44 protein-coding genes (1 of these 44 running past the window's edge) are annotated in these 57,671 nt (G+C 71.4%); 21 read left to right on the top strand and 23 right to left on the bottom strand.

The genetic code is table 11. The features are described 5' to 3' along the window. Positions 1 to 146, bottom strand: the beginning of a protein-coding gene (locus tag E9998_RS21450; RefSeq protein WP_136531744.1) for a hypothetical protein. Its footprint begins 283 nt before the window's first position; the window shows 146 of its 429 coding nt (coding positions 1–146); it begins with the start codon at positions 144 to 146; the stop codon falls past the left edge of the window. A gap of 595 nt (positions 147 to 741) precedes the next feature. Between E9998_RS21450 and E9998_RS21445 the strand changes: the two genes are divergently transcribed. Then, positions 742 to 1,233, top strand: coding sequence for a DUF1349 domain-containing protein (locus tag E9998_RS21445; protein WP_158299927.1), 492 nt, complete (start codon positions 742 to 744; stop codon positions 1,231 to 1,233). Between the two features lie 280 nt (positions 1,234 to 1,513). Here E9998_RS21445 and E9998_RS21440 read toward each other — a convergent pair whose 3' ends face one another. Then, the gene (locus E9998_RS21440; protein WP_136531742.1) at positions 1,514 to 4,141 is read right to left on the bottom strand and encodes a glycoside hydrolase family 48 protein; all 2,628 of its coding nucleotides are present in this window, start codon (positions 4,139 to 4,141) and stop codon (positions 1,514 to 1,516) included. 524 nt (positions 4,142 to 4,665) lie between these two features. On the opposite strand from E9998_RS21440, the gene E9998_RS21435 reads away from it, so the two are divergent. The 5 genes from E9998_RS21435 to E9998_RS21415 all read left to right on the top strand — a co-directional run bounded on the left by E9998_RS21435 (position 4,666) and on the right by E9998_RS21415 (position 10,836). Then, complete coding sequence (locus E9998_RS21435; protein ID WP_136531741.1) at positions 4,666 to 6,012, top strand: ABC transporter substrate-binding protein; 1,347 nt, start codon at positions 4,666 to 4,668, stop codon at positions 6,010 to 6,012. A 413-nt stretch (positions 6,013 to 6,425) separates the two neighbouring features. Continuing rightward, positions 6,426 to 7,361 (top strand): carbohydrate ABC transporter permease, encoded by a 936-nt coding sequence (locus E9998_RS21430; RefSeq protein ID WP_136531740.1) that lies wholly within the window; start codon positions 6,426 to 6,428, stop codon positions 7,359 to 7,361. Then, positions 7,358 to 8,293, top strand: coding sequence for a carbohydrate ABC transporter permease (locus E9998_RS21425; protein WP_136531739.1), 936 nt, complete (start codon positions 7,358 to 7,360; stop codon positions 8,291 to 8,293). Before E9998_RS21430 ends, E9998_RS21425 begins: the two co-directional genes overlap by 4 nt. After that, on the top strand, positions 8,290 to 9,711 hold the full coding sequence (locus E9998_RS21420; RefSeq protein ID WP_136531738.1) for a GH1 family beta-glucosidase: 1,422 nt from the start codon (positions 8,290 to 8,292) through the stop codon (positions 9,709 to 9,711). The genes E9998_RS21425 and E9998_RS21420 overlap by 4 nt, the downstream gene beginning before the upstream one ends. 33 nt (positions 9,712 to 9,744) lie before the next feature. Then, positions 9,745 to 10,836, top strand: a complete 1,092-nt coding sequence (locus E9998_RS21415) for a LacI family DNA-binding transcriptional regulator (RefSeq protein ID WP_136531737.1) — start codon at positions 9,745 to 9,747, stop codon at positions 10,834 to 10,836. A gap of 58 nt (positions 10,837 to 10,894) precedes the next feature. On the opposite strand, the gene E9998_RS21410 is transcribed toward E9998_RS21415, so the two are convergent. Beyond that, entirely contained in the window at positions 10,895 to 12,070 is a 1,176-nt protein-coding gene (locus E9998_RS21410) for an LppU/SCO3897 family protein (RefSeq protein ID WP_136531736.1), read from the bottom strand. Between the two features lie 222 nt (positions 12,071 to 12,292). On the opposite strand from E9998_RS21410, the gene E9998_RS21405 reads away from it, so the two are divergent. Further along, on the top strand, positions 12,293 to 14,434 hold the full coding sequence (locus E9998_RS21405) for a (Fe-S)-binding protein (protein WP_136531735.1): 2,142 nt from the start codon (positions 12,293 to 12,295) through the stop codon (positions 14,432 to 14,434). Between the two features lie 49 nt (positions 14,435 to 14,483). On the opposite strand, the gene E9998_RS21400 is transcribed toward E9998_RS21405, so the two are convergent. From E9998_RS21400 to E9998_RS21375, 6 genes are all read right to left on the bottom strand, one after another. Further along, on the bottom strand, positions 14,484 to 15,044 hold the full coding sequence (locus E9998_RS21400; protein ID WP_136531734.1) for a nucleoside deaminase: 561 nt from the start codon (positions 15,042 to 15,044) through the stop codon (positions 14,484 to 14,486). Positions 15,045 to 15,067: 23 nt separating this feature from the next. Further along, complete coding sequence (locus E9998_RS21395; RefSeq protein WP_136531733.1) at positions 15,068 to 15,574, bottom strand: tRNA adenosine deaminase-associated protein; 507 nt, start codon at positions 15,572 to 15,574, stop codon at positions 15,068 to 15,070. A 472-nt stretch (positions 15,575 to 16,046) separates the two neighbouring features. Further along, complete coding sequence (locus E9998_RS21390) at positions 16,047 to 17,405, bottom strand: PrsW family intramembrane metalloprotease (RefSeq protein WP_136531732.1); 1,359 nt, start codon at positions 17,403 to 17,405, stop codon at positions 16,047 to 16,049. Beyond that, positions 17,402 to 17,773 (bottom strand): STAS domain-containing protein, encoded by a 372-nt coding sequence (locus E9998_RS21385; RefSeq protein ID WP_136531731.1) that lies wholly within the window; start codon positions 17,771 to 17,773, stop codon positions 17,402 to 17,404. Before E9998_RS21385 ends, E9998_RS21390 begins: the two co-directional genes overlap by 4 nt. Before the next feature lie 21 nt (positions 17,774 to 17,794). Beyond that, complete coding sequence (locus E9998_RS21380) at positions 17,795 to 18,349, bottom strand: response regulator (protein WP_136531730.1); 555 nt, start codon at positions 18,347 to 18,349, stop codon at positions 17,795 to 17,797. Beyond that, positions 18,346 to 22,770, bottom strand: a complete 4,425-nt coding sequence (locus E9998_RS21375) for a HAMP domain-containing protein (protein WP_136531729.1) — start codon at positions 22,768 to 22,770, stop codon at positions 18,346 to 18,348. Before E9998_RS21375 ends, E9998_RS21380 begins: the two co-directional genes overlap by 4 nt. Before the next feature lie 340 nt (positions 22,771 to 23,110). On the opposite strand from E9998_RS21375, the gene E9998_RS21370 reads away from it, so the two are divergent. Together E9998_RS21370 and E9998_RS21365 are read left to right on the top strand one after the other, a co-directional pair. Then, positions 23,111 to 24,100, top strand: coding sequence for an LPXTG cell wall anchor domain-containing protein (locus E9998_RS21370; RefSeq protein WP_136531728.1), 990 nt, complete (start codon positions 23,111 to 23,113; stop codon positions 24,098 to 24,100). A gap of 191 nt (positions 24,101 to 24,291) precedes the next feature. Continuing rightward, positions 24,292 to 26,325, top strand: a complete 2,034-nt coding sequence (locus tag E9998_RS21365) for a SpoIIE family protein phosphatase (protein WP_204745586.1) — start codon at positions 24,292 to 24,294, stop codon at positions 26,323 to 26,325. An 86-nt stretch (positions 26,326 to 26,411) separates the two neighbouring features. Here E9998_RS21365 and E9998_RS21360 read toward each other — a convergent pair whose 3' ends face one another. Next, positions 26,412 to 27,380 carry a C40 family peptidase gene (locus tag E9998_RS21360; protein ID WP_136531726.1) on the bottom strand — a complete coding sequence of 323 codons (969 nt, stop codon included), beginning with the start codon at positions 27,378 to 27,380 and terminating at the stop codon, positions 26,412 to 26,414. 305 nt (positions 27,381 to 27,685) lie between these two features. Between E9998_RS21360 and E9998_RS21355 the strand changes: the two genes are divergently transcribed. Beyond that, positions 27,686 to 28,195, top strand: a complete 510-nt coding sequence (locus E9998_RS21355; RefSeq protein ID WP_136531725.1) for a cupin domain-containing protein — start codon at positions 27,686 to 27,688, stop codon at positions 28,193 to 28,195. A gap of 254 nt (positions 28,196 to 28,449) precedes the next feature. Here the strand turns inward: E9998_RS21355 and E9998_RS21350 are convergent, their stop codons facing one another. The 8 genes from E9998_RS21350 to sepH form a co-directional block, all read right to left on the bottom strand. Then, a complete protein-coding gene (locus E9998_RS21350) occupies positions 28,450 to 29,919 on the bottom strand; it encodes an NAD(P)H-hydrate dehydratase (protein WP_136531724.1) in 1,470 nt (489 codons plus the stop codon). A gap of 29 nt (positions 29,920 to 29,948) precedes the next feature. Further along, on the bottom strand, positions 29,949 to 30,320 hold the full coding sequence (locus tag E9998_RS21345; RefSeq protein WP_136531723.1) for a holo-ACP synthase: 372 nt from the start codon (positions 30,318 to 30,320) through the stop codon (positions 29,949 to 29,951). Positions 30,321 to 30,531: 211 nt separating this feature from the next. Continuing rightward, entirely contained in the window at positions 30,532 to 32,097 is a 1,566-nt protein-coding gene (dacB, locus tag E9998_RS21340) for a D-alanyl-D-alanine carboxypeptidase/D-alanyl-D-alanine endopeptidase (protein ID WP_136531722.1), read from the bottom strand. A gap of 173 nt (positions 32,098 to 32,270) precedes the next feature. Then, complete coding sequence (gene glmS, locus E9998_RS21335) at positions 32,271 to 34,127, bottom strand: glutamine--fructose-6-phosphate transaminase (isomerizing) (protein WP_136531721.1); 1,857 nt, start codon at positions 34,125 to 34,127, stop codon at positions 32,271 to 32,273. A gap of 99 nt (positions 34,128 to 34,226) precedes the next feature. Then, positions 34,227 to 36,143, bottom strand: a complete 1,917-nt coding sequence (locus tag E9998_RS21330; protein ID WP_136531720.1) for an outer membrane protein assembly factor BamB family protein — start codon at positions 36,141 to 36,143, stop codon at positions 34,227 to 34,229. Between the two features lie 207 nt (positions 36,144 to 36,350). Then, entirely contained in the window at positions 36,351 to 37,016 is a 666-nt protein-coding gene (gene thpR, locus E9998_RS21325) for an RNA 2',3'-cyclic phosphodiesterase (protein WP_158299926.1), read from the bottom strand. 382 nt (positions 37,017 to 37,398) lie between these two features. Further along, positions 37,399 to 38,646 carry an MFS transporter gene (locus E9998_RS21320; protein ID WP_158299925.1) on the bottom strand — a complete coding sequence of 416 codons (1,248 nt, stop codon included), beginning with the start codon at positions 38,644 to 38,646 and terminating at the stop codon, positions 37,399 to 37,401. 394 nt (positions 38,647 to 39,040) lie between these two features. Next, positions 39,041 to 40,063, bottom strand: coding sequence for a septation protein SepH (gene sepH / locus E9998_RS21315; RefSeq protein ID WP_136531717.1), 1,023 nt, complete (start codon positions 40,061 to 40,063; stop codon positions 39,041 to 39,043). A gap of 210 nt (positions 40,064 to 40,273) precedes the next feature. Between sepH and E9998_RS21310 the strand changes: the two genes are divergently transcribed. Next, positions 40,274 to 40,606, top strand: coding sequence for a DUF2530 domain-containing protein (locus E9998_RS21310; protein WP_136531716.1), 333 nt, complete (start codon positions 40,274 to 40,276; stop codon positions 40,604 to 40,606). 160 nt (positions 40,607 to 40,766) lie between these two features. On the opposite strand, the gene E9998_RS21305 is transcribed toward E9998_RS21310, so the two are convergent. Then, positions 40,767 to 41,546, bottom strand: a complete 780-nt coding sequence (locus E9998_RS21305; protein ID WP_204745585.1) for a DUF3027 domain-containing protein — start codon at positions 41,544 to 41,546, stop codon at positions 40,767 to 40,769. Between the two features lie 415 nt (positions 41,547 to 41,961). On the opposite strand from E9998_RS21305, the gene mqnB reads away from it, so the two are divergent. From mqnB to E9998_RS21260, 9 genes are all read left to right on the top strand, one after another. Continuing rightward, positions 41,962 to 42,576 carry a futalosine hydrolase gene (gene mqnB / locus E9998_RS21300; protein WP_136531714.1) on the top strand — a complete coding sequence of 205 codons (615 nt, stop codon included), beginning with the start codon at positions 41,962 to 41,964 and terminating at the stop codon, positions 42,574 to 42,576. Between the two features lie 44 nt (positions 42,577 to 42,620). Beyond that, positions 42,621 to 43,445: a 1,4-dihydroxy-6-naphtoate synthase gene (locus tag E9998_RS21295; protein WP_136531790.1), complete on the top strand. Its 825-nt coding sequence runs from the start codon at positions 42,621 to 42,623 to the stop codon at positions 43,443 to 43,445. Positions 43,446 to 43,566: 121 nt separating this feature from the next. Beyond that, entirely contained in the window at positions 43,567 to 43,965 is a 399-nt protein-coding gene (locus E9998_RS27180; protein WP_136531713.1) for a cold-shock protein, read from the top strand. Between the two features lie 126 nt (positions 43,966 to 44,091). Then, on the top strand, positions 44,092 to 44,922 hold the full coding sequence (gene larE / locus E9998_RS21285; protein ID WP_240037704.1) for an ATP-dependent sacrificial sulfur transferase LarE: 831 nt from the start codon (positions 44,092 to 44,094) through the stop codon (positions 44,920 to 44,922). Positions 44,923 to 45,361: 439 nt separating this feature from the next. Further along, the gene (yidD, locus tag E9998_RS25970) at positions 45,362 to 45,820 is read left to right on the top strand and encodes a membrane protein insertion efficiency factor YidD (protein WP_204745584.1); all 459 of its coding nucleotides are present in this window, start codon (positions 45,362 to 45,364) and stop codon (positions 45,818 to 45,820) included. Between the two features lie 10 nt (positions 45,821 to 45,830). Next, positions 45,831 to 46,055, top strand: coding sequence for a hypothetical protein (locus tag E9998_RS21275; protein ID WP_136531712.1), 225 nt, complete (start codon positions 45,831 to 45,833; stop codon positions 46,053 to 46,055). Positions 46,056 to 46,219: 164 nt separating this feature from the next. Then, positions 46,220 to 51,850, top strand: coding sequence for a pullulanase-type alpha-1,6-glucosidase (gene pulA, locus E9998_RS21270; RefSeq protein WP_136531711.1), 5,631 nt, complete (start codon positions 46,220 to 46,222; stop codon positions 51,848 to 51,850). A gap of 350 nt (positions 51,851 to 52,200) precedes the next feature. Beyond that, the gene (locus E9998_RS21265) at positions 52,201 to 53,748 is read left to right on the top strand and encodes a hypothetical protein (protein ID WP_136531710.1); all 1,548 of its coding nucleotides are present in this window, start codon (positions 52,201 to 52,203) and stop codon (positions 53,746 to 53,748) included. A 39-nt stretch (positions 53,749 to 53,787) separates the two neighbouring features. Further along, complete coding sequence (locus E9998_RS21260; RefSeq protein ID WP_136531709.1) at positions 53,788 to 54,051, top strand: hypothetical protein; 264 nt, start codon at positions 53,788 to 53,790, stop codon at positions 54,049 to 54,051. A 24-nt stretch (positions 54,052 to 54,075) separates the two neighbouring features. Here E9998_RS21260 and E9998_RS21255 read toward each other — a convergent pair whose 3' ends face one another. Further along, a complete protein-coding gene (locus tag E9998_RS21255; protein WP_158299924.1) occupies positions 54,076 to 55,203 on the bottom strand; it encodes an NUDIX hydrolase N-terminal domain-containing protein in 1,128 nt (375 codons plus the stop codon). Between the two features lie 87 nt (positions 55,204 to 55,290). Between E9998_RS21255 and E9998_RS21250 the strand changes: the two genes are divergently transcribed. Then, positions 55,291 to 56,310, top strand: coding sequence for a flagellar basal body-associated FliL family protein (locus E9998_RS21250; RefSeq protein WP_136531707.1), 1,020 nt, complete (start codon positions 55,291 to 55,293; stop codon positions 56,308 to 56,310). Positions 56,311 to 56,352: 42 nt separating this feature from the next. On the opposite strand, the gene E9998_RS21245 is transcribed toward E9998_RS21250, so the two are convergent. The 3 genes from E9998_RS21245 to E9998_RS21235 are packed head-to-tail and all read right to left on the bottom strand — an operon-like array spanning position 56,353 to position 57,202. Beyond that, complete coding sequence (locus tag E9998_RS21245) at positions 56,353 to 56,649, bottom strand: hypothetical protein (protein ID WP_136531706.1); 297 nt, start codon at positions 56,647 to 56,649, stop codon at positions 56,353 to 56,355. After that, positions 56,646 to 56,954, bottom strand: coding sequence for a hypothetical protein (locus E9998_RS21240; protein ID WP_136531705.1), 309 nt, complete (start codon positions 56,952 to 56,954; stop codon positions 56,646 to 56,648). The genes E9998_RS21245 and E9998_RS21240 overlap by 4 nt, the downstream gene beginning before the upstream one ends. Beyond that, a complete protein-coding gene (locus E9998_RS21235) occupies positions 56,951 to 57,202 on the bottom strand; it encodes a hypothetical protein (protein ID WP_136531704.1) in 252 nt (83 codons plus the stop codon). The genes E9998_RS21240 and E9998_RS21235 overlap by 4 nt, the downstream gene beginning before the upstream one ends. Positions 57,203 to 57,671 lie beyond the last annotated feature (469 nt).

Here is a 57,671-nt window from a genome sequence, read left to right as displayed (position 1 = left end):
ACCATCGAGGCCTGCTCGGCGGCGGGCTCCCCGACGTGGCGCGGGCGGCGCGGCGGCGCGGTGCGGTCCTGACGCGGCAGTCCCCGCCCGGTCTCGGGGGCCTCGGCCGGCGGCGGCACCGCCCTCGTTGAATGCTGCATGCTCACGCTATCTCCTCATTCGCCTTCGCTTCCGTGCCCTGCGTACTCCTCTGTCCGGTCTAACGGTCGAACGTGCCGCGAGGACACGGGTGCGGCCGCGCGCGCCGCCCGCCCCGGGCGGCGCACCGGCGGGCGGGGCCGCGCATTCGGGGCGCGATTTCGGTCCCTCCCAATGCGAAGGTCGTTTCCATTCGGCGGCGGCGCCCGACCACGTCGCAGCGGCCGCGATCGCACCGGCGCATCGTCGCCGGCGCGGCGGAACGGCACGGGGACGCGCGGACTCGCGCCGGGAGTGGATGGGCGGGCGAGGGAGAGGTAGCCTGGGGCGCATCGGCTCTCCCGGCCGCTGGCGAACGATACCGGTGCGGCGCATGGGGTTCGTGAGGCGTTGGCTTCACGTTATCCAAGGAGCGTAACGGAAACCGCACTTGCTGCATCAGAACGGTGTTGAGCTGGGGTTTCTATCATGTGACGGACCCTAAGAGTGCATTAACTTTGGGTTACGACGTCCGTTTTGTCAGAAAACGCCCCGTTCGCGTGTGGCATCATTGGTTTCATGCAGTCTCCTTCAGAAGAAGTACAATGGACGGTTGACGGTGGATTGATCACTCCCTACTTCGAAACCAAGACCACCCTCAGCCGCACCGCCGGCGGCGACCACCAGACCGACCACGTCTACATCTACGGCCTCGAACTCGACGGCGACGGCGAGATCGCCATGCGCCTGCGCCCCGAGCACCGCCACCAGCACGCCGAAGCCTCCCTCGCCATCCGCGTGGACGAGGCGAACTGGGTCCGCACCGGAGCGGAGTACCTCGGCGGGCAGCACCTCGTCAGCACCGTCACCACCCGCGACCACACCGACTGGTCGCTCTCCCCGGTCGACACCGAGTCCGACGAGATCTGGCTCCGCCTCATCCGATCGGGCGGCACCATCACCGTGGCCCACGCCGACGACGGCGTCGACTACACCACCATCGCCTCCACCTACCTCCCCGGCGGCGTGCCCGCGCTCGCGGGGATCGCCGGCTCGCGCCCCGTCTCCGAGAGCTTCTGGGACACCGCGCAGGACCTCGACATCGACGTCGACTGAACCGGGTTCAGCGCGCCGGCCGTGGGGGGCCGGCAGGCGCTGAGCACAGAGGTCGGGCCCGGTGGGCCCGCTCGGACACCCGAGCCGCGCAGCCCGGCGGACCCGACCTGTGTGCTCAGACCGAAATCCCCGACGCCGTCGGGGCACAGCACGAAGGCGCGGCCGATCGCGAGGGCGATCGGCCGCGCCGTTTCCATTCGTCATCCGGTGCGGCGCCCCGGACGGCTACGGCCCCAAGGGGTCGCGTCGCCGTCAGCCGGCGGGGCGCCGCGTTCGGCGACTACTCGAAGAGCACCGCGTAGGTCTGGAACGCCGTGGCGACCTCGACCTGGTGCCAGTAGCGGTGGTAGTTGAACTCGGGCGCGGGGCCCGTGCAACCGCCGTCGATGTAGGCCTGGACCTGGTCCCAGCCGTCGAACTCCGTCATGAAGGAGCGGGTCTCGATGAACGTGACCCCGTTCTCCAGGACGTCGCCGTTCGGCATGGTGCCGGTCCAGCCCTCGGGGATGTAGACCTCGTCGCCGAAGCGGCAGTAGTCCGCGCGCTGCTCGGGCTGGGTCACGCCGATGCCGTCGTTGGCCTCCCACAGGGAGTCCAGCAGGTTCGCGGCGGCCGTCTGCGACGCGGTGTCGCCGGTGGCGGCCGCGTGGTAGGACAGGATCTTCGCGAACGCGCCGGCCACACCCGGGTCCTCGGACATGGTGGCCACGGAGACGGACAGGCCGTCGCCGGGCTCACCGCTCCAGGTGAGGTCGCCGGGGATGCTGTAGCCGTCGGCGGTGATCGTGCTCTCGCTCAGCGCCCAGTCCACCCAGGCGTCGAGGATGTCGCACGCGCGGGCGTCGTCGGTCACCATGCAGAGCTGGGCCGTGCGGTCCATGCCCCAGGCCTGGAAGCCGAACCAGCGGTTCGACGGCGGGTCGTGCCAGACGGGCTGCTCGTCGTAGTACAGGCCGTTGTGCTCGGCCGACGAGGTCGGGGTGCCGTAGTTGCCGCCCCAGTTGTTCGTCGCGCCGCCCGCGAGGGCGCCGGCGCCGGGGCTCCCGGCCGGAACCTGGAGCCACTCCAGGAAGTCCAGCTGGGCGTCCAGGCTCTGGGCCCAGTCGCTCGCGCCCGTCGCCGACTCCGGCTCCAGGCCGCCCTCGGAGAGGGCGTAAGCGGCCATGACGTTCTGGTAGCCCTGGTGGACACCGGAACCGCCGATGCGGAACGACCAGTCGCCGTTCATGCCGGCGCCCCACGAGTAGTACCAGCTGATCAGGTAGTGGAACGAGTCCTTACCCGTGCCGACCGGGCACGAGGAGGCCCCGATGCAGTCGCCCTCGATCTTCTTGAAGTACTTGTCCGCGAACGAGTACCGCAGGAAGTCGCCCATCTTGGAGGCGTTGTCGAGCGAGTCGGCGATGACCGACTCCTGGCCCTGCTCGGCGGCCCACTGCTGGGCCATCCACGCGACCTGGACGGCGCGCGCGTCGGCGTCGGGGGCGTCGGTGTAGCGCTCCTGCTGGGAGTACTGCTCGTCACCCACGAACAGGTCCAGGAAGCCGTTGTCGCCGCCGAAGTCGAACGTCTCGCACGACGGGTGCGCGATGGTCTCCCACGTCGACTCCTGCGAGCCGCGCTGGAACGTGTTCATGTACGCGGGCTCGGTGGTCCCGTCGCCGCACTCGCCGAAGCCGTAGGCGTTGTCGACGTCGAGGATCCAGTGCATGCCGTAGACCTGGTTGGTCCCGTAGGTCGAGCGGAGCTCGGCGCCGAGGGGGTCCTGGCCGACGGGGACGTCGAAGTCCAGCTGCGTCGGGTAGTCCTGGACGCTGTCTGACTCCGGCGCGTAGGACGCGGGGTCCGCCGGGTTGTAGTTCGTCGGGTTCAGGTCCGGGATCGCGTAGTCCTCGGTGATCTGCCACGAGTTGTTGTAACCCGTCCAGTCGCCGGTGACCTGGCCGTAGGCGGCCTCCAGCCACATCAGGTAGCTGAGGGCCTCGGAGGTCGTCTCGTGGCCGTAGTCCGGCGCCTCGACGATGAGCTCCTCCACCGAGTGGTAGGGGACGCCCGTCTCGTGCAGGTACGGGGAGTCGGCACCGGTGAGCTGGTCGTACATCGCGAGGAAGCGCTCCTCGTTCTGCGTGACCTCGCCCAGGTCGGCGACGGTGACCGTGACGTTGACCGTGTCGTAGCCGGGGGCGGCGACGGCGAAGACCGCCGAGGCGCCGGGCTCGGCGTCGGCGGCGGCGCTGAAGACCACCGACTGGTCGGCGGACTCGCCGGCCGGGAAGGACCGCGAGGCGCCGGTGGACACCGACAGGTCGGTCGAACCGGAGGTGCGGGTCGTGGTGACCGTGGTCGCGGCGTCGATGGCCGAGGAGAAGCCGACGTCGATCGACGCGGTGGAGCCGGCGTCGACGACGACGTTCGTGCGGGACGCCTCGAGCGCGGCCTCGACCGGCTCCTCGGAGCCGTCGCAGGACTCGCCGTTGACGGTGAACCCGGTCGGCTCGGTGGCCGAACCGGAGCCGATGAACCCGAAGACCTCGCGGGTCTGGCCCGCGGCGATCGCGCCGTTCCAGCCGACGTCACCGCCGGTGAAGTGGCCGCCGCTGACGTTCCAGTCGACGTTCCAGGCGCTGGTCACCGAGGTTCCCGACGGGAAGTCCCATTCGATGTCCCAGCCGTTGAGGCCGGCGTCCCCCGCGGTGAGGATGACGTTGGCCTGGAATCCGCCGCCCCAGGTGGAGACGACCTTGTATTCGACGCCGCCGCAGTACTCGGCGGCGAACGCCTGCGGCGCTGCCACCGCGGCGAAGGTGCCCACGAGGGCGACCGGCAGGGTCACCGCCGCGGCACGGCGCCATCGGCGGCTCTTGCCGCCGGAGCGCCGCCGCGGCGGGGCCAGATTGTCGAGATCCATTATTGCTACTCCTGAGAGTGGGTGGTATGTCCGGTTCTGTGGGAGCGCTTGTGCCGGGTAGGCGGTCCGTGAATCGCACGAGTGGAACGAAACGGACCAGAATGCGGAAGCGCTCCCAGGCCATGCTCCCAAGTCTTGTCCCAATATGTCAATACATTGATATCCCTAAATTTCTTAGCAGACCTACCCGTACAGCATCGGTGACCTGGCATTTAGCCAGGTGAGCGCCCTGATGATCCAGATTTATAGTTATAGATTCGCGATCTTCGATTTCTTCACGTCGATCACGGGTGTAACAACCAAGTAACGACTCTCACACCCGGCCTTGCATCGTGGAACACGCTCCCGTACGATCCTGGTATCGCTCCCAAGAGCGATCGCCTCGGCGGTTTCAGTCCGCGGGCCGTCGCGCACATACGGCGGCCCGCATCACGACCGTCCCGGGCATCAAAGGAATCGAGTCACTCTCTTCAACCCCTCGGGAAACGCATGGCGCCGCCGGCGCCTGGAAGGAAACAGCAACGATGCATCTCCTCAAACGACAGCACGGCAGGGTGGCCCTCGCGGCCGTCGCCGCGGGAGCGCTCACGCTCTCCGCCGCCGCCTGCGGCGGGGACGACGACCCCAAGTCGGAAGGCACCAACGCCGACGGGCAGATCGTCCTCACCGTCTCGATCTTCGGCAACTTCGGCTACACCCAGGCCGGCCTCGAAGCCGAGTACGAAGCGGCCCACCCCGACATCGACGTGGTCATCGAAGGCGACGGCGTCAACTTCGACACCGAGTACCGTCCCGCCCTCGAGACCTCGCTCGAGACCGGCTCCGGCGCCGGCGACGTCATCGGCATCGACGAGCAGGCCACGCCGCAGCTGTTCAACAACCCGGACTTCTGGTACGACCTGACGGCCGACTACGAGAGCCGCGCCGGCGACTACACCGAGAACACCTGGAACCTCGGGCACACCCCCGACGGCAAGCTGGTGGGCTTCGGCACCGACATCGGCGGCATGGGCATGTGCTACCGCCCCGAGCTGTTCGAGGCCGCGGGCCTCCCCACCGACCGCGAAGAAGTCGCCGCCGCGTGGGCCACCTGGGACGGCTTCAAGCAGGTCGCCACGGACTTCGTCGCCGCCGACACCGGCGCCGCGTTCCTCGACGGCCCGACCCAGCTCCAGAACATGCTGCTGGGCCAGCTCGCCGGCCAGAACGACGGCAAGATGTACGTCGACGACGAGGGCACCCTGACGCTCGACTCGGCCGCGGCCACCCAGTCCGTCGACACCGTCCTGGAGCTCCAGGAGATCGGCGCCATCGGCAACTTCGCCTCGTGGTCCGAGGAGTGGAACGCCGGCATGGTCGAGGGCGGCTACGCCGTCATGCCCTGCCCCGCGTGGATGGCCGGCGGCGTTATCCAGCCGACCTCCGGCGAGGACAACGCCGGCAAGTGGGACATGGCCGCCGCGCCCGGCGTGGCCGGCAACTGGGGCGGCTCCTTCCTCGCCGTTCCCTCGCAGTCCGCGCACCCCGAGGAGGCCGCTGAGCTCGCCGCTTGGCTGACCGCCCCGGAGCAGCAGGTCAAGGTCTTCGAGGCCGTCGGCAACTTCCCGTCCTCGCCCGTGGCGCAGTCGGACCCGAAGGTCGCCGACTACACCAGCGACTACTTCAACGGCGCCCCGATCGGCCAGATCATCGCCGCCTCGATCCAGTCGTTCCAGCCGCTCGAGTACTCCTACTTCCACCCGCCGGTGAAGGCCGCGGTCGAAGGCGTCCTCAACGGCGTCGCCGACGGCACCTTCAAGTCCGCCGACGCGTGGGACGAGATCAACTCCGCGGCCGAAGAAGCCGTCCAACTCGCCGGAGCCGGCCTCTAGCCCCCGGTGGGCCCGGTCGGGGGGAACCTGCCTCCCGCCCGGCCGGGCCCCGGGCAGGCAGCGCCTGAAAACGCCGCCAGGCCCAGTGCCGCCGAGACGCGGACCGGCGTCGAACGGTTCCCGGCATCCGTTCGACGCACCACCCCAGGACCGGTCCCCACCCCTTCTCGGCGGCACCGTGTCGGCCCGCCGCGCCCCAACCCGCGGCGGGCCGGCTCCCCTCGGAAGCACCGTTCCGCATCCGAACGCGGCGGGGCCCGCGAGCCACGAGTCGGCTCCGTCGGTCCGCAGCACCGGTCCGCCCCACGACCCCGGCCAGCAGGAGCGCCGCGGTCGGAGGGCCCCGGCGGGCCCGCCGCGTCCGTCCCAGACTCGGCGAAGCTTGCGAGCCGTGAACTGCAAGGAAGGCCCCAATGACCACCCGCAACGCCGCACCGCGCCTGACCTGGCGAGACCGGCTCAACCGAGCCGACGTCAAGGCGACGCCCTACGCGCTGGTGTCCCCGTACTTCATCCTCTTCGCCGTCTTCGGCGTCTTCCCCATGGCGTACACGCTCTACGCCTCGCTGCACAGCTGGAAGCTCGGCAACCCGAACCGGACCTTCGTGGGCCTGGACAACTACAAGTTCCTGCTCACCGAGTACGACCGGTTCAACTGGTCGGTGGTGAACACGCTCGGCATGTTCGTCATGGCGACCGTCCCCCAGCTCGTGGTCGCCCTCATGGTCGCCAACGCCCTCAACAAGCGCCTCAAGCGCCCGATGCTGTGGCGGATGCTCATCCTCGCCCCCATCGTGACCTCGGTCGTCGCCGTCGGCGTCATCTTCGCCCGCTTCTGGGGCACCGAGTACGGCATGGTCAACGGCGCCCTCGACCTCATCGGGATCGACAAGATCGACTGGCAGACCGGCCGGTTCTCCTCCTGGTTCGCGATCTCCTCCATGATCGACTGGCGCTGGATGGGCTACAACTCGCTCATCTTCCTCGCCGCCATGCAGACCATCCCCAAGAACCTGTACGAGGCCGCGACCGTCGACGGCGCCTCGCCCCGCCAGCAGTTCTGGAAGATCACGATCCCCCAGCTCAAGCCGGTGCTCATCTTCACCGTCTTCGTCTCCTCCGTCGGCGGCATGACGCTGTTCGTCGAGCCGATGATGTTCGGCTCCGGGCTGCTCAACGGCGGCGCGGACGGCCAGTTCCAGACCACCGCGATGGTCCTGGTCGACATCCTGCGCACCCACGGCAACTACGGCATCTCCGCCGCGGCCGGATGGCTCCTGTTCGCCGTCATCGGCATCGTCGCGGCCGTCAACTTCCTCGTCGTCAACCGCATCCAGGGGAACAAATGAGCACCGCAACCGCGCCCCGACGCACCGCACCCGAGGCGCCGGCGCCGAGCGCCGCGAAGCAGCGCCGCAGGAAGAAGCGCCACAGCGGCCCGCACGAGTCCGACGGGGTCTTCGCCCCGTCCGTCATGACCCGCGTCGGCCTCGCCTTCGTCGCGCTCCTGTCGATCTTCCCGCTGTACTGGATGATCGTCATCGCCTCCCGGGTCTCCTCGGACGCCTCGGGCTTCCCGCCCGCGCTCCTGCCCGGCGGCAACCTCGGCGAGCACATCCAGGAGGCCCTGACCAACCCGCAGGCGAACCTGCTCCTGGGCCTGCGCAACTCGCTCATCATCACCGGCACGGTCACCCTCTCGGTGATCCTGCTGTCGACCCTCGGCGGCTTCGCCTTCGCGAAGCTCAAGTTCCGCGGGTCCAAGATCCTCATGGCCACGGTCCTGTTCTCGATGATGGTCCCGCTCCAGCAGCTGGGCATCGTGCCGCTGTACATGGTCATGGTCGAGCTCCAGTGGCTCGACACCCTCCAGGCCGTGATCCTGCCGTTCCTCATCAACGGGTTCGGCATCTTCATGATGCGCCAGTACTGCGAACAGGCCGTCCCCGACGAGATCATCGAGGCCGCCCGCATCGACGGCGCGAGCACACTGGGCATCTGGTGGCGCATCGTCCTCCCGGCCCTGCGCCCCGCCATGGTCGTCCTGGGCCTGCTCACCTTCATGCTCAACTGGAACGAGTTCCTGTGGCCGTTCATGGTGCTGAGCGAAGCCAACCCGACCATCCAGCTCGCGATCCGCCAGATCTCCACCGCCACCTGGTCCGCGGACCTCTCGATGATCTTCACCGGCACTCTGATCTCGATCATTCCAATCGCGATCCTGTTCGTCGTGTTCGGACGACAGATCGTCCACGGCATCATGGAAGGTTCTGGCAAATGACCATAGACACCGACGGGACCGCGCTCGCGGCCCGATTCCCATCGACATTCGCCTGGGGGGCGGCGACCTCCTCCTACCAGGTCGAGGGCGCCACCGGCACCGACGGGCGCGGCAAGTCCATCTGGGACGCGTTCGTCAACGAGCCCGGCCGCGTGGTCGACGGCTCCAACGGCGACACCGCGATCGACTCCTACAACAACATCGCCGGGGACGTCGCCCTCATCAAGGCGCTCGGCCTCAACAGCTACCGGTTCTCCCTGTCGTGGCCCCGGATCTGCCCCGACGGGGACGGCACCGTCAACCCCAAGGGCCTCGCCTACTACTCGAACCTCGTCGACGCCCTCCTCGCCGAGGGCATCACCCCCTGGATCACCCTCTACCACTGGGACCTCCCCCAGACCCTCGAAGACGCCGGCGGCTGGCCCGAGCGGGCGACCGCGCTGCGCTTCGCGCAGTTCGCGCAGATCGCGCACGAGGCCCTCGGCGACCGCGTCAAGCACTGGATCACCGTCAACGAGCCGTGGTGCTCGGCGTTCCTCGGCTACGCCTCGGGCGAGCACGCCCCCGGGCGCCGCGACCCCTCCGCCTCGATCGCCGCCGCGCACCACCTCATGCTCGCCCACGGGCTCGCCGCGCGCGCCATCAAGGCCGCCGACCCCGAGGCCACGGTGAGCATCGGCCTGAACTTCTACCCGATCCACGCCGCCAGCGAGTCCCCCGTCGACCTCGACGCCGCGCGCCGCGTCGACGGCGTCCAGAACCGCTGGTTCACCGAGGCCGCGCTCCGCGGGGCCTACCCCGAGGACATCGTCGAGGACTTCAAGGCCATCACCGACTTCGCGTTCATCGAGGACGGCGACCTGGAGACGATCAACGCGCCGCTCGACGTGCTCTCGGTGAACTACTACAGCAGATTCACCGTTACCGGTAACGGCGGTGCGACCTCCGCGTCGGCCGCGCCCACCGGCGCCGGGTCCGCCTGGCCCGCCAACGAGCACATCGGCTTCGTCTCGGCCGGGCTGCCCGTGACCGACATGGGCTGGGAGATCGAGCCCGCCGGGCTCACCGAGATCCTCACCCGCCTGCACGCCTCCTACCCCGAGGTCGGGCTGGCCGTCACCGAGAACGGCGCGGCCTTCCCCGACAAGCTGGACGACGGGGAGGTCCACGACGTCGAGCGCCTCGAGTACGTGCAGGGCCACGTGGCCGCCTGCGCCGACGCCGTCGACGCCGGGGTGCCGCTCGTGGGCTACTTCGCCTGGTCGCTGGCCGACAACTTCGAGTGGGCCTGGGGCTACACGAAGCGGTTCGGGCTGGTCTACGTCGAATTCGAGACCGGCGAGCGCACGGTCAAGGACTCCGGGCGCTGGTACGGCGACCTGGTGCGACGCGCCCGATCGAACCGTGAGGCAGAATAGATCCACCGCTAACGTTGCCCGAGGTGATGCACGATGACCGAGACCCGAACCGAGGTTTCCGACGAACCGGCACCGACCGCCGGCAAAGGTGAGCGCCACGGACGCAGACGCAGCGGCGGACGGCCGACGCTCGACACCGTGGCCCGCCACGCCGGCGTCGGCCGGGGCACGGTCTCGCGCGTCATCAACGGCTCCCCCAAGGTCGCCGAGGACACTCGCGCCGCGGTCCTGGCCGCCATCAAGGAGCTGGGGTACGTCCCCAACCAGGCGGCCAGGACCCTCGTCACCCAGCGGACGGACACCGTCGCGCTGGTCGTGACCGAGTCCCAGGAGTGGCTGTGGTCGGAGCCGTTCTTCGCCGGCGTGCTGCGCGGGATCACCGAGCAGCTCGCCGAGGAGAACATGCGGCTCATGCTCACGTTCGCGCCGCGGGACGGCAACCGCGCCGACCTGGAGTCCTACCTCATGGGCCAGCACGTCGACGGCGTCATGATGGTCTCCAGCCACTCCGGGGACCCCCTCCCCGAGCGGCTGGAGGACGCGGGCATCCCGATCGTCCTGTGCGGCACGCCGGTGGGCTTCCGCCCGGTGGCGTACGTCGACTGCGACAACCGCTCCGGCGCGCGACAGGCGGTCGAGTACCTGGCGCAGCACGGCCACAAGCGGATCGGCCTCATCGCCGGCCCGCAGGACATGGCCGTGGGCGTCGACCGGCTCAACGGCTACCGGGACGGCCTGCGCGGCTCCCGGCTGCCGGTCGAGGAGTCGCTGGTGTCGGTCGCCGAGGGCTTCGACGAGGCCTCGGGCATCAAGGCCGCCCGGCACCTCTTCGACACCGCCGGCGAGCTCGACGCGGTCTTCTGCCACTCCGACCCGCTCGCGATCGCGACGCTCCGCGTGGCCCGGGAGCGGGGGATCAGCGTCCCCGAGGACCTGGCCCTGGTCGGCTTCGACGACTCGCCGCTGGCCGAGGTCGCCGAGCCGCCGCTGACGACGGTCCACCAGCCGACCGAGACGATGGGCCGCGAGATGGCCCGCCTGCTGTGCGGGCGCATCCGCGGCGAGGAGGCCGGGCCCCTGGTGACGATCCTGGGCACCAGGATCGTGGTCCGCGAATCCGCCTGAAGTTCCCCTTCGAAGACGGGCCCGGCTCCGCGCGGAGCCGGGCCCTTCGCCGTCCGGTCTACAACCAGCCCCAGCAGACCGTGTAGCTCAGCTCCGGGAAGTCGGGGATCTCCTGGTAATGCCAGCCCCAGCCGTTGCACCAGCCCTCGGGGTCGTCGAAGATCTCGTTCGAGCGCCCCGTGATGTACACGTTCCCGTCGGAGCAGTCGGAGACGAACTCGAAGTACGTGTAGTCGCTGTTCATCGACATGCAGTCGTCGACACCGGCGTACCCGGCGTCGCCGCCGGGGTAGATCATCGTCAGGCACAGCGTGACGTCCAGATAGGTCTGGCTCGTCGTGTACGCCAGGCCGTAGATGTAGTACGTGGAGTCGGTGCACGAACTCGTGCTCGACTCGTCCTCGAGCCGTTCGATGACCTTGAAGGCCCCGTCCTGGCAGTCGATGACGTTCCACGCCGAGTCGGGCGTGGAGGTCCCGTAGATGCACTCGTCCACTTGCGCGTGGTAGGCGTCGTCCCCCGCGATCGCGGTGTAGCTCAGGCACAGCACGCGGTCGGCGGCGGTGGAGGTGACTGCGGAGTCGGCCAGCGGCAGGTCGTCGCAGGAGGTCAGGTCGGAGGTGCCCTCGACGATGTCGATGGCCTCGAAGGTCCCTGCCCCGCAGCTGGTCGCCTCCAGGTCGGGGGTGGTCTCGTCGCCGTAGTCGTAGAAGCAGTCGCCGATCGCGGCGTCGGCGACCGGATCGGCGACGGCGGCCTCGGTGGGCTCGGTGCCGGGGTCGGCGCCCGTGCCGCCCTCGTCGGTGTCGGTCGCTGAAGTGCCGGTGCCGCCGGTGTCGCCGTCGGAGCGGTCGAGGCCCCACACGACCCCGGCGATCCCCAGCCCGACCACCAGGACGATGCCGAGCGCGATGCCGATCCAGCCGGCGGCCGGGATGCCCGAGGACGGCTGCGGCATGACCGGCGGCCCGTACTGGGGCGGCATGGGGCCGTAGGGGCCCGGTGCGGGCGCGCCCGGGTAGGGCCCGGGCGCGGGCGGGCCGGGCGGCGGGTAGCCGATGGAGTGGCTCGTCCCCGGGCTCGGGGCGTAGCCCCCGGTCGGGGAGGCGTACGGGTCGGGCGCGCCGTACGGGTCCGGCGTCGTGCCGTACGCCGGGGGCTGCCCGGGCGGGTAGCCGTTCGGCTGGTTCGGGTCGGCGCCCGGATTGGGGTTGTAGGAGGCGTAGGGGTCCATGAGGCCAGTTTGCCAGGTCGAGGCAAGTGCGGCACGTCTCGCTCAAGGCGGGGCCGGGTCGGCGGCGCGGGCGCCGTGAGGCGGGTCGCAGGGGCGGTGCGCCAGGATGGCTACTGCTCAGTAACATGTATCGTGATCGGGAACACCGCACTGTTGCAGGAGGGCGCCATCCCGCCGTCGTGCGCCAGCAATGCCGAGAGCCAGCACTGCCGAGAGGTCGCCATGGGAGTCGTCCAAATCGTCACGGCCACGATCGCCTTCGCGTACACCGCGTTCGCGATCGGGCTGTTCGTCCGCGCCGGTCTCGGCATGCTCGACCTGATCCGGCTCGGCGCGCCCGACAGCACGCGCAAGGGCGACCGGGGGCAGCGGATCAAGACCATGCTGCGGGAGTCCTTGGGCCACACCAGGATGCTCCAGTGGACCTGGGTCGGCCTCGCGCACTGGGCGGTGTTCTTCGGTTTCTTCCTGCTGTTCCCCGCCCTCGCGCAGTCCTATTGGGAGGTGATCGACCCCTCCCTGAGCCTGCCGATCGTCGGGCACTGGGGGCCCTGGCTGCTGGTCTCCGAGCTCCTCACGGTGCTCACGGGCATCGCCATCCTCACCCTCTTCGGGATCAGGACGGCCCGTCAGCCGCGGTCGCACCGCGTGCCGCCGCAGGGCACCGCCTCCGAGGCCGGGCAGCGGCGCTCGTCCTCGCGCTTCGAGGGCTCGCGGCAGTGGATGGCGTTCTACATCGAGGCGACGATCTTCACGATCGTCCTCTCCCACATGGCCGTCCGGGTCTTCAAGGTCTCGCTCGGGGAGGTCGACGAGTGGACCTCGCCGGTCTCGTCCCTGTTCGCGAACGGCCTGGACGGGGCCTCCGAGGAGGCGCTGCACACCGCGATCACGCTCGCCGCGGGCCTCGACATCCTCGTCTCCTGGACGTTCTTCCTCATGCTGGCGCTCATCCCGTCGATGGGCATCGGCTGGCACCGCGTCACCGCGTTCTTCAACCTGTACTTCAAGCGCAACGCCGACGGCGCGGTCTCGCTCGGCGCGGCCAAGCCCATGCTCATCGGCGGCGAGCCGGCCGACTTCGAGAAGGCCGACCCCGAGACCGAGCCGTTCGGCGTCGCGACCATCGCCGACTTCTCGTGGAAGGGCCTGCTCGACTTCTCCACGTGCACCGAGTGCGGCCGCTGCCAGTCGCAGTGCCCGGCCTGGAACACCGGCAAGCCCCTGTCCCCCAAGAAGCTCGTGACCGACCTGCGCGACCACCTGTACGAGCAGGCGCCTTACCTCAAGGCCGCGGCGCTCGCGAAGGAGCGCGGCGGGGCCGACCCGCACGAGAAGATCAACATCATCGGCTCGGTCATCGACCCCGACGTCCTGTGGGCGTGCACCACCTGCGGCGCCTGCGTCGAGCAGTGCCCGGTGGACATCGAGCACGTGGACCACATCATCGACCTGCGCCGCAACATGGTCATGATCGAGTCGGACTTCCCGGCCGAGGCCCAGACGATGCTCCGCAACCTGGAGAACAAGGGGAACCCCTGGGGCGAGAACCCCGCCCACCGCCTCAAGTGGGCCGAGGGCCTCGACTTCGAGGTGCCGGTGGCCGACGGGGAGACCGAGTTCGAGTACCTGTACTGGGTCGGCTGCGCGGGCGCCTACGACCCCAAGGCGCAGAAGACCTCTCGCGCGGTCGCGACCCTCCTGCACGACGCGGGCGTCAAGTTCGCGGTGCTCGGCGAGGCCGAGACCTGCACGGGCGACTCGGCCCGGCGCATCGGGCACGAGTTCATGTTCCAGATGCTCGCCGAGCAGAACGTGGAGACGCTCAACGGGGTCGGGGCCGTCAAGATCGTCGCGACCTGCCCGCACTGCCTCAACACCGTGGGCAACGAGTACAAGGACCTCGGCGGGAACTACGAGGTCGTGCACCACACCGAGCTCCTCAACGACCTCGTCAACGCCGGGAAGATCACGCCCGTCGAGGAGCACGACGGCAAGCTCACCTACCACGACCCGTGCTACCTGGGCCGCCACAACCGCGTCTTCTCGCCCCCGCGCGAACTCCTCGGCTCCTTCGCCGAGGTCACCGAGATGCCGCGCAACGCCGAGAAGTCCTTCTGCTGCGGCGCGGGCGGCGCCCGCATGTGGCTGGAGGAGCCGATCGGCAAGCGGGTCAACCGAGAGCGGGCCGACGAGGCCGTCGCCACCGGCGCGAGCACCGTGGCGGTCGGCTGCCCGTTCTGCTCCACCATGCTCCGCGACGGCGTCGCCGACGCGGGCCGCGAGGACGTCGAGGTCGTCGACATCGCCCAGCTCTTGGCGCGGACCCAGGAGAAGCGGGCCGAGAAGGCCGCCGCCGAGTAGCGGGCCGGTTGAAGCGGGGCGGCATGGGCTTCCCATGCCGCCCTTCGGCTCACCTGCCGAAGTGGGCGCGCAGCAGCGCGGCGGACTCGGGTTCGAGGACGCCGCCGTAGACCTCGGGGTTGTGGTTGAGCCGGGGGTCGCGCACGACGTCCCAGAGGGAGCCGACGGCGCCGGTCTTGGGTTCCCAGGCGCCGAAGACGATCGCGCCGACGCGGGCGAGGACGGCCGCCCCGGCGCACATCGTGCACGGCTCCAAGGTGACCACGAGGGTGCACCCTTCGAGCCGCCAGCCGTCGCCGTGCGCCGCCGCGGCCGCGCGGAGGGCGAGGACCTCGGCGTGCGCGGTCGGGTCGCCGAGGGCCTCTCTGGCGTTGGCGGCCACCGCGAGTTCGCGCCCGTCGGGGGCGAAGACCGCGGCGCCGACGGGCAGGTCCGCTCGCGGCGCCGCGGGGGCGTCCTTCGGTGCCGCCGTGGCGGTGTCGGCCTGGCATGCCGGGCGGCCGGGCCGGTTCGGGGGAGTCCCACCCGCCGGGAGGCCCGCACCGGGGGTGCGCGCCGCGTCGAGGGCGCGGCGCATCCAGCGTTCGTGGACCTCGCGGCGGGACTGCATCGGAGTGGAAGGGGGCCTGGCGACTAGGCGCCGGTGGCGTCTTCGAGGGCCTCGGCGAAGCCGACCGCGGCGGCGACGGCGGCGACCACGTCGGAGGGCATCATGCCCTCCTTGGCGCACAGGGCGAGCAGGTTGGAGCCGGGCACGCCCAGGTCGCGCATGAGGTCGGCCTCGCCGACGGGCTCGGCGTCGAGCTCGGTCGGTCGGGCCGCGATGGACTCCTCGTCCTCGGAGTCGATCTCCTCGGCGTCCTCGGGTTCGAGGTCGCCCAGGAGGGCCTCGCCCAGGCGCGACTGCGACGCGTATTCGGCGTCGGAGCCGAACGTGCGCAGGTCGTCGCCCTTGTCGAGGCGCATCACCGTCAGGTACTCGTCGTCGGCGTCGACGAACAGCAGCGTCAGGTCGGCGTCAGGGAAAGCCTCACGCATGACCTCGGCCGCGTCCTCGACGTCGGCAACAGCGTCGAGGTCGACCTCCGCGGCCTCCCATTCGTCGCCCTCGCGGCCCACAGCCACAGCGAAATACGACACGATCCGTCCCCGTCTTCTCATTCAATGGAACCGGCGGCCCGAGCGGGCAGCCGTTCGATACGACCTACTGAAGGATGTGGCGAACTGCGGTCGATGTAACCACAGGATCCAATCGCCGGTCAGCAAAAGATACAGCTCGCACGAGAGCCCCGTGACCCCAGCGGCCGTCCCTGCGACCGCCGCAACGCCGACCGCGGCTCCGCGGTCACCGTAGCGCGCGAGCGCGGCCGCGGCGACTGCTCCGATCGTACTCGCGGCCAAAGTCACCCAGGCGAAGCCCGCCCCGCTCGGGGACGCGTCCTGGGCGCCCTTGGCGTACGCCAGGAGCCACATGAGGACCCACAGCGCGCACAGCGCGGAACCGGCGGCGGTGGGGCCGACGCGGACGGGGTGGGGCTCCCTCCAGCGGGGCCGCAGCGCGCGCGGCGGCGGCCCTTCGGGTCCGGCCCAGGAGGTGGGGCCGATGGGTCCCTCATGCATAGGGGACAGGGTACGCAGGCGGCGGTGCGACGGGGAAGGGCATGACCGGTGCGGCGGGCGGTTCGACCGGCCGCATCCGCCCGTCGGGGAACGTCACGTGATAGCGGCGCCCGTCCCACAGCGCGGGGGGCGTGCGCGGGTCCGCTCCCGCGTAGCGGGCCCTGGCGGCGTGCATGCGGCCCACCCCTTCGTGGACGGTCTGCTCGCTCCAGGGTCGCCCGATCGAGGCGAGGTCGTACTGCTCGGCGACGGCGGAGGCGGACCGCTGGAAGTCCTTCATGGCGGCCTCGCCGGGTTTTCCGGCGAAGCGGCGGGCCCAGGCGCGGGCGGCGGAGCGGCGCGAGAAGCTCGCGAGGGAGGCGAGTTCGGGCGGCGAGAGCTGGGCGGCGCCGACCAGGGGCGCCAGGACGGTCTGGGTGCGGCGGGCGTCGGCGGCGCGCAGCCACAGGGCCGCGCCGACCATCGTGAAGAACAGGGGCGCCAGGAACGCCGGGTAGAGCGCGAACCACAGCGCGGGCATCTCCAGGGCGACGCCGAGGACGGAGGCGCCGTTCCACAGGGCGTGCAGTCCCATGCCGCACAGGAGCATCCCGATGATCCACACGGTCTGGAGGCCCTTGCGTCCGGGCTTGCGGGCGGCCTTGCCCAGGCCGATCGCCGAGAGGCCGGTCATGAGCGGGTGGGCGAACATGGTGGCGAGGCCGCGCATGATGACCAGGAGGGTCACCTGGGCGATCCCGGCGGCGGCGTCGAGGGACTCGGCGCCGTAGACGTAGGCGCCGGAGGCGTAGAGGACGTTCTCGGCGATGGCGAACCCGGCGCCGGACAGTCCGCAGTAGACGAGCGCGTCGAGGGTGCCGGTGAGGTGGCGGCGCGCGAACCAGTACACCAGGAGCGGGCCGAGGAGCTTGCCGATCTCCTCGATGACCGGCGCCGAGACGACGGCCGCCAGGTCCGGGTTGAGGTCGTTCCTGTGCAGGAGGTACGCGGCACCGGTGTTGACGCCCAAGGCGATCGCGGTGGCGACGCACGCGCCCCAGCCGAGGCAGAACGCCAGGACCAGCCACGGGCGGCGCCGGTAGCGGCCCAGCCACACGAACGCGCCGATGAGGATCGGCGCGGGCAGCAGCGCCGCCGCGAGGCCCACGGCGGCCGCCTCGCCGCCGGCGCCTTCGATGATCGCCCAGGCGAGCACGGTAGCCCCGCCGGCGAACAGCAGGAGCGTCCCGCCGACGAGCAGGCCCTGCTTGCGCTTTGCCGCGCCGACCCAGGCGAGGACGATGCCCACGAGCGCCGCGGCCGCCGCGGCGACGAGGGGTGCCAGTTCGGCGAGGAGGTCGGCGAGGTTCATCGGGTGGGCTCCTGGTCGGGGTCGGAGGGCGGCCCGTCCCCGGCGGCGTCCTCGCGGATCACGAAGTGGTCGCCGATGCCGGAGACGGCCAGGAGGCGCTTGAGGAAGTCGCCGAGGTTCGCCAGGACGAGGACGGCGCGCGAGCGCGCGGCCGCGCGGGCGAGGATCACGAGGGTGCCCAGGCCGCGCGAGTCGCAGAAGGTCACGCCGCGCATGTCGAGGACGACGCGGACGGGGTCATCGGCGAGCGCGGCGTCGACGGCGGAGGAGAGCCGTGGCGCGGTGTGCAGGTCGATTTCGCCGGTCAGCGCCACGATCGTCTCGTTCGACTCTCGGTGGACCGAGATGTCGAGCTTCTGGTGCACCACGGGACCAACCCTAGCCGAGGGTCAGCGGTTGTCGGGTTCGAGCAGCCCGAGAATCCGCGCGATCTCGTCGTCGCCGCCGTGCTGTTCGGCCCATTCGGTAAGGGACGCATGGGCGGCGCCGAGCCGGTGGCGCAGGAGCTCCTCGCGTTCGCGGAGGTTCCGGGTGCGCTCGGAGGTCTGGCGCAGCGCCTGCCCCTGGGCCCACAGGTCGATGAAGACCTTCACCTTGGTGCGCAGCATCCACGGGTCGAACGGCTTGGTGATGTAGTCGACCGCGCCGACCGAGTACCCGCGCATCGCCAGGTGGGCGTCCCTGTCGGCGGCGGTGAGGAAGATGATCGGGGTGTGGCGGGTCTTCTCGCGCTGCTTGATGTGCCGGGCGGTCTCGAAGCCGTCCATGCCCGGCATCTGGGCGTCGAGGAGGATCGCCGCGTAGTCCTCCGACAGGAGGCGCTTGAGGGCCTCCTCGCCGGAGGTGACGGCGATGGTGTTGACGGGCAGGCCCTGGAGGATCGCCTCCAGGGCGAGGAGGTTCTCGGAGCGGTCGTCGACGAGCAGGACGCGGGCGGTGCTCATGCGGTGCCTCCAACGGTCGGTCCGCCATTGTCCCGCCCCGCCGCCCCGTCTGCGTCGTCGGGTCCCGCGGTGCGGGGCGCGCCGCCCGCGCCGATCCAGTGCGACATGGTGTCCAGCAGCAGGTCGAGGTCCACGGGCTTGGTGAGGTAGGCGCTCGCGCCGGCCTCCACGGACTGCTCGCGCTGCTCGGCGAGGGCCTGCGCGGTGAGGAACACGATCGGCAGGTCCGCGAACTGCGGCATCCGGCGGATGACGCGCGTGGTCTCGTTGCCGTCCATGCCCGGCATCATCGAGTCCATGAGGACGATCTCGATGCCCGGGTGGTGCTGGAGCGCGTCGATGCCGTCGGCGCCGTTCTCGGCGTAGTGCACCTCGATGCCGTGCAGCTCGAGGGCGGCGGTGAGCGCGAAGACGTTGCGGATGTCGTCGTCGACGATGAGGACGGTCGTGCCCTCCAGGTGCTGGGCCGCCGCCGAGGACGAGGGCGTCTCGGGCGCGCCGGTGAGGATGCCCGGCTGCTCCTCCACGGCCGTCGGCAGCTCCGTGCCGACCATCGCGAAGTCGCCCTCGGCGTCGATCTCGACGGGCACCACGAACGTGAACTTCGACCCGGCGTCGCCGGTGTGCTCGATGAACACGTCCCCGCCGAGCGCCTGCGAGAGCGACTTGGAGATCGACAGGCCCAGGCCCGTCCCGCCGAACAGTCGCCGCGTGGTGCCGTCGGCCTGCTGGAACGGCTCGAAGATGATCGTCTTCTTCGCCTCGGCCACCCCGATGCCGGTGTCGATGACGCTCAAGGCGATCCGCTCGGCCGCCGCGTTCAACTGCGGGGCGTCGAAGCGCAGGTCGGCCGGGACGCGCCGCACCGCGAGCGTCACCGAACCGGACCTGGTGAACTTGACCGCGTTCGACAGGAGGTTGCGCAGCACCTGCTGGAACTTCTGCCCGTCGGTCTGCATCAGCTGCGGCACGCCCGTGCCGACGTCCACGGCGAACTCCAGGCCCTTGTCCTCGGCCTGCGGCCGGAACGCCGCGTCGATGTCCCCGAGGATCTCGGCGAGGTCGACCGGGTGCACCGAGACGACCATGCGCCCCGCCTCGATCTTCGACAGGTCGAGGATGTCGTCGATGAGGGTGAGCAGGTCCGTCCCGGCGTTGTAGATCGTGCGCGCGAACTCGACCTGGCGCTCCGAGAGGTTCCCGTCGGCGTTCTCCGACAACAGGCGCGCGAGCAGCAGCAGCGAGTTCAGCGGCGTCCGCAGCTCGTGCGAGACGTTCGCGAGGAACTCCGACTTGTACTTCGAGGCCTGCGCGAGCTGGTCGGCCTTCTCCTCGATGTCCTTGCGGGCGGTCTCGACCTCCTCGTTCTTCAACTCGATCGCCTTGTTCTGCGCCGACAGGAGCTGCGCCTTCTCCTCCAGCTCCACGTTCGTCTCCTGGAGCCGGTTGGACTGCGCGCGAAGCTCCTGCGCCATGCGCTGCGACTCGCGCAGCAGCACCTCGGTGCGGGCGTTGCCCTCGATCGTGGCGAGCGTGACCCCCACGTTCGGCGCCAGCGCGTCCAGGAACCGCTTGTGCAGCCCCGAGTAGGCGTTGAACGACGCGAACTCGATGACGCCGCGGACCTTGTCGCCGAACTGGACGGGCAGGATGATGAGGTCGGTCGGGGTGGCCTGGCCGAGCCCCGAGGAGATCTCCAGGTAGCCCTCGGGGATGTCGTGCAGGTGGATGGTGCGCTTGGAGGCCGCGGCCTGGCCCACCATGCCCTCGTTGTCCTCGATGACCTTCTTCTCGCCGGGGCTGGGGTGCCCGTAGACGGCGTTGAGGCGGTAGGTGACGTATCCCGAGACGTCCTCGTGGCGGACGTAGAACGTCGAGGTCTGCGCGTCGATGAGCGGCGTGACCTCGTCGAGGACCATGCGCGTGACCTCGTCGACGCCCCTGCGGCCCTGAAGGAGCGAGGAGATGCGGGCGAGGTTGGAGTTGAGCCAGTCCGCGTCGGTGTTCTGGCGGGTCTTGTCGCGCAGCGCGGTGATCATCTGGTTGATCGACTCGGTGAGGTCGGCGATCTCGCCGGCGGCCTCGAAGTCGACCGACTGCGTCAGGTCCCCGCGCGCGACGGCGTGGGCGACGTTGGCGATGGCCCGCAGCTGGAGCGTCAGGGTCGCGGCCAGCGAGTTCACGTTCCGCGTCAGGGCGAGCCAGGTCCCGGCGACGCCCGCGACCTCGGCCTGCCCGCCGAGGTTCCCCTCGACGCCGACCTCGCGGGCGACGCGGGTGACCTCGTTCGCGAAGCTGGAGAGCTGGTCGACCATCGTGTTGACGGTGGTCTTGACCTCGGCGATCTCGCCCTGGGCGTCGACGGTGATCTTCTGGTTCAGATCGCCCTTGGCGATGGCCTGCGTGACCGTGGAGATCGAGCGGACCTGCTCGGTCAGGTTCGAGGCCATCGTGTTGACGTTGTCGGTGAGGGCCTTCCAGGTGCCCGAGACGCCCTGCACGTTCGCCTGCCCGCCCAGGCGGCCCTCGGTGCCGACCTCGCGCGCCACGCGCGTGACCTCGTCGGCGAACGAGGAGAGCCGGTCGACCATGGCGTTCATCGTCGACTTCAGTTCGAGCATCTCGCCTTGGGCGTCGACGGTGATCTGGCGGTTGAGGTCGCCGGCGGCGACCGCGCTGGCGACCGACGAGATGTTGCGGACCTGACTGGTCAGATTCGAGGCCATCGAGTTGACGTTGTCGGTGAGGGCCTTCCAGGTGCCCGAGACGCCCTGCACGTTCGCCTGCCCGCCGAGCTTCCCCTCCGTGCCCACTTCGCTGGCGACGCGCGTGACCTCGTCGGCGAACTGCGACAGCTGCGCCACCATCGAGTTCATCGTGGACTTGAGCTCCAGCATCTCCCCCTGGGCGTCCACGGCGATCTGCTGGTTGAGGTCGCCGGCGGCGACCGCGCTGGCGACCGAGGAGATGTTGCGGACCTGCGCGGTCAGGTTGGCGGCCATGAGGTTGACGTTCTCGGTGAGGTCCTTCCAGGTGCCGGAGACGCCGGGCACGTCGGCCTGGCCGCCCAGGCGGCCCTGGGAGCCGACCTCGCGCGCGACGCGCGTGACCTCGGCGGCGAACCGCCCGAGCTGGTCGACCATCGTGTTCACGGTGGTCTTGACCTCGGCGACCTCGCCCTGGGCGTCGACGGTGATCTTCTGGCCGAGGTCGCCTGCGGCGACGGCGCTGGTGACCTTCGCGATGTTGCGGACCTGCTCGGTGAGGTTCGCGGCGAGCTGGTTCACGTTCTGCGTGAGATCGCGCCAGGTGCCGGAGACGCCCTGGACGGTGGCCTGGCCGCCGAGGCGGCCTTCGGTACCGACCTCGCGGGCGACGCGCGTGACCTCGTCGGCGAAGTTGGAGAGCTGGTCGACCATCGTGTTGACGGTGGTCTTGAGTTCGAGGATCTCGCCCTGGGCCGGAACGGCGATCTTCTGGTTGAGGTCGCCGCGGGCGACGGCGCTGGTGACCTTGGCGATGTCGCGGACCTGGTCGGTGAGGCTGGAGGCCATGTCGTTCACCGAGTCGGTGAGGTCCTTCCAGGTGCCGGAGACGCCGGGCACGTCGGCCTGCCCGCCCATGCGGCCCTCGGTGCCCACTTCGCGGGCGACGCGCGTGACCTCCCCGGCGAAGATGCGGAGGGTCTCGGTGAGGGAGTTGATGGTCCCGGCGAGCTCGGCGACCTCGCCGGAGGCCTTGATGGTGATCTTCTGGTTGAGGTCGCCCGCCGCGATGGCCTGCGTCACGGTGGAGATGGACCGCACCTGCTCGGTGAGGTTGGAGGCCATGGTGTTCACCGCGTCGGTGAGCGAGCGCCAGGTGCCCGAGACGTCCTGGACGTCGGCCTGCCCGCCCAGCTGCCCCTCGGTGCCGACCTCGCGCGCCACGCGCGTGACCTCACCCGCGAAGCTGCGCAGGAGCCCGACCATGCGGTTGACGGTCTCGCCGAGGCGGCGGAAGGAGCCGCGCAGCTGCTTGCCCTCGATGTCGAGCGCGGCTTCCTGCGAGAGGTCGCCCGCGGCGACCGCTTCGAGGACGCGCCCGAGCTCGGTCGTGGGGCGGACCAGGTCCTCCACGAGCCGGTTGACGCTCGCGGCGCCCTCGGACCAGCCGCCGTCGAGGTGCTCGACGATGAGCCGGTGGTTCCACGAGCCCTCCTCGCCGACCACGCGGGCGATGAGCGCGAGGTCGCGGGTCTGGCGGTCGGCCTGCTCGACCACGGCGTTGAACCGGTCCACGACCTCCCCCGCCAGGCCTTCGCCCCGAGGCAGCCGCACCGAGAAGTCGCCCCGCTCGACCGCGCCGAGCGCGTCGGCCAGACTTCGGAGCAGGTCGGACTCATCGGTGGGGTTCGCTGTACGGGAAACGGTGTCCGTCATGGCGTGGTTCCTCAGCTGCGGAGACTGGCGTGCCTACCAGGTTGTCACACGAACGCGGCAAACATGAAGGCAGGTTACTCAAGCCACCGCTCACGATCACCACCGGTGACGGAGACAAAACCGAACAACACCCGCACTCGCGCCCGACCGCGCCCCGATCGGACCCGCACCGGTGTCGGACTCCGTCACCATCCGTCACGCGAATAAATTTCCGCCCATCGCGCAACCGCGCTCCAGAGTGGTGCGTGTGAATGCTTGTAGCGCTTCCACCGGCGATTCTGTTCAGTGGAGGAGCAGGGAGGCGCTGCACCCCCCAACAGGAAAATCCCATAGGAGACGAATGTCCACCCTCAAGAACACCGGCCTGCGCCTCGCCGCGGCCGGAGCCGCGGCGGCCCTCACGCTCGCGGCGGCCTCCCCCGCCTTCGCGCAGGAGACCGAGACCCCCGCCGACGACGCCACCACCGCCCCGGCGGGTGAGAACACCGAAGCCCCCGCGACCGACGAGGACGCGGAGGAGTCGACCGAGGAGACCACCGAGGAAGCCGCTCCCGAAGGCGAGGACGGCGCCGGCGACGGCGACATCGCCGAGGAGATCGAAGAGGACACCGAGGAGGCCGCCGACGAGGAGGTCTACCAGTTCGCGTACCTCGACCACCTCGTGACCGGCGCCAACGTCGGCGAGACCGTCTCGGCCTCCCCGCAGGTCTACGTCGAGGGCGCCCCCTCGAAGGACCGCGTCGCCACCCTCATCTGGTTCACCGACACCGTCGACTACGAGCGCTGGCTCGAGGACTGGTTCGACTTCTCCGAGGTCGGCACCGGCCACGCCTCCGTCGTCGACGAGTACGACAACTGCGACCGCTCCTACGACGGCATGATGGGCTGCATCGTCACCGGCTGGAACCCCGAGAGCGGCAAGACCTACCAGCCCAGCGCCGAGACCCCGATCGACTACCTGGTCGAGGGCGAGGTCGACTACAACGACATCGCCGTCTACTCGGCCTTCGACCTCACCCAGGAAGACCTCGACTTCTACCTCGACCTGGGCGGCTACGACCTGGAGGGCGCGAACCAGTTCGCGCTCGCCGAGGCCCCCGCCGACGAGACCGCGCCGCTGGAGTACTTCTTCTACGGCGAGGGTTGGATCTCCTTCGAGGCCGACATCGACGACATCCACCCGAACCTCCCGGGCGGCGAGGACCCGGCGCTGCCGACCACCGGCGCCTCGCAGGGCGTCATGATCGGCTCGGCGGCCGCGGCCGTCCTGGCCGGCGCCCTGGTGTTCTTCTTCCTCCGCCGCCGCAAGACCGCGGCGAACTGGGAGTAACGGCTTAGGGCGTACGAGAGCGCCCGGATCGATTCCCGCATGAGCGGCGGCCGCCCCGAAGGGCGGCCGCCGCTTCGCGTTCCCCTGCCGCGCAAGCCGTCCCGGAGGGCGCCCGCGACCGGCCCCGACCCGCCCCGCAGGCGGCGACGCGGTACCGCGGGCGCGGGCCGACCAGGCATAGACTGGGGCCCGTGACGTACCCCGAGAGGGCCGCCCGTCGGCTGCGGCTGCCGGCCGACGACCGCTCCCCCGCAGCAGCCCGCGCCGCCGTCCGCGCCGTGCTCACCGAGGCCGGGCTCGCCGAACTGCTCGACGAGACCCTCCTGCTCACCACCGAGCTCGCCACCAACGGCGTCGTCCACGCCGGCACCGACATCAACCTCACCGTCGCCGCCGACTCCATCGGCGTGCGCGTCACCGTCACCGACTACCGCTCCGGCGGCATCGACCCGATGGACATGGCGATGCCCGAGGTCACCGCCGAGGGCGGCCGCGGCCTCCTCCTGGTCGACCGCTTCGCGTCCTCCTGGGGCACCACCCACGACGCCACCGGCAAGTCCATCTGGTTCCGCATCGACCGCGACCCCGACGCGCGCCCCGCCCCCCGGCCCGCGCCCGACGCCGACCACGAGACCGCCCAGCCCGACCTCGTGCAGCTCGCCGCGCTCCTGACCATCGCCCCCGCGCTCCAGTCGCGCCTGCCGGTCGACCAGCTCGTCACCGAGCTCCTCGCCCGCTGCCACGACGCGACCGCCGCCGCGGGCGGCGCCATCGAGTACGACGCCGGGGACGGCACCGGCGCCCAGATCCTCGCCAAGTTCGGCGACGTCGGCGCCATCACCCTCGCCGTCCCCCTCCCGCTCACCGCCCCCGCCACAGGCAAGCTCCTCCTCGCGGGCGAGCCCCGGCCGTCCTGGCGGCCCCTCGCCGAACTCGTCGCCGAACGCATCGCCCTCGCCGTCCAGATCGACCGGATGCGCATCGACGAGCAGCGCCGCTCCGGCTGGCTCACCTACCTCGCCGAGGCCGGCGAGCTCCTCGCGCACTCCCTCGAAGAGCACCTCACCGTCGCCCTCATCCCGCAGCTCGTCGTACCCCAGCTCGGCCGCTGGGCCGCCGTCCACCTCACCGGCGACCAGGACCTGCGCCTCGCCGCGCTCACCCACGCCGAGGAGTCCGAGCTCGAGCAGCTCCGCCGCCGCCTCGAAGACGCCGCCCCCGCGCTCGCGGGCGCGCTCACCACCGACGGGTGGACCGGCATGGAGCTGCCCGTCCCGCGCGGCCTCGACTGCATCGCCGTGCCCCTGTCGGCGCGCGGCTCGACCATCGGCGTCCTCACCGTCGGGCGCCACGTCGAACGCCGCCACTCCTCCGAGGAGCGCGCCGTCGTCGCCGACCTCGCCAAGCGCAGCGCCCTCGCGCTCGACAACGCCCGCATCCACGCCGAACGCCAGGCCGTCGCCAACGAGCTCCAGGCCGCCCTCATGCCCGGCTCGCTCCCTGACGTGCCCGGCGTGTCCTTCGCCGCCGAGTACCTGCCCGCCACCGCCCGGCGCCTGCCCGGGTCGGGCCCCGGCCCCGCCATCGGCACCGAGGTCGGCGGCGACTTCTACGACGCGACCGAACTCGCCGACCACCGCCTGTGGGTCGCCATCGGCGACGTGTGCGGCAAGGGCGCCCAGGCCGCGGCCGTCACCGGCGTCGTCCGCGACGTCCTGCGCGTCATGGCCCGCGACGGCCGCCCCCTCCCGCGCGCCCTCGAACTGCTCAACTCCACCCTCCTGGAGCAGCCCGGCGACATGCGCTACGCGACCATCGCCTCCGCGCTCCTCGACCGCGAGGGCCCCGGCGCCCTCACCGCCACCCTGTGCCTCTCCGGCCACGAGCGGCCCCTGCTGCTGCGCGCCGACGGCGAGACCGCCTGGGTCGGCAAGGAGGGCACCGCAGTCGGCCTCTTCCCCGAGGTCAAGGTCAACCCCGAGGTCGTGCGCCTCGGCGTCGGCGACGCCCTGGTGTTCTTCACCGACGGCGTCACCGAACGCCGCGACGGCCCCGCCATGTTCGGCCACGACCGCATCGCCCGCTCGGTGCGGGAGGCCGCCGGCAAGAGCGCCCGCACCGTCGCCACGGCGCTCCTGGAGGCCGTCGAGGCGTTCTCCCCCGAGTCGCCCCGCGACGACATCGCGATCCTCGTCGTCCGCTGCGACGCCGACCGCGAGCAGTAGGACCCCGAACGCGAGAGGGGCCCCGCGGCACTGCCGCGGGGCCCCTCGTCGCGAAGCTCTGGTCCAGAAACGCCGGTCCAGAAACGCTAGTCCAGGAGCGTGCCCGCGCCGTAGTACACGTTGCCGTGGTGGAGCTCGACGACCTTGACGACCGTGGTCGAGTTCGGTGCGTGCACGATCAGCCCCTCGCCGATGTACATGCCCACGTGCGCGAGGTTGTTGTAGAACACGAAGTCGCCCGGCTGGAGCTCGTCCTCGCTGATGGAGGCGACCATGTTGTTCTGCGCGGCCGCGTTGTGCGGCAGGTCGATGCCGATCTGGGCGTACGCGCCGAGCATGAGGCCCGAGCAGTCCCAGTTGTCCGGCCCGGCCGCGCCCCACACGTACTGCTCACCGATCTGGGCGAGCGCGAACTGCACGACGGCCTTCCGGTTCTCGGACATGTACGGCAGGTCGTACTGGGCGAACGCCGGGGACTCCTCGCCCGCGGCGGTCTTCCACTCGGTCTCCAGGTCCGACATGCGCTCGGTGAGCTCGTCGGCGGCCTTGTCGAGCTCGGCCTCCTCGTCCTCGAGGTCGGCCTGGAGGTCGTTGAGAAGGTCGAGCTGCGCCGTGTACTCCTCGGAGGCGGTCCGCAGGTCGTCCATGAGGTCGAAGTTGTAGAGGTTCGCCGAGTTCAGCCGGTCGAGGCGCTCGACGAACGCCTGCGGGGAACCCGAGTCCAGCAGCAGCGCCGTATCGCCGATGCCCTGCTCCACATAGGTCTCGCCGATGAAGTCGGCGAGCTGATCGCGAAGGACGTCCAGGTCCTCCTCGGCGGTCTTGAGCGACGCCTCGGTCTCCTCGATGAGGTCACGGTTGTCGTCCACGTCCTGGGCGAGCACGTTGTACGCCTCGACGGCGGCCGCGAGGTCCTCGTCCGCGGCGTCGATCTCGTCGTTGATCTCCGAGGTGTCGCGCTGGCCCCAGGCCGGGGCCGAGCCCGCCGAGGCGATCAGGAGGCCGCCGATGACGGCGGCGGAAGTCCATTTGCGTCGGGCAGACGGCTGCTTCACGAGGAGGGTGCTCCTTCGGATCCGGGGAGGACGGGGTGCTCACCTGGCCTGCGGCGCACGCACGCCGCCGCGGGACGAACATGAGCCTAGCGCGCGGGAAATGCCGCCGGAAGACCGAGGCCGTGACAAATTCGCAGCGTAACGACCATTCCACCGTTGGTGTGTCGCTCCTGTGAGTTGGCTGGGAATTGATATCATCGCCGACATGACCTTCACCCTGTGCTGTCACCGGCGCTGAGCCGCCTCCCGCGGCTCGGCGCGCCCGCGACGACCACCGCTCCGACGCACCGAAGGCCATTCACTCCATGAGCAACGCCACCGCGCACCCGACCGCCGCGACCACCGACGGCGCCGTCCTCGCCACCGACCGGCTCGCCGCGCTCGCCGCGTTCTACGCCGCGAACCTCACCCTCCGCCCGCGTTTCACCAACGGCAGCCGCTGGGCCCGCAGGGTCCTCGCCGGGCCCGGCCACGAGGCCTGGCTCCTCGCCTGGCTCCCCGGGCAGGGCACCGAACTCCACGACCACGGCGGCGTCGCCCGCCCCGCCGCGGCCGCCGTCGCGGTCGTCTCCGGCGCCCTCACCGAGTTCACCGTCCGCCCCGGCGACTTCCCCGGACTCCACCGCCGCCCCATGACCGCCGGCGACGTCGCCGCCTGCGACGACCGCACCGTCCACGCCATGCGCAACGACTCCGACGCGCCCGCCGTCAGCCTCCACGTCTACTCGCCCGGCCTCGAAGCCATGCGCACCTACCTCCTCGACGAAACCGGCCTCGCCCCCTCGCGCATCAAACGCGCGGGCGAGGACTGGTGACGCACGAGCCCGACGGCGACGCCCGCGCCCGTTGAAGTCGAGGAGCGATCACGGGTCCACCCTCCCGACCGCCGCGCCCGCGCTCGCGCCAACCTTCATTCACGCTTTCGGGTGACTTCCGTCCCGTGAGGCGCGCGTGTCGCGCGATTCCTGTCGTACCCCCGCGGAACGATCGAACGGCGCGACAGTCGGTTCCCCTCGGGTGGGTGGGGGTTTGTGGATGGTAGAAGCGCAACGCGCCTCACATTCGCGTTCTAAGCCGCACCCCGACCGCGCGACAGCACCGCGCCCACCGCCGCCGGGAGCTCCCGCGCCACGTCCGAGGCCGCGACCGTGCGGCCGCCCTCGGCCGCCAGGCCCCCCGCCGCGCCGTGGACGTACGCCGCCGCCACCGCCGCCCGCACCGGGTCCATGCCCGAGGCCAGCAGCGAGGCCATGAAACCCGCCAGCACGTCGCCCGAACCGGCCGTCGCCAACTGCGGGCGCCCCGTCGGGTTCGCCCACACCGCGCCGTCGCTCGAAGCGACCACCGTGTGGTGCCCCTTGAGCAGCACCGTGCAGTTGAGCCGCTTCGCCAGCGCCGCCGCCGCACCCGCACGGTCCTCGCTCGGCGGCGAACCGTACAGCCGCTCGTACTCGCGGTCGTGCGGCGTCAGCACCACCGGCGCCTCCCGTCGCGACAGCACCGACGGGTACTCGCCGATGAGCGTCAGCGCGTCCGCGTCCAGCACCGCCGGCGCGGGCGAGACGAGCACCTCCCGCAGCTCGGCGAGCGCGGCCTCGTCGGTCCCGAACCCGGGCCCCGCCAGCCACGCCTGGACGCGCCCGGCCTCCTTCACCGTCGGCGTGCACACCACTTCGGGCCTGGTGCGGCGCACGTACTCTGCGGCCGACCCCGCGTAGCGCACGTACCCGGCCGGGCCCGCGAGCGCGCCCGTCGAGGCGAGCACCGCGGCCCCCGGGTACCGCTCGGAGCCGGCGGCGACGCCGACGACGCCGCGCGTGTACTTGTCGTCGTCGGGTCCGGGCCGGTGCCACCACGCGGCGATGTCGCCCTCGTCGGCGACCCGCACGGCCGGGTTCGGGTCGAGCACGTCGCCCAGTCCGATGTCGACGAGGACGAGGCGCCCGGTCAGGAGCGAGGCGCGGCCGAGGACGTGGCAGGGTTTGCGGGCGCCGAAGGCGACGGTGACGTCGGCGGTGACGGCGCTGGCGGGGACGGCGCCGGTGTCGACGTCCACTCCGGAGGGCACGTCGACGGCGACGACGGTGCCGGCTTCGATGCGGCCGAGCTGGTCCAGGGCCCGGCCGGGGAGTCCGGGCCTGCCGCCGATGCCGAGGACGCCGTCGAGGAGGAGGTCGCAGCGGGCGGGCGGGGTGGCGACGAGGCGGCCGCCGGCGCGCACGAGCGCGGCGGCTGCGGTGGGGTGGACGCGGTCGCCCATGACGGGGACGGCGAAGACGCGGGCGCCGCGGCGGGCGAGGCGTTCGGCGGCGTAGAGGGCGTCGCCGCCGTTGTCGCCGGGTCCGGCGAGGACGATGACGGTGGCGCCGTAGACGCCTTGGTTCCGCTTGGGGCCCTGGGGCGTGCGTTTGCGGAGGAGTCGGGCGCACTCGGCGGCGAGTCCGGCGGCGGCGCGCTGCATGAGGGTGCCGGGCGGGAGTCGGGACATGAGTTGGGCTTCGGCGCGGCGGATCGCCGCTGCTGACCAGGCACCGTTCATGGCTGTCCCTCTCAGGCCGCTGGGGCCCGTCATGCCGTTTCGGCGATCACCACCGCTGTCGCGATACCGCCATCATGCGACAGCGAGACGTGCCAGCGCGAGACGCCACGCTGTGCGGCGGCGGCGGCCACGGTTCCGGTGATGGTGAGGGTGGGGCGCCCGTCGGGGAGGGAGAGCACTTGGCAGTCGGCCCAGTGCATGCCGCCGGGGGCGCCGAGGGCTTTGGCGACGGCCTCCTTGGCGGCGAAGCGGGCGGCGAGGGATTCGGTGCGGCGAGCGCGCCCGTCGGGGGCGCTGCGTTCGGCCTCGGTGAAGAGCTTGTCGGCGACGTTGGGGGTCCGTTCGAGTACGCGCTCGAACCGGTCCACCGCGACGACGTCGATGCCCACGGCGACGATCACCCGTCAAGAGTGCCACGGGATCGGGCGGACCGCCCCTGTTCGGGCCGGTTCATCCTGTCGGGTGCGGTTTTGCCTGTCGGCCGGTCAGGGCCCATTGGGGAGCGAGCGGGACCGTCTGCGCCGGTGGCGGTTCAGGAGTGCCCGGTCGCGGCCCGTACTGCACGTACGCGGAGGGGCCCGGCCGCATCGCGGCCGGGCCCCTCCTGTGCGTTCAGCAGACGGCGGGTTCGACCCAGGTGCATTCGAGGTGCCCGTCGGGGTCCTCTTCGGGCAGGGTCTCCTCGACGTCGGCGGCGAGGGCGCTGAGTTCGGCGGTGGTGGCGTCCTCGCTGTGGGCGGCGACGGCGACGGCGATCTGATCCTCGACGTCCTTGACGGTGGAGTAGAGGAAGTCGTTGAAGACGACGCTGAAGACCAGTTCGCGCCCGTCGGCGTCGGTCACGTAGCCGGAGAGGGCCGAGACGCTCGTCATCGAACCGGTCTTGGCGCGCACGTTCGCCTCGGCGTCGGTGCCGCACATGCGCCCGGCGAGGGTGCCGTCCTCGCAGGCGATCGGGAGCGCGTCGTACCAGGTCTGGAACCAGGGCGCGTCCTTGGCGCCCACGAGCAGGTCGGTGAGGGTCCCGGCGGTGAGGAGGTTGTGGCGGGAGATGCCCGAGCCATCGGCGATGCGCACGGGCCCGGAGTCGACGCCGTAGGGCTCGATGCCCTCGTAGACGGCGGCCTTCCCGGTGGCGAAGGTGCCCTTGCCGGTCGCGTGGAAGCCGAGGGTCTTGAACAGGGCTTCGGCCATGGAGGCGTTGGAGGGCTTGAGGACCTCGGCGGTGAGCTCGCTCAGCGGCGCGGACTCGTGGAGGGCGAGCGTCTCGGGGCCCTGCGGGGTGGCCTCGCCGAAGCGGAGGCCGCCCGCGACGGTGATGCCCTCGTCGGCGAGCGAGTCGGCGAACACGTCTGCGGCCAGCTGCGTCGGCTCGATGACGGCGCGGGTGGCATAGGTGCCTTCGGAACCGGCGGCGACGGTGCCGCTGATGCGCACGATGTTGTCGTGCGGGTCGCGGTCGACGGTGACGCTCGTGGCCGTGCCGGTCGTCGCGGTGTTGACGACCTCGACGTAGTCGGTGGCGGGGGAGGTCGTGACGACGGCCGGGTCGCCCGCGGCGGCCCCGGGCTTGACGAAGAAGCGCACCGACCCGGCGTTGTGGTCGTCGCCGGAGGCGACGGTGAGCGCGGAGACCTCTGCGGCATAGGTGTACTGGAGGTCCGACCAGCCCCATTCGGTGCCGGAGCGGACGGCGTCGAAGGCCGTGTCGTCGGCGACGAGGTCGCCTTCAACGCGGCTGACGCCGAGGTCGGCGAGTTCGGCGGCGAAGCGGTCGAGGTCGGCTTCGAGGAGGGTCGGGTCGCCGGCGCCGCGCAGGTAGAGGTCGCCGTCGACGACGCCGTCCACGGGCCGGTCGCCGAGCACCTCGGTCGTGTAGGTGAAGTCCTCGCCGAGCAGTTCGAGCGCGGCGGCGGTGGTGGCGAGCTTGTCGTTCGAGGCGGGGATCGCGCGCTTGTCCCCACCCCGGTCGTAGAGGACCTCACCGGTGTTCGCGTCGGCGACGACGACACCGGCCTGCGAGTCGGTGAGCCGGGGGCTGGTGAGGATCGCGTCGATGGCCGCGGTGAGCGCGGCGTCGCCGGTCTCCTCGGCCTGGGCGACGACGGTCCCCGCGAAGACGATGGCGCCGGCGGCGGTCACTGCTGCGGCGCTTGCCATAAGGGTGTGTTTTCTCACGGCGCGAGTGTAGTCCGCCGATTGGTACGGCGGGGTCCGATAGATCCGAGTGCGCCTGAAATCGCCGCCGTCGCAGGCAACCGTACAAGACCCGGAAGGCGTGGGGCGCAAGCCATCTCGCGCGCCACGCCTTCTTCGGCCGTTGTGCTACCTAACCGTGCTATTCGACCGTCCTACTCAACCGTGACGGACTTGGCGAGGTTGCGCGGCTGGTCGATGTCGCGGCCGAGGGCGGTGGCGAGTTCGGCCGCGAACTCCTGGAGGGGGACGGCGGTGAGCAGCGGCGCCAGGAGCGTCGGCGAGGCCGGGGTGGTGATGACGAGGTCGGCGTGGGCCTTGGTGATCCGGTCGCCCTCCTCGCAGACGGCGATGACCTTCGCGCCGCGGGCCTTGACCTCCTGGATGTTGGAGATGATCTTGTCGTGCAGGAGCGAGCGCCCGCGCGGGCTCGGCACGATCGCGATCACGGGCGTGCCCTCCTCGATGAGCGAGATCGGGCCGTGCTTGAGCTCGCCCGCCGCGAAGCCCTCCGCGTGCAGGTACGCGAGCTCCTTGAGCTTGAGCGCGCCTTCGAGGGCGACGGGGTAGCCGACGTGGCGGCCGATGAACAGGACCCGCTGGGCCGAGGCGCAGTCGCGGGCCATCTGGCGGACCGGTTCGAGGTCCTCGATGACCTTCGCGATCTTGCCGGGGGCGGCGACGAGCTCGTCGAGCACCGCCGAGACCTCGTCGGCGTACTTGATGCCGCGCACCTGCGCGAGGTGCAGGCCCACGAGGTAGCAGGCGGCGAGCTGGGTGAGGAACGCCTTCGTGGACGCCACCGCGACCTCGATGCCCGCGCGCGTGTAGAGCACCGCGTCGGACTCGCGGGGGATGGTGGAGCCCACGGTGTTCGAGATCGACAGGACGCGGGCCTTCTGGTCCTTGGCGTGGCGCACGGCCATGAGCGTGTCCATGGTCTCGCCGGACTGGGAGATCGCCACGACCAGTGTGGAGCGGTCGAGGACGGGGTCCCGGTAGCGGAACTCGCTGGCGAGCTCGACCTCGCAGGGGATGCGCGTCCAGTGCTCGATGGCGTACTTGGTGACGAGCCCGGCGTGGTAGGAGGTGCCGCACGCGATGATGAAGACCTTGTCGATGTCGCGGAAGTCCTGGTCGGACATGCGGACCTCGTCGAGGACGATCTGCCCCGACTCGTCGATGCGCCCGCGCAGGGTGTCGGCGACGGCGGCGGGCTGCTCGTGGATCTCCTTGCGCATGAACGTGTCGAAGCCGCCCTTCTCGGCGGCGGCGATGTCCCAGTCGACGCTGAAGGGCGTGCCCTCCGAGGCCTGCCCGTCGAAGCCGCGGACGGTGACGCCGTCGCGGTCGATGGTGACGATCTGGTCCTGGCCGAGCTCGACCGCGTCGGTCGTGTAGGCGATGAACGCCGCCACGTCGGAGGCGAGGAAGTACTCGCCCTCGCCGAGGCCGACCACGAGCGGGGAGTTGCGGCGGGCGCCCACCACGGTGTCGGGGTCGTCGGCGGCGACGGCCAAGAGCGTGAACGCCCCTTCGAGCCGCACGCACACGCGGGTCATGGCCTCGGTGAGGTCCCCGTCCACGGCGTACTCGCGGCCCAGGAGGTGGGCGGCGGCCTCGGTGTCGGTGTCGGACTCGAACTCGACGCCCTCGGACTCCAGTTCGGCGCGCAGCTGCGCGAAGTTCTCGATGATGCCGTTGTGGATGAGCGCGACCCGGCCGTCGGCCGAAAGGTGCGGGTGCGCGTTGCGGTCGGAGGGGACGCCGTGGGTCGCCCAGCGGGTGTGCCCGATGCCGCAGAACGACTCCGGGAGCGGGTGGTCGGCAAGGGCCCCTTCGAGGTTCGCGAGCTTCCCGGCCCGCTTGTCGACTTCGAGCCCGCCCTCGGGGCCGTCGGCGACGAGCGCGACGCCCGCCGAGTCGTAGCCGCGGTACTCCAGACGGCGCAGGCCGTCGATCACGACGTCGACGGCGCTGCGGCGGCCGACGTATCCAACGATTCCACACATGCGAGCCACCCTACCCCAGTTTCGAGCATTGCCTGTGCGCGGTTGACCGGTCATTGCTCACACCACATGATCGGTTCGGGGTTCAGGGCCCGTTCACGATCAGTCGACCATCGCGATGCCGCGCGTTCCGTCCTCGTTCACGAAGCTCACCGCCGCACCCGTGCCCACCGCGCTCAACTGCGCGTCGTGGCACCAGTCCGCCGGGACCGCCGCCGCGCCCTCGCCGTCGGCGGCGAACGCCAGCTCCGCGACCTCGCCGCCGGCCACCTGGTACAGGCGGCAGTCCGGTCCGTTCGGGTCCAGCGACAGGTCCGCCGCCAGCAGCGCCCGGTTGTCGGGCAGGACCGTCGCCCAGCCTCGCGCGACCTCCGGGTCCAGCGGCGTGAAGCCCAGGCGCACCGACTTGCGGTAGAGCCGCTCGCCCGAGTCCGCGTCGTAGGCCATGACGCCCAGCCACGAGCCCTCGCGCTCCTTCGCCGTGTAGCACTCCACGATCTGCACCGTCCGCCGCTCCGCCGCCGGGACCTGCGCCTTCGCGTCCCCCGTCGCCGCGACACCGGTCGCGGCCGCGCTCGTCGGCTGCGACAGGTGCAGCGTCCCGCCGCACGCCGAGGAGTTCGTCGAACCGAACGACTGGTCGTCCACGCGCCACCGCTCGGCGCCGTCGGCCACCGCGTACGCGATGAGCCCGTGCTCGAAGCGGCGCGCCGAGAACGGCCCGTCGGTCACCCGGTGCTCGATGCGGCTGTCGATGACCACCGCGTCCCCCGAGACCAGGAACGACTCCGGCACCACCTCGGCCTGGAGGTCCAGCGCCTGCTCCCACGCCTCGGCGCCGTCGTCGAGGTCGAAGGCCAGCACGTAGTCGCGGGCCACCGGCCGGTCGGGCGCGGGCACGCAGTCGGCCAGCAGCACCACCCGCGAACCGGCGATCTGCCCGGCGGTGCCCTCGCACCCGGGCGGCATCTCGGCCTCCCACAGCGCCGACCCGCCGAAGTCGTACACGGTGAACCGCGCGGAGCGGTCCTGCGCGTACAGGAGTCGGTCGTCGGCCACCGCCAGCAGCGTCCCCGGCGACCCGTCGAAGCCCGCGGTGGCGACCTCCTCGCCGTCGCGGGCGCGCAGCACCCGCGTCTGGTAGTCGCCGCGGTCGTCGGCGCGCGGGCCGGAGAGGGCGACGAGGTCCTGCGGGTGGGAGAGGACCGGCGCCTGCGCGGCGAGCCAGTTCCAGCGGCGGTGGTACCAGACCGCGGCGCCCGAGGCCGGGTCGAGCATCGTCACCGCCTGCGGGGTGGGTTCTGCGGGGTGGTCGGTGCGCAGGAGCCCGTAGGGGGTGTCGGTGAAGCGCTCGACGCCCGCGAGTGCGGCCATGCCGTCCATGCCGGCCTCGGTGGCGGCGCCGGTGCCCACCATGACGTCCTCGTTCGCCAGCTCCGCCCAGCGCTGCATGGCCGGGGCGAGGGCCGCCGCGAGCATGACGACGACGGCGGCGGCGAACACGGCGACCTTGCGCCGCAGCGCTTTCGGCGCCGGGACGCGCCCGCCCGAGTAGCCCTCGACGACGAACTCCGAGAGCGCCAGGAGGCCGCCGCCGATGACGCCGAAGACGTAGGCGAGCACGGCGACGCCGGCGCGGTGGGTGATGAACTGGCCGGGCCCGGCCTCGGGCATCGAGGAGTACACGGCCCACCCGGCGAAGGCGGCGAGCACGGCCGCGAACAGCGCGGCGATGATGGTGCGCAGGCCGGGGTGGGCGGCGGCAATGGTGACGACGACGGCGACGGTGAGCACCGAGGCGACCGTCCCGATGATCATGTAGACGCCGGAGGAGCCGGTGCCGGTGGCGGTGCCGAAGGACGCCCACGAGAGCAGGACCGCCCAGCACAGGAGGGCGGTGATCCCGGCGGTGCGCAGGAAGACGCGGGCGACGGGGCGCCCGGCGGCACCGGTCGTGCGCGGGGACGCGGAGGCCGCGTCGGGGCGGTGGCGGCCGATGCCGGAGGCGCTGTGGGACATGCACTCTTTCTACCGGTCGCCACCGCCGCGATCCGGGCTTTCGACCAGATCGCGAACGAGTTTCTCCCTTGAGGCCGGTCGCCGGTTCCGCTGCGCCGTGCGGAGGTCGGGGCCCGTCTCAGGCGGGTGCGGACGAGGCCGCGCCCGCCCGTGGGGCGGCCCTCAGGGCGGGTCCTGAGCGGTCCGGCCGGGAGGCGGCCGGACCGCTCAGGGCCTACCGAGGGGAGCTGCGGCGATCGCGGTGTAGTTCGGCTGCGCGCCGACCGGGCCCTTGCCGAAGTCGGACTTGTAGAGCACGACCTCGCCCGCGGTCCAGGACGGGCCGTAGTAGCGGCGCAGGGTCAGCAGGTCCTGCGCGGCCTGCTGGTTGGTGACGCGGTCGCCGGGACGGGCGAGGGTCACGTGCGGCCGGTACTGCTTCTGGTCCACCGGGAGCCCGCCGGCGATGAGTCCGGCGCGGAGGCGGTGGACGAGGTCGACCAGGGCGGCGACGTCGCCGTCGAGGCCGGCGTAGACCACCGAATAGCGGCCGCGGCCGAATCGTCCGCCGCCGGAGACGCACAGGCGCATCGGCGCGGTCTGGGCGGCGGCCTCGGCGACGACCTCGGCGGTCTCGGCGCACCGCTCGGTGGGGACCTCGCCGAGGAAGGCGACGGTGAGGTGCCAGTTCTCGGAGCGGACGAGCCGCCCGGAGGCGGGCCGGCGCCCTACGGCGCCGGGTCTGCTGGGGACGCCGCGGCGCGCGATGTTGAGGTCGGAGACGACTTCGGCGAGATCGGCGACGGCGTTGTCGGGAAGCGGGAGCGCGGCGAAGAGGCGCTCGGTCCGCACCAGGGGCGCGGCCTGCTGGACCGCGATGGCGGAAGCACTCACTGGATTCCCTCCAGGGGCTCTACTCAAGGGTGTGTGACACGCGCTCGCGGCGAATGGTGTGCCGTCGCGGCGTGGTCGGGGCTGTCACGATGTGACCTATCCTCGCAGCATCGGCTCCTGTTAATTCAGTGAAATCCCACAGAACGGGACAGTAATTTCGCGGAAGTAACACTCGTGTTCGCTGCTGCGACCACAGAGACGCAGGAGCTTCAAGGCACTTCGGGAGAACTCGGGCGACCACTGTGAGTGTCGCAAGAGGCGCGGTTCAACCAGTGGGAATCAACGTTTAACGCGAAACCGGTCCGCGGGGCCCCGGTGGCCTTCGATCCGCGCCTCCGGCGGGCCTCCCGGCCCGCTTCGGCCGCCGAGCCGAAGACGTCGGTCAGGGCATCGCCTTGCCGGTGAGCGCGACCGCGCGGCGGCGCAGCTGCGCGCGCTTGGCGAACACGACCACCGTCGGCGTCGCCATCGCGATGAGCCCGCCGAGCCACAGGCCCGCGCGGGCCCCGTACTGCTCCATGAACCAGCCGACGATCGGCGCGAACACCGCCGTCGAGCCGAGGAACACGAGCATGTACAGGCTGAGCACGCGGCCGCGGAAGTCGGCCCGCACGCCCATCTGGATCCGCTGGTTCGCGGCCTGGGCGTAGTACACCATGGCGAAGCCGGTGGGCGCCAGGAGCGCCATCGCCGACCACAGGCTCGGCGCGAAGCCGACCACGAGGGTGCCGACGCCGAGGAGGACCGAGGAGGTGAGCATCGTCGACAGCGAGGGCCGCCCGGAGCGGCGACCGGAGGCGAGCGAACCGGTGAGCGCGCCGACCGCGAGCGCGGTCAGCAGCAGGCCGTAGCTGTCGGCGCCGGTGTCGAACTCGGTGCGGGCGAGCATCGAGAGCGTCAGCGCGAAGTTGAAGGTGAAGCCCGAGACCAGGAGCGAGACGAACAGGACGGCGATGAGGTCGGGGCGGGCGGCGGTGTACCGCAGCGCCTCGCGGATGCCGCCGGAGTCGGCGCGGCGCCGGACCGGGTTGGTCAGGCTGCGGCGCAGCAGGACCGCGCAGGAGATCGCGGGACCGAGGAAGACCACCGAGCACACGGCGATGACCGCGCCGGTGGAGGTGAACGCGATGAGCACCCCGGCGAGGGCGGGGCCGGCGATGCGACTGGTGTTGAAGATGGCGCTGCCGAGGCCGACCGCGTTCGGCAGGGCCTCGATGTCGACCAGTTCGGAGTAGAACGCCTGGCGGGCCGGGCCCTCGATGACGGCGACCGAGCCGAAGGCGAACATGCCGACGTAGATCATCCACAGCTCCACGTGCCCGGTCAGCACCACCGCGCCGAGCGTGGCGGTGACGGCGGCCGAGCCGAGCGAGCACAGCAGGAGGATCTTGCGCTTGTCGAAGCCGTCGGCGATCTTGCCGCCCTGGAGGCCGAAGAGGAGGTAGGGGCCGAACTGGAGCGCGAGCGTCCACCCGAGGGCCGTCCCGGAGTTCCCCGAGAGTTCGAGGACGAGCCAGCTCACGGCGGTGGTCTGCAGCCAGAACGCGAGGGTCCCCACGAGCTGTCCGGCGGCGTACACCCGGAATCCGGGGTACGCGAGGGCTCGGAACGTGCGCTGCAACTGACTCATGATCACCGGGGACATCGCATGCAATGATATTTACTTACCGGTCGGCAAGCCAGTAACTATGACCGACTTCTCGCCCCCGTTCCCAACCCCTGGAACCCCCGCCCCCTCCCGCCCCCGACCCCCTTGCCCCCCAATCTCACCCACAGAAAACGGCGAGAAGGACCCGAAGGCCCTCCCCGCCGAGAGTTCGACCCGTGCCGTCCCCGATGTCACCGACGCCGGATACGGTCTGGATAGGGGCGTTCATGAGGGACAAATCCGTAATTCCGGATATGCCAGCTTAGTAATGATCCCGAGGCCGCCAAGCGGGCGAAGCCCGCGCGGCGGCCTCGGCGACCGAGCTGTGGTGCTTCTTGTCGACCGAGCCGCGGTGCTTCTTGTCGGCAGAGCCGCTCTACTTCTTGTCGGCGGAGCCGAACAGCACGTCGTCCCAGCCCGGGAGCTGGTTGCGCGGCTTCGAGCCGGCCGCCGCGAGCGGCGGAGTGTTGAGGTCGTCGTCGGCGACCGAGCGCTTGCCGGGGCGCAACACGGCGAGCGAGGGCACCTCGGGGGTCTCGCGCTGCTCCGGGGAGGTGGTCCCGGGCAGGCCGAGTTGCGAGGTGCGCTTGCCGCGGCCGTTCATGTCGTCGAGCGGGCGCTCCAGGACCTCCCGGAGGCGGTCGCGGCGCAGCGGGTCGGGACGCGAGGCGTCGTCGTCCTGCTCGCGCAGCCCGTGCAGCGGGTCGCGCGAGGGACGCACCGGGTCGCCGGGGCGCACCCCGAGCTCGGAGACGGTCTCCTTGTGCCCGGGGACCTGCTGCGGGAGCGGGGTCGAGAGGAACTGGGCCATCTCGTCGTCGGGGGTCACGGTCTGGCGGGCCCGGTCGAGCTTCCAGCGCGCCCGCGCGGTGGTCTTGCCCGAGGACCAGGAGGCCTGCACGAGCCACGAGCCGTCCTCGGTGCGCCAGGCGTCCCAGGAGACCGCCTCGGGGTCGACCCCGTGCGTGCCGAGCTTCACATCCACCACATTGGACATGCGCTCGCCGCGCTCGGAGGTCGCCAGCCGGGAGCGGCGGGCCGCCTGGGCGAGCATCGCGCGCTCCTGGAGGACCGGCCCGGCGTAGCGCAGCACCCGGTCGACGGCGACCTGCGCGGAGGCGGCGATGTCCTCGGCGCTCTCGCCGGAGCGGATGCGGGTCTGGATGTCACGCGGGGAGAGGTTGACGGCGACGGGCCGCGGCGGGACGGGGCGGCGGGCGCCCTCGGGCTTGCTCGGGGGACCGTCGGCCTTGGCGCGCAGCGCGTTGCCCCCTTCGGGGACGTCCACCACGGCCGCGACGCGTTCGTCGAGCGGCAGGGCGAGCAGCCTGCCGAGTTCGTCGGCGAGCACCAGCGCGTGACCGTCCTCAGAGAGGGCTACGAACCGAACAGGCCTCATGCCTTCCACCCCTCGCGTGTCTTCGTCAGCGCCGCCTTGCCAGCTCATCCGAGCGTACGCCCAACCCTACCGGCGGACCACAACCGGCGGGGTGCCGATAACCGAACACCGTCCCCCGGAGGGGGAACCCGCCCACAGTCGACGACGCGACGGCACCTCATGTCACCGTGACCGATTGTCGCGGGGACTGACGCAGCGTACATTGGCTGCGTGTCCACGGAAGGAAATTCCCAGCCCCCGGCCCCGTCCGGCTCCGCGACGCCGCGCGAGGCCTACCAGCGCGTCAAGCGCACCCCCGAGCTGCCCGCCCCGAAGGCGGTGCAGATGCGCATGACGCCCATCGCGGCGGGCGGGACACTACTGTGGACGATCGCGCTGATCCTGACCCAGGTCTTCCGCGACGACCTCGCCGACTCCGGGCGCGGATGGTGGGGCGCCTGCGCGCTCACCGGTGTGATCATCGGCCTCATCGGCACCGCGATGATGGTCGTGGCCGACCGCCGCCACTTCGGCGGGTCCGCGCGCGAGCAGGACGAGGCCTGAGCCGGGCCGAGCGGATGCCGACCCGTCATGAGACGAACGGCCGGGCGCCGCAGGGCACCACGACGTTCACCTCTGGGTAAGGGCCCCCGGTTTCAACCGTGCCCGGCGGGTACGACGGTCCTGGCCCCCAACGGTTCGAACAGCCGCGGGGCCGGAGCGGTCAGAGCAGTTCGGAGCCTTCGTCGTCGTAGACGATCTCGGACTTGTCCACGCCCTGCGGGGTGGTGTCGACGAACTCGCTGATCTGGGAGTGCGCGCCGCAGCCGTGGTCGGCTGAGACGACGCGGGCGTCCTCGGAGGAGTACAGGTTGCCGCAGGCGCCGAAGGCCTGGCGCATCGAGCCGGCGAGCGGCAGGAAGAAGCCGCAGGTGCCGCAGCGGGCGGGCGCGGGGGCGGCCTCGGCGATGGGCGCGGTCGGGCCGCGGTCGCCGTCGTACCAGCGCTGCGCGGTCTCGGCGCGGCCCTCGCGGTTCATGACCCGTTCGCGGCCGAGGCCGAGCTCGTAGGCGATGTCCTCGACGGCGTCGTCGTCGGAGAGCTGGTAGGCGGGCATGAGCCGGTCGTCGTCCTCCTCGGTGGGGAGGACTTCGCCGGTGCCGACCTCGCCGCCCTGGAGGCGGTCGGCCCACGGCACCCATGCGGGGGAGCGCAGCGCGTCCGGGCCGGGCAGGAGCGCGCTCTCGGAGACGGTGGCGGCGCGGGCGCGGGGGGCGCGGGTGAGCACGACGGCCCAGCGCCAGCCGCGGTAGCCCGGCAGGGTGCACTCGAAGTAGTGGGTGACGACGCGGTCGGTCTCGGCCTCGACGCTCAGGTGCTCCCCGATCCCGTCGCCGGACTCCTCGGCGGCTTCGCGGGCCTGTTCGACGGCGTCGGCGAGGACGCGGTCCAGCTTCGGCTTGCGGGTCCGGGTCTTGGCGGTGGCGATAGAGCTGTCAGGCACGCCTTCAAGCATAGGTCAGCTCCCCGCCGGACCCGCAGGTCGGTGCGAGAGCCGTTGAGCGGCGTGCGACACATTCGCTCTCGCGCGGCCCCGTTTCGTCGCACCCGGCGGGCACCGTTGAAACCGGGGGCCCTTACCCAGAGGTGAACGTCGTGGTGCGCGGATTCGGGCCGGACCTGTCGGCGCCGCGGGCGCGCGGCCGGCGGGCCGGTCCACACATTCGACTCCACTGCGATGACGTCGGCGCCGCGGGCGCTCGGCCTGCGGCGTCCGATCGTTCAGGGGCGCGTCGCCGGTGCGGCGCGACCGGTCGGTGCGGCGGTACCGCGGCAGTCGTGCGACCGGTGGGTGACCCGGTGCGGTTCTCGGGCTCGCGTAGGGGCCGCGGCCGGGGGCACCCGGTAGGTTTGGGTCCATGCGAATACTCGTCGTGTGCGCGGTCGCCGAGGAGGCCCAGGCCGTCGAGGCCGGCCGCTCCCTCCGCCATGAGCTGGACGTCCTCGTCGCCGGGGTCGGACCCGCGGCCGCCGCGGCCGCCACCGCCCGGGCCATCGCCGAGAACGGCCAGATGGGCCGCGCCTACGACGTGGTCGTCAACGCCGGGATCTGCGGGGCCTTCCAGGGCCGGGCCCGGATCGGCGACGTGCTCATCGGCACCGACTCCGTCGCGGCCGAACTCGGCGTCGCGCTGCCGTGGCGGTTCCAGCCGATCGACGAGCTCGGCTTCGGCACCAACCGGATCGGGTGCAACACCGTGCTCACCGTCGCCGTCGAGGGCGTGCGGGGCGAGATCCTCACCCTCGCCTCGATCACCGGCTCCGACGGCCTCGCCGCGAACCTCGCCCACCGCTACCCCGACGCGGTCGGGGAGGCCATGGAGGGCTTCGGCGTCGCCACGGCCGCCCAGCAGGCCGGGCTGCCGTTCGCCGAGATCCGCACGGTCTCCAACTTCGTGGGCGACCGCAACGTCGAGGGCTGGGACTGGGGCACCGCCCTGAAGTCGCTGACCGCCGCGATCAGGGAGGTGTAGGGATGGTCGCTCTCGGCGTCCCGTTCGACGCGCCGGCCGAGGCGCTGCACCTCGCGCACTCGCCCTGCCCGAACGACACCTTCATCTACCACGCGTGGACCTCGGGCCTCATCGACGGCGCCCCGGCGACGCGGTTGACGTTCGCCGACATCGACGTCACGAACACCGCGTGCGCGCGCGGCGAGTTCGACGTCGCGAAGGTCTCGTACGCGGCCCTGCCGTACCTCGACGACCGGTGGCGGCTGCTGCCGGCGGGGGGCGCGCTCGGGCGCGGCTGCGGGCCGCTGGTCCTCACGCGCGGCCCGCTCGGGCCCGCCGGGCTCGCGGGCCGCCGCGTGGCCGTGCCCTCCGACCGGAGCACCGCGTTCATGCTGTTCAACCTGTGGCTGCGCGACCTCGGCGGCGTACTGGGCGACGTGACGTGGGAGGTCGTGCCCTTCGAGCAGATCATGCCCGCGGTGCGCGAGGGGCGCTACGACGCCGGTCTGGTCATCCACGAGGCCCGGTTCACCTACCGCGAGCACGGCCTCGAACGGCTCGTGGACCTCGGCGAGTGGTGGGAGTCGAGCACCGGCTGCCCGATCCCGCTCGGCGCGATCGTCGCGAAGTCCCATCTCGACACCGAGGCGGTCACGGCCGCGATCCGGGCCTCCCTGGACTACGCGTGGGCGCACCCGGAGGCGAGCCGCGCCTATGTGGCCGAGCACGCGCAGGAGATGTCGGCGGACGTGTGCCGCAGCCACATCGACCTGTACGTCAACGAGTTCTCACGCGACCTCGGCGACGAGGGCCGCTCGGCGGTCGAGCGGCTCCTGGGCGGCGCGGCCGAGCTCGGGCTCGTCCCGAAGCTCGCCCTCGCGATCCCCTAGGGACGCCGGTGGCGGTGCGTGGCGGTGCGGTCACCCCGGCGATTCGGGCGGGGCGGCGCGTGCCACGCTAGGCTTGGGGGACCTTTCAGTTCCCTGTAGACGAGAAGTTCGAGGTTCAGCGGTGCCCAGTGGTCGAGTGAAATGGTTCGACGCCGAGAAGGGATTCGGATTCGTCTCCCGTGACGACGGCGGCAAGGACGTCTTCGTGCACCGCGACGCCCTCCCCGAGGGCGTCGAAGAACTCGCCAAGGGCACGAAGGTCGAGTACAGCATGATCGACACCCGCCGCGGCGTCCAGGCGATGGGCCTGCACGTCGTGGCCGCCCCGCAGACCGGCGCGGCGCCCGTCCCCGAGACGTCGAAGCGCTCCCCCGAGGAGCTCAACAGTCTCCTCCAAGACCTCATCGGCGTCCTCGAACAGCAGGTCATGCCGCCGCTGTCGCGCGGGCGCCACCCCGACCGCAAGACCGGCGCCAAGATCGCCGAGCTCCTCCGCGCCGTCGCGAGCGACCTCGAGTAGTCCTCGCATACCGGGATCTGTCAGACCCTTGGGGCAGGGTTGTTGGACCGGGGGCCCAATAGTTTGGACATTTCCGTTATGTCCGTTGAAATCGGGTCACTCGCGCGGCGGGATAGGCTCTGAACGGTGACCTCCGATCTCGACGGCCTGCTCGACCGGCTCGCCTCGCTGCCCTCGATCATGGTGGCCTTCTCCGGCGGCGCCGACTCGGCGTTCCTGCTCGCCGCCGCCGTCCGCGCGCTCGGCGCCGAGCGGGTCGAGGCCGCCACGGCCGTCTCGCCTTCGCTGCCGCGCAGTGAACTCGACCGCGCCCGCGAGTTCGCCGCGGGCCTCGGCGTCGTCCACCACGCGCCGGGGACCGACGAGCTCTCCCGCGAGGGCTACCGCGCCAACGCGGGCGACCGCTGCTTCTTCTGCAAGACCGAGCTGATGAGCGTCGTGGCCCCGCTCGCCGCGGCCCGCGGGATCGCGGCCGTCGCCACCGGCACCAACGCCGACGACCTGCGCGCCGGGTTCCGCCCCGGCATCCGCGCCGCCGCCGACGCGGGGGCGATCACGCCGCTGGCCGACGCGGGGCTCACCAAGGCTGCGATCCGCGCCGCCTCGCGCGACTGGGGACTGGACACTTGGGACAAACCGGCCGCCGCCTGCCTCGCGAGCCGCATCGCCTACGGCGTCGAGGTCACCGCGGACGGGCTCGCGCGCGTCGCCGCCGCCGAGCACTCGCTGCGCGGGGCGCTCGCCGAGGCCCGCATCCCGGTGCGGAACCTGCGGGTGCGCGACCTGGGCGACGACACCGCGAAGGTGGAGGTCGACGCCGAACTGGTCGCGGCCGTGGCCGACCGGCCCGGCGTGCTCGCGGCCGTGGAGGGCTACGCGGAGGTGCGCCTGGACGCGCAGGGCTTCCGCTCGGGCGCGATGAACGAACTGCTGCCGTACCCGGAGCGGTACCGCTGAAGGCGGGCGACATTTCTGGATTTTCCGGATTTGTTCCGAACGATGGGCCCCCGGTTCAACAACCCTGACCGGTGGGTGTGACAGTTCGTGTCCGTGGGGCGCAACGTGATCATTGTTCAGGTGAGAGTGCCCGGTGGGGCCTGCGGCGATCGTCAGTGGAGGATGATGTCCGATGGCCCCACCGGGTCCATAACCCCTCGGGAACCCCTCATTCCCCGAGGCCCCCACCGTGGGCCATCAGGCTGAGCCTGCCCTGAACCGATCCTGGCAATTCCCTGATACAGGGGTGATCGGCGTATAACGGGCAGTGCGTGCTTTGAGGACACGACAGCGGACCAACCGTCTGCAATCGACGCTCTCGGGTATCCGAACTGGAGTCTCGGACAGCGCGGCGCGGCCGGTGCGGTCCGCGATCGATCGAAGCGTGTAGAACTGTCCTGTGGACGCTTCGGGCTGCGCCGGCGCCTATGAACCCGGCTGCGCGACCGGTTGCGGTGCGCCGCTCGCGGCGGCCTGCAATCCGGGCGGGCCGTGCAACACGTGCGCGGCGGCCTGCGGGGGCGCGACCGATCCGGGGCCGTTTCATTCGTTCGCGTTGGGGGTCTTGATGTTCGGGCGTCTGACGCCGGAGCGGCTGGAGGCGGCGCGGGTGGGCCATCGGCCCGGTCCGCGGCTGCTGGGGCTGCGTCTCATCGCGGTGTACCGGCGGCGGCTGTCGCCGCGGGTGGGGGTGGAGTGCCGGTTCGTGCCGACGTGTTCGGGCTACGGGTATCGGGCGGTCGCGCGGTACGGCCTGTGGGCGGGCGGCCGACTGGCGTTGGCGCGGGTGCTGCGCTGCCGGCCGGGGGTGACCAGGGGCACGCGTGATCCGGTGCCCGGCGCCAGGGGCGACCGTTAAAATCCTGGTCATGAGTGACTCGAACCTCGCCGAGCGGCGCACCGCCCAACGGCCCGCCAAGACCCGCAGCCGCACCGTCAAGCCCGGGCACCTGGAGGTCGGCGAGATGACCTCCGGGCACATCGGGGCCTCCTCCCCGTTCGGTTCCACGCCGTTCCCGCTGCCGGTGAGCGCCATCCACTTCGAGCACTCCGCTCCGGTGGGCACGCGCCACCTCGACGAGGAGCGGCACTGAGGTCCTGACGCGCGCCGTTCTCAGCGGACGCAACAGATCATCAGAATGTTGTAAGAAAATTTCATAGGTGGTATGTTCTTGCGCACACGGGGTGCGCGTCTCGTCGTGCTTCCGGCACGCGCGGCGCGGCCCCGTCCCCCTGTGACCCCCGGAGGATGAGCGCAATGCCGCGTACCGCCCGAATCGCGGCGGGAGTGCTGGGCACGGCCCTGGCACTCACCGCCTGCACCACCCCAGGCCAGCCGCCGGGAGGCGACGGATCGTGGAGCGAGGAGCCCAGCGACGCCCAGCTGGCCGCGCTCGCCCAGGCCCCGGCCGAGGAGGCCGAGCAGTTCTACTTCGTCATGACCGACCGCTTCGCGGACGGGAACGCCGCCAACAACACCGGCGGGCTCGACGGCGACGCCCTCACCACCGGCTACGACCCGACGCAGCGCATGTTCTACCAGGGCGGCGACCTCGCGGGCGTCGAGCAGCGCCTCGACTACATCGAGGGCCTGGGCACCACCGCGATCTGGCTGACCCCCGTCGTCGTCAACCAGCCCGTGCAGATCACCGACTCCTGGACCGGCGCGGGCTACCACGGCTACTGGGGCACCGACTTCACCGCCGTCGACCCGCACCTGGGCGACGACGCCGAGCTCCAGAGCCTCATCGACGCCGCGCACGAGCGCGGGATCGCGATCTACCTCGACGTCGTCGTCAACCACACCGCCGACGCGATCGAGTACGCCGAGGGCGCGAACACGTACGTGGACAAGGAGGACGCGCCCTACACCGACGCCGACGGACGCCCCTTCGACGACGCGAACTACGCCGAATCGGACGAGTTCCCCGAGGTCGGCGCCTCCGCTTACACGCCCGTGCTCGAAGCGGACGAGACCGACCTGAAGTCCCCCGACTGGCTCAACGACCCGGCGATGTACCACAACCGCGGCGACTCGACCTACACCGGCGAGTCCAGCACGTACGGCGACTTCTCCGGGCTCGACGACCTGTGGACCGAGCGCCCCGAGGTCGTGGACGGCTGGATCGACGTGTACGCCGACTGGATCGCCGACTCCGGCGTCGACGGCTTCCGCCTCGACACCGTCAAGCACGTGAACCTCGAATTCTGGCCGCAATTTCTTGCAGGCGTCCGCGAGGCGGCCGACGCGAAGGGCATCGACTTCTTCGCCTTCGGCGAGGTCTACTCCGGCGACCCGGCCTACACGAGCGAGTACGTGCGCCGAGGCGACCTCGACGCGGTGCTCGACTTCGGGTTCCACGGCGCGGCCACCGGCTTCGCGACCGGCACCGCCGGCGCGCAGGGCCTGGCGACCCTCTACGAGTCGGACCCGCTGTTCACCACCGACGGCACGGACGCCCTCGCGATGCCCACGTTCGTCTCCAACCACGACATCGGCCGCGTCGGCCGCACCATCGTGGAGACGACCGCGGAGGACACCTGGACGCAGCGGGCCGTCCTGGCCCAGCAGCTCATGTTCCTCACCCGCGGCCAGCCGGTCGTCTACTACGGCGACGAGCAGGGCTTCACCGGCGCGGGCGGCGACGACCACGCGCGCCAGACCATGTTCGCCTCCGAGGTCGCCGACTACCTCGACGACGAGCTCATCGGCACCGACGCCACGCACGCCGACGACAACTACGACACCTCGCACCCGATCTACCGGGCCATCGCCGAACTCGCCGACCTGCGCGAGGAACATCCGGCGCTAGCGAACGGCGCACAGGTCACTCGCTCCAGTGAGGACGGTGTGTTCGCGTTCTCCCGCATCACCTCCGACGAGGGCATCGAGTACCTCGTGGCCGTCTCCAACAGCGAGACAACGGAGACCGTGTCCGTGGAGACCTATTCGGACACGTTCAGCGCCGTCTACGGCGACGGCGCGATCGAGGCCGCGGACGGGACCGCGACGATCACCGTGCCGCCGCTGTCGGCCGTGGTCTTCCGCGCCGACGACGAGGTCGCCGCCGGGGACGCCCCGTCGCTTGCCCTCACCGTCGCCGAGGAGTCCGCGACCACCGCCTACGTCGACGCCGAGGTGACCGGCGACCCGCTCGCGCGCGTCGCCTTCGCCGCCTCCGTCGACGGCGGCGACTGGACCTACGTCGGCACCGCGCCGGGCCCGGACCACCGGATCGCCTACGACCTCGCCGGCCTCGCCGGCGGGTCGGGCGTCGAGTTCAAGGCCGTCGTCCTCGACCGCCAGGGCCGCACCGCCTCGGCGACCGCGGGCACCGCCGTCGCCACCCCCGACCAGGCCGGCTCCTCGCTGGCCTGGGCGAACGTCCACTTCGACGGCGACGCCGACCGGTGGGGCCTGTACACGTGGGGCGACGTGGCCGAGGAGTCCCTGACCACCTGGCCCGACGCGAACGCCTTCGCCGGGGAGGACTCGTACGGGTCCTTCGCGTCGATCCGGCTCGCCGAGGACGCGAGTTCGGTGGGCTACCTCGTGATCGACGCCGACGGCAACAAGGACTTCGACGCCGACCGCACCTTCGATCCGGGCGCGACCCCGGAGGTCTGGCTCAGCGCCGGGACCGGCGACGTCGCCCACTCCCTCGCCGAGGCCAACGGGTACGTCACCGTCCACGCCCCAGATGACGGCACCGATTGGGGCCTGCACCTGTGGGGCGACGCGCTCGCCGACGGCGCCGCCACCGAATGGGACGCGCCGCGACCGCCCGACGGCACCGACGCGTGGGGCCTCTACTGGCAGGTGCCGGTGGAAGACGTGAACGCCGAACTCGGCGCCATCGTCCACTCAGGAGACGTCAAGCTCTACGACGGCGACCTGCTGCTCACCCCCGCCGACCTCGGCGAGACCTGGGTGACCGCCACCGGCGCGCACGCCTCGCAGGCCGCCGCCGACGGCAAGGCCGTCCTGCACTACCAGCGCCCCGACGGCGACTACGACGGCTGGACCCTCCACACCTGGGAGGGCGCGGCCGACCCCACCGACTGGAACGCCGGGCTCCAGCCCGCGCGCACCGACGCCTACGGGCTCGTGTTCGAAGTGGACCTCGCCGAGGACGCCGAGGCGCTCTCCTACATCCTCCACCGCGGCGACGAGAAGGACCTGCCGACCGACCAGCGGCTCGACTTCGCCGAGTACGGCCAGGAAGTGTGGCTCAAGGCCGCGACCGCGGACTACGCGCGCCCCGCCGGGGCCTCCACCGGCCGCGGCCAGAACCTCGACCTCGCCAAGGAGCAGGCGGTCTGGCTCGACGCCGACACCGTCGCGCTCGACGTCGACGCCACCGACGGGAAGGTCTTCGAACTCCTCGCCAGCGCCGACGGCTCGATCGCCGTGGAGGACGGCGCGCTCACCGGTTCGTTCGACACGTTCGCCCTGTCGGCGGCCCGTGGCCTGACCGAGGCGCAGCGGCGGGCCTACCCCGAGTACTGGAACTACCGCGCGTTCACTGTGGACGCCGATGCGGATCTGGTGCACGAGGCGCTGCGCGGGCAGCTCGTCGCGGTCGAGCGCGATCACACCGGTTACGCCTGGTACGCGACGGGTGTGCAGACCGCGGGTGCGCTCGACGCGTACTACGCGGCGGCGCTGGACGCGGACCTGGGCGTGACGTGGCGCGGGAAGAAGCCGACGCTGTCGCTGTGGGCGCCTTCGGCGCAGTCGGTGCGCCTGGAGCTGTTCGACTCGCCTGAGGACGAGTCTCCTGAGCTGCACGAGATGTCGTTCTCGGAGCGCACGGGCGTGTGGTCGGTGAAGGGCGCGAAGTCCTGGGACCGCAAGTACTACCGGTTCGCGCTGGAGGTGTGGCATCCAGCGACGCAGCGGGTCGAGTCGTATTCGGTGACGGACCCGTATTCGCTGTCGCTGGCGGCGGACTCGACGCATTCGCAGATCGTGGACCTCGACGACGCGGATCTGAAGCCGAAGGGCTGGGACCGCGAGCAGGCGCCCGCCGAGGTCGATCCGGCCGCGGCGCAGGTGTGGGAGGTGCACGTCAGGGACTTCTCGATCGCGGACGCCTCGATGGAGGAGTCGCTGCGGGGGACGTATGCGGCGTTCACGCAGGAGGACTCGGTATCGGTGCGGCACTTGGCGGAGCTGGCGGACGCCGGGCTCAACTACGTGCACCTGCTGCCGACGTTCGACATCGCGTCGATCCCCGAGACCGGTCAGGCGACTGTGGACTGCGACATGGACTTGATGGCGGCGAACTCGTCTGAGCAGCAGGCGTGCGTGGGCGCGGTGCGCGCCGAGGACGCCTACAACTGGGGCTACGACCCGTTGCACTTCAACATACCTGAGGGCTCGTATGCGACCGATCCGGAGGGGACGCAGCGCATCCTGGAGTACCGGCAGATGGTGGCGGCCCTGCACGGGCTGGGTCTGCGGGTGGTGAACGACGTGGTGTACAACCACACGGCCGCGGCCGGGGCCGACGAGAAGTCGGTGCTCGACCGGATCGTGCCGGGCTACTATCACCGGCTCGACGCGGACGGCGAGGTCTACAACTCGACGTGCTGCGCGAACACCGCGACGGAGGCGCCGATGTTCGGCAAGTTCATCGTGGAGTCGGCGGTGCTGTGGCAGGACGCCTACCACGTGGACGGGTTCCGGTTCGACCTCATGGGCCACCACCCGAAGGCGAACATGCTCGCGGTGCAGGCGGCCTTGGACGAGGACGTCCTGCTGTACGGGGAGGGCTGGGACTTCGGCGAGGTCGCCGGGGACGCCCTGTTCGAGCAGGCGACGCAGGTGAACATGGCGGGCACGGGGATCGGGACGTTCAACGACCGGCTGCGCGACGCCGTGCGCGGCGGCGGGCCCTTCGACGAGGACCCGACGACACAGGGCTACGGCTCAGGGCTGTGGACGGACGACAACGACGGGGACGCGACGGACGCCGAGCTGTCGGCGCTCATGCACGCCCAGGACCTCACGAAGCTGGGCCTGGTCGGGAATCTCGCCGACTACACGTTCACGGCCTCGGACGGCACCGAGGTCGCCGGTTCGCAGCTCGACTACAACGGGACGGGCGCGGGCTACACGGCCGACCCCGGCGAAGCGGTGACCTATGTGGACGCACATGACAACGAGATCCTGTTCGACGCCCTCGCCTACAAGCTGGACACGGAGGTGTCGGGCACGGAGCGGGCGCAGATGCAGGTGCTGAGTCTGGCGACGGCGGTGCTCAGCCAGGGCACCGGGTTCATCACGGCCGGTTCGGAGTCGCTGCGCTCCAAGTCGCTCGACCGCGACTCCTACGACTCCGGCGACTGGTTCAACGCGATCCGCTGGGACTGCGCTGGGACCGAAGGCTACGGGCCCTCCAGCAACGGGTTCGGCGCCGGCCTGCCGCCGCAGTGGACCTCGGAGGCGAAGTGGCCGTACGCGGAGGCGGCGCTCGACGCGGTCGACGCGCCGTCCTGTGAGGACATCGAGTTGGCGCGCGAGCGCTACCTGGAGCTGCTGGCGATCGCCTCCTCGACCTCGGCGTTCAGCCTGGGCACGGGCGAGGCGGTGGCCGAGCGGGTCTCGTTCCCTCTGTCGGGCACCGCATCGGAGCTCCCGGGCGTGATCGTGATGCGGATCGACCTCGCGGGCCTGGACGACGCGTTCGGTTCGGTGACGGTGGTCTTCAACGCCGGGCCGGACCCGGTGGACCAGACCGTGGCCGAGGCGGCGGGTTCGGGCGCGGGCCTGCACCCGGTGCTGGAGGACTCGGCGGACCCGGTGTTCGCGGAGGCCGCGTTCGAGGACGCGACCGGGACGTTCACCGTGCCCGGCCGCACGGTCGCCGTGTTCGTCAGCTGACGGGGGGCGGGCCCGGTGAGAACCGGGCCCGCCGACGCATCGCCGCGCCGGGAACGGCGGGCCCGGCTCTCGCCGGTCCCGCGGCGCGCGGGGCCGTGTTCGGCGGTTGACGCTGCGGCAGGGTCCCTGCTGGTGAGGGCGTCCCCAACGGTCTTGACAGGGCGGGAATACTGGGGTTTAGTTTCGGATCCCTGAAACCGGGGCGGGTGCGGCACCCGTCCCGGTTTAGCGTCTCCGGCCCGCGGCCCCGACTCCGTCATCGGCGCGGCCTTGCGGCCCGTGATCGTTCCGGGACCGATCCGGGAGCGCGCGCCCGATCCTCTGGTGGACTTCAGAGGAGAGGACGGCCGATGGCACACCCCGGTCCGTGGCGGCGCTGGAACGCCGCCCTGCTCAACCTGTCCGGCGTCAGCGCCGGGTACTTCTATCTCGGCCGGGTCCGCACGGGCCTTGCGGCCCTCGCGGGCGCGGCGGTGCTGGTGTGGATCGCGGCGGCGGGCGCCGTCGAACGCGACCCGGCCGCCTGGCTCGCGGTCCTCGCGCTGTGGCCTGCCTGGACCGCCTTGCACGCGTGGGTGATCGGCGGGCCGCGAGCCGACGCCGAACCGGATTCGGCGGCGCGGCCCTGGACGCCCGCGCTCGTCGGCGTACTCGCCGTGGCGGCTTTGGTCGCCGGGGTCCTCGCCCTCGGCGGCGCCGCCCGGAGCGCGGCCGCCGAAGGCCGCGCCGCCCACGAGGACGGCGACTGCTGGGGCGCGAACCGCCACTACGACCGCGTACACGAGTTCTTCCAGCTCTCGTTCTCGGACGCGCTCGGCGAGGCCCGCGCCGAACGCGCCGCCTGCGACCTGCTCAACGACGCCCGCACGGCCGCGTCCCTCGGCGTCTACGAGGACACCGTCACCGCCTACGGCGCCTACCTGGCGCTCGACGCGCCTGCGGCCGAAGGCATCGCGCGCGGCGAACTCGCCGCGATCCACGCCGACCAGGCCCGGGCCGAACTGTCCGAGGCCGACCCGACCGACCTCGCCGACCTCGGCCGGTATTCGAAGGCCCTCGCGATCTACGCCCTGCTCGCGACCGATTTCGCCGACACGCCCGAAGCCGAGGCCGCACCCGCTGCGGTGCAGGCGATGTACGACGACGCGCTCGCCGCGGCGACCGAGGCGGGCGCGTGCGAGCCGCTCGACGCGCTCGGGTACTTCGCCAGGGCCGGCTGGATCGTGCCCGAGTCCCACGGGGACGCCGCCGCCGAACTCACCGCAGCGGCAGTGGCCGACGCCCTGACCCGTTGGCCCGCAATGCTGTTCGACTGCGGCCGGGCCGCCCACGACGACGGCGACGACGTCGAGGCCGAGATCCTCCTCAACCTGCTGCTCACCGAGTTCCCCGAGGACGCGAACGCGGGCGAGGCGCAGGAGATCCTCGACGCGATCGACGCCGAACGCGAGCGGATCGCCGAAGAAGAGGCGCAGCGCGCCGCCGAGGAGGAGGCCGAACGCCAGCGCGAAGCCGAGGAGGCCGCCGAGCAGGCGGTCCTGGACGGCATCCGCGACGACATCGCCGACGCCCGCGGCTACGGCGGCGACCTCGCCGCCCCCGAGGACACCGGCTCCTCCGGGAGCGGCGAGGTGCTCCTGGAGATCGGCAACTCCACGAACGTCCAACTGGAGGTCCTCTACACCGGCCCCGAGACCGGCTCGTTCACCGTCAACGGCTGCTCCGACTGCTCCTCGCAGTGCTCGGACTGGGTCGCCGTCTACGAGACCGTGTCGCTCCCGGCGGGCGAGTACGAGGTGGTCGTGCGCACCACCGGCTACAGCGCCTACCCGTACTACGGCGCTTGGGATCTGAACTCGGGCAACAAGTACACCAGCTGCTACTACCTGACCGGCTGAGCGCGACCCGCGCCCGCACCGCACATCACTGGAGGAATCATGGCCGTCTGCAACATCTGCAAGCAGAGCATGTCGGGACCGGGGCAGGCCTGCGCGCTCTGCCTCGCCAAGATGATCAACTACGCCGAAGGCGAGTACCACGACACCGACGACCCCGCGGTCAAGCGGTTCAACGAGGAGCTCGCGAAGCAGTCCGGTCCCCGGGCGCCGCAGCAGAGCGGCGGCTGCGCCGTCGTCGCCCTCGCCGCGCTCGCGATCCCGGCCGCCCTGGCGGTCCTCGGAGCGGTCCACCTCATCACCTGAACAGGGTCGTGACCCGTCTACGGTTCACAGGGATTCGAAGGCGGCGCCTAGCTTCGCTCGATGTCCCGGCCACAGGTCGAGGTGGTGCAGCTCCTGCGCCGACACCCACGCCGTCCTGCGCACTTCGTGGTTGATCGCAAGTTCGCCCGGCGCCGCGTCGAGTCGGGCGGTGAAGACGGCGGCGATCGGAATGGACAGCGTCTCCGCAGTGAGCGTCCGGTTGTCGAATACGTCGAGGAGGGTCAACGCCTCCGGCTCGACGCGCACGCCGATCTCCTCGCGCACTTCGCGGACAGCGGTGTCGATCCAAGCTTCTCCGACGTCGCAGGCGCCTTCGGGCATCCCCCAGTGACCAGTGTCGGACCGCTCCATCAGCAGGACGCGCCCCCGGTCGTCGAAGAACACGACTCCTGCGCCGGTCGCGGCGACGTCGACGTTGAGCGCGTACGAGGGCAGCGGCTCGTATTCGACGGCTTCGACGGCGATGTCCGTCGCGAGGAGGCGCACCTGCCCGAACCTCTCGACCTGGAAGGAGTCCTGCGAAGCCACGGCGCCCTCGGCCGCGAGTGCGGCGATGCGTTCGCAGATGCGCCCCGCAGCGGCGCTCACCACGGGGCGCATCTGAGGGCTCTCTGCATGGAGGGACGGGCGGGCGCCGAAGGCCGCCTGCAGATCCGTGTCCGGTTCGGGCCATGCAGCGGCGGCGTCGCGGGCGTCCAACGCGCTGGCGGCCTCGTAGACCGCCACGTAGGTGTGGGGGCCGGGGAGCGCGAGCGCCCGGGAGTCGGTCAGGGTCGCGGGTCGGTGCGGCGCCGGCGCTTGCAGCAGTCTCCCGGCGAGGGCCAGAAGGTCGGGCAGCCGCTCATCGCCGACGTGGCGCGTGCGCCACAGCTCGGCGCCGTCCGCCGTCGTGGCGTGGACTGCGATGGCTGCCATCGGTGTGCGCACACCGGTGTCGCGCCCGTATGCCGCCTCGATCGTGGCGGTGTCGCGAAGGTCGACTAGGGCCGCCAGCTCCGCGCTGTGACGGCGGAGCCGTTCGAACCGTCCCCGGTCGGCCTCGTCGGGGTGGTAGTGCAGCCCGAGCGCGGCGAAGGCGCGGAAGCGGTCGGCCAGCCAGACGGGGGTGAGGTCGCGCGAAGAGCGGGTCATCCGCAGGATTCTCGCAGACCGGCCTCGCGCCGCAGGCCGCATGCACTGGAGGGGGCGCGTCTGGGGAATGCCGGTTACGATCGGTCCATGACGTACCCCCCGCAAGACCCCGGCCCCTCCGGCGGGCCCGCCTATCCGGGCGCCGACCCGTACGGGCAGTCCCAGGCGGGTGCGCAGCCGCCCGCCGGAGGCTACGCGCCCGGCCAGGTCGGGCCCGACCTCCAGTACCCGACGAGCCAGCTGCCGGGCGGGTACGGGCAGTACCAGCCCGACCCGAACGCGCCCTACCAGTCCCAGCCCGCCTACCAGCCGCAACCGGGCTATCAGCAGGGCTACGACCCGTACGGCCAGTACGGTCCGCCGCCGGTCCAGCCGCGCACCGGCGGGAGCGGCACCACGATCCTGGTGATCGTCGTGGTCCTGCTCATGGCGGTGGGCGGTGTCGCCGGGTACTTCCTGCTCGGCGGCGAGAAGGACGAGGGCAGCCTGGGCGCGGGCGAGGACGCCACGACCCAGACCACCGCTCCCGAGGACGACGAGGACGGCGGCGAATCCGGCGAAGAGGAGGAGGCGCCCGCCCCCTCCGGCGAGGGCCTCACGGTCGCCTCCCTCGGCGCCGTCACGCCCCTGCCGAGCGAGGAGTGGCTGCCATACGCGGGTCCGGGCACCAGCGACGGGCTCCTCCTCGACGCGCACATCAGCATCATCCAGCACACCGACGTCTGGATCTCCTACTTCGGCGTCGGCGTCTTCTCCAGCCTCGAAGCCCCCTACGACCCCGCCGACCTGAACGCCACCGCCGAGGGCGCCGCCGCCTACTGGCTCGACGGCGCGTTCGGCTCGGTGACCGACTACCAGCAGGGCGAGATCACCTACACCGAGGTGGAGGTGGACGGGCGTCCCGGCGTGCTCGCCGAGTGGCGCAACTCCTGGGCCGAGTCGTCGAGCACCCCGGACCTGTACGAGGACACCGCGATCCTCGTGGTCGACGTCGACGGCGTGAACGGCTTCATCGGGGTCGCGAGCGTCTCCGAGTCGGCGACCGACGAGTACGCCCCCGCGGTGGACGCGATCCTCGCGACGGTCTTCGACGCCGAGTCCGCCTGATCCGACACCGAGCATGAGGGGGCCGCGCTTCGCGCGGCCCCCTCAGCCGTCGCAGTCGCGGAACAGCTGCTCCTTCCTGCGCCACAGGGTGATGGCGTGGTCGAGAACGGCCCTGGTGCGGGCGGGGTCGTCCTGCCGCAGCCAGGCGAGGTTGTCGGCGGCGGGCACCAGGCGCGCCAGCCCGTCGAGGTGCGTGACCTGGCCCAGAAGGGGCCGTTCGGCCGCCGCGAAGGTGACGCGCAGGCTCGGCTGGTGCCAGACCCACGCGAAGCACAGCTCGTGCTCGTCCACGACGCCGGTGCCGATCACCGGGAGCCGGTCGATGAACCGCAGCGTCATCCTTCGACCTCCGCTTCGTGCCGGGCGGCGTGGTGCCAGATGGCGGTTGCTTTGTTTCTGGCGGCGCGGCGCAGGGCCGCAGACCATTCGGCGCGGTAGAGGTGGAGGCGCGCGAAGGGCGAGCCGATGCGGTTGATGTAGCCGAGGTCCACGGCCGGTTCGGGTGCGATGCGGCGCAGGCGGACAGAGGTGGTGGAGCCTCCGGCGAGTTGGTAGACCTCGATGCGGCGGTGTTCGAGGGTGAAGCGGCCCAGCACGATCCGCTCGGGATCGGGTCGTCGGGCGCGGGAGCCGGTGTCGGTCATGCCGCACCGCCCCAGGAGAACCCGATGAGCGTGGTGAGCACGTCGCGGAGCGAGTCGGAGTTGATCTTGGAGGCGAGGAGCTTCACCGCCGAGCGGCGCTGGGGGCAGCCGTGGGCGCCCCACTTGTGGTTGCACCATTCGCAGCGCAGGCGGCCGAGGCCGAACCAGGTGCGGTAGGGCCGGTGCAGTTCGAGGTCGATTTTGACCGAGGCCGGGACCGGGTCATGGCGTACGCTGAACGAGACCACGAGAGGTCTCCTCTCTGGTAAGGGGCGGGCCGCCGGCTTTTTCTGCCAAGATGGGACGGCGGCCCGCCGCGTTGATATTCGGTTGGATTCGATGGACGCGTGATACACGCGTGTCAAGAATGTGGCATACCGAAGGCCCGACGGCAACTCGCGACACGCGGTCGTGCACGAACCGTCTAGAGACCATGCCCACAAGAGCTCGATCACTCGCCCGCGGAACGGAAACGGACCGCGGTCCTTCCCGTGCCCCCTAGTGCCGACGACACTCGAACGCGATCGCTGTGATGGGTTGTGGCCGTGCGGGGTGGGGCGGTTTGCGGTCAGGGCGAAAGGCGGCGGCGATGAGGGGTGGGTTGGTGGTGGGGGTGGGCTTGTCGGGGAGGGGTCGACGGTGGGTGGCGGAGGCAGTGCGCGGCGAGCGGATTGATTTGTGGTCCGCGAGCGCGTCCGAGGCGGGACCGGCAGCGCG

This window comes from Glycomyces paridis (assembly GCF_004912155.1).
Classification (GTDB): domain Bacteria; phylum Actinomycetota; class Actinomycetes; order Mycobacteriales; family Micromonosporaceae; genus Glycomyces; species Glycomyces paridis.
This window is presented reverse-complemented; position numbering and strand designations above follow the sequence as displayed.

Coding starts and splice junctions, on each gene's coding strand:
- E9998_RS21440 (WP_136531742.1), bottom strand. CDS start 4,141: ATGGATCTCGACAATCTGGCCCCGCCGCGGCGGCGCTCCGGCGGCAAG.
- E9998_RS21435 (WP_136531741.1), top strand. CDS start 4,666: ATGCATCTCCTCAAACGACAGCACGGCAGGGTGGCCCTCGCGGCCGTC.
- E9998_RS21430 (WP_136531740.1), top strand. CDS start 6,426: ATGACCACCCGCAACGCCGCACCGCGCCTGACCTGGCGAGACCGGCTC.
- E9998_RS21425 (WP_136531739.1), top strand. CDS start 7,358: ATGAGCACCGCAACCGCGCCCCGACGCACCGCACCCGAGGCGCCGGCG.
- E9998_RS21420 (WP_136531738.1), top strand. CDS start 8,290: ATGACCATAGACACCGACGGGACCGCGCTCGCGGCCCGATTCCCATCG.
- E9998_RS21415 (WP_136531737.1), top strand. CDS start 9,745: ATGACCGAGACCCGAACCGAGGTTTCCGACGAACCGGCACCGACCGCC.
- E9998_RS21410 (WP_136531736.1), bottom strand. CDS start 12,070: ATGGACCCCTACGCCTCCTACAACCCCAATCCGGGCGCCGACCCGAAC.
- E9998_RS21405 (WP_136531735.1), top strand. CDS start 12,293: ATGGGAGTCGTCCAAATCGTCACGGCCACGATCGCCTTCGCGTACACC.
- E9998_RS21400 (WP_136531734.1), bottom strand. CDS start 15,044: ATGCAGTCCCGCCGCGAGGTCCACGAACGCTGGATGCGCCGCGCCCTC.
- E9998_RS21390 (WP_136531732.1), bottom strand. CDS start 17,405: ATGAACCTCGCCGACCTCCTCGCCGAACTGGCACCCCTCGTCGCCGCG.
- E9998_RS21380 (WP_136531730.1), bottom strand. CDS start 18,349: ATGAGCACCGCCCGCGTCCTGCTCGTCGACGACCGCTCCGAGAACCTC.
- E9998_RS21375 (WP_136531729.1), bottom strand. CDS start 22,770: ATGACGGACACCGTTTCCCGTACAGCGAACCCCACCGATGAGTCCGAC.
- E9998_RS21370 (WP_136531728.1), top strand. CDS start 23,111: ATGTCCACCCTCAAGAACACCGGCCTGCGCCTCGCCGCGGCCGGAGCC.
- E9998_RS21355 (WP_136531725.1), top strand. CDS start 27,686: ATGAGCAACGCCACCGCGCACCCGACCGCCGCGACCACCGACGGCGCC.
- E9998_RS21350 (WP_136531724.1), bottom strand. CDS start 29,919: ATGAACGGTGCCTGGTCAGCAGCGGCGATCCGCCGCGCCGAAGCCCAA.
- glmS (WP_136531721.1), bottom strand. CDS start 34,127: ATGTGTGGAATCGTTGGATACGTCGGCCGCCGCAGCGCCGTCGACGTC.
- E9998_RS21330 (WP_136531720.1), bottom strand. CDS start 36,143: ATGTCCCACAGCGCCTCCGGCATCGGCCGCCACCGCCCCGACGCGGCC.
- E9998_RS21320 (WP_158299925.1), bottom strand. CDS start 38,646: ATGAGTCAGTTGCAGCGCACGTTCCGAGCCCTCGCGTACCCCGGATTC.
- sepH (WP_136531717.1), bottom strand. CDS start 40,063: ATGAGGCCTGTTCGGTTCGTAGCCCTCTCTGAGGACGGTCACGCGCTG.
- mqnB (WP_136531714.1), top strand. CDS start 41,962: ATGCGAATACTCGTCGTGTGCGCGGTCGCCGAGGAGGCCCAGGCCGTC.
- E9998_RS21275 (WP_136531712.1), top strand. CDS start 45,831: ATGAGTGACTCGAACCTCGCCGAGCGGCGCACCGCCCAACGGCCCGCC.
- pulA (WP_136531711.1), top strand. CDS start 46,220: ATGCCGCGTACCGCCCGAATCGCGGCGGGAGTGCTGGGCACGGCCCTG.
- E9998_RS21265 (WP_136531710.1), top strand. CDS start 52,201: ATGGCACACCCCGGTCCGTGGCGGCGCTGGAACGCCGCCCTGCTCAAC.
- E9998_RS21260 (WP_136531709.1), top strand. CDS start 53,788: ATGGCCGTCTGCAACATCTGCAAGCAGAGCATGTCGGGACCGGGGCAG.
- E9998_RS21255 (WP_158299924.1), bottom strand. CDS start 55,203: ATGACCCGCTCTTCGCGCGACCTCACCCCCGTCTGGCTGGCCGACCGC.
- E9998_RS21250 (WP_136531707.1), top strand. CDS start 55,291: ATGACGTACCCCCCGCAAGACCCCGGCCCCTCCGGCGGGCCCGCCTAT.
- E9998_RS21245 (WP_136531706.1), bottom strand. CDS start 56,649: ATGACGCTGCGGTTCATCGACCGGCTCCCGGTGATCGGCACCGGCGTC.
- E9998_RS21240 (WP_136531705.1), bottom strand. CDS start 56,954: ATGACCGACACCGGCTCCCGCGCCCGACGACCCGATCCCGAGCGGATC.